Annotated in this window: 65 protein-coding genes; 22 read left to right on the top strand and 43 right to left on the bottom strand. The window is 70.6% G+C overall.

Features of this window, described 5'->3' with window-relative positions:
• Nucleotides 1-468: 468 nt before the first annotated feature.
• Complete coding sequence (locus ACFWN1_RS05570; protein ID WP_384358488.1) at nucleotides 469-1296, top strand: SAM-dependent methyltransferase; 828 nt, start codon at nucleotides 469-471, stop codon at nucleotides 1294-1296.
• Nucleotide 1297: 1 nt separating this feature from the next.
• On the opposite strand, the gene ACFWN1_RS05565 is transcribed toward ACFWN1_RS05570, so the two are convergent.
• Together ACFWN1_RS05565 and ACFWN1_RS05560 are read right to left on the bottom strand one after the other, a co-directional pair.
• Entirely contained in the window at nucleotides 1298-2194 is an 897-nt protein-coding gene (locus ACFWN1_RS05565) for a helix-turn-helix domain-containing protein (protein ID WP_384358486.1), read from the bottom strand.
• 185 nt (nucleotides 2195-2379) lie between these two features.
• Nucleotides 2380-2610, bottom strand: a complete 231-nt coding sequence (locus ACFWN1_RS05560) for a DUF397 domain-containing protein (RefSeq protein WP_384358484.1) — start codon at nucleotides 2608-2610, stop codon at nucleotides 2380-2382.
• A 586-nt stretch (nucleotides 2611-3196) separates the two neighbouring features.
• On the opposite strand from ACFWN1_RS05560, the gene ACFWN1_RS05555 reads away from it, so the two are divergent.
• Nucleotides 3197-4090: a DUF5655 domain-containing protein gene (locus tag ACFWN1_RS05555; RefSeq protein ID WP_384358482.1), complete on the top strand. Its 894-nt coding sequence runs from the start codon at nucleotides 3197-3199 to the stop codon at nucleotides 4088-4090.
• 177 nt (nucleotides 4091-4267) lie between these two features.
• On the opposite strand, the gene ACFWN1_RS05550 is transcribed toward ACFWN1_RS05555, so the two are convergent.
• The 18 genes from ACFWN1_RS05550 to ACFWN1_RS05465 all read right to left on the bottom strand — a co-directional run bounded on the left by ACFWN1_RS05550 (nucleotide 4268) and on the right by ACFWN1_RS05465 (nucleotide 19694).
• A complete protein-coding gene (locus ACFWN1_RS05550; protein WP_384358480.1) occupies nucleotides 4268-5632 on the bottom strand; it encodes a DUF317 domain-containing protein in 1365 nt (454 codons plus the stop codon).
• 65 nt (nucleotides 5633-5697) lie between these two features.
• A complete protein-coding gene (locus tag ACFWN1_RS05545; RefSeq protein ID WP_384358478.1) occupies nucleotides 5698-6816 on the bottom strand; it encodes a DnaB-like helicase N-terminal domain-containing protein in 1119 nt (372 codons plus the stop codon).
• Nucleotides 6816-8093 (bottom strand): DNA cytosine methyltransferase, encoded by a 1278-nt coding sequence (locus tag ACFWN1_RS05540; protein WP_384358500.1) that lies wholly within the window; start codon nucleotides 8091-8093, stop codon nucleotides 6816-6818. The genes ACFWN1_RS05545 and ACFWN1_RS05540 overlap by 1 nt, the downstream gene beginning before the upstream one ends.
• Nucleotides 8093-8965: a hypothetical protein gene (locus ACFWN1_RS05535; RefSeq protein ID WP_384358498.1), complete on the bottom strand. Its 873-nt coding sequence runs from the start codon at nucleotides 8963-8965 to the stop codon at nucleotides 8093-8095. Before ACFWN1_RS05535 ends, ACFWN1_RS05540 begins: the two co-directional genes overlap by 1 nt.
• A 387-nt stretch (nucleotides 8966-9352) precedes the next feature.
• The gene (locus ACFWN1_RS05530) at nucleotides 9353-9874 is read right to left on the bottom strand and encodes a hypothetical protein (RefSeq protein ID WP_384358476.1); all 522 of its coding nucleotides are present in this window, start codon (nucleotides 9872-9874) and stop codon (nucleotides 9353-9355) included.
• A 42-nt stretch (nucleotides 9875-9916) separates the two neighbouring features.
• Nucleotides 9917-10441, bottom strand: a complete 525-nt coding sequence (locus ACFWN1_RS05525; protein WP_384358474.1) for a hypothetical protein — start codon at nucleotides 10439-10441, stop codon at nucleotides 9917-9919.
• 16 nt (nucleotides 10442-10457) lie between these two features.
• Complete coding sequence (locus ACFWN1_RS05520) at nucleotides 10458-10685, bottom strand: hypothetical protein (RefSeq protein WP_384358472.1); 228 nt, start codon at nucleotides 10683-10685, stop codon at nucleotides 10458-10460.
• A gap of 179 nt (nucleotides 10686-10864) precedes the next feature.
• Nucleotides 10865-11683, bottom strand: coding sequence for a hypothetical protein (locus ACFWN1_RS05515; RefSeq protein WP_384358470.1), 819 nt, complete (start codon nucleotides 11681-11683; stop codon nucleotides 10865-10867).
• 232 nt (nucleotides 11684-11915) lie between these two features.
• Nucleotides 11916-12443: a hypothetical protein gene (locus ACFWN1_RS05510; RefSeq protein ID WP_384358468.1), complete on the bottom strand. Its 528-nt coding sequence runs from the start codon at nucleotides 12441-12443 to the stop codon at nucleotides 11916-11918.
• 8 nt (nucleotides 12444-12451) lie between these two features.
• A complete protein-coding gene (locus ACFWN1_RS05505; RefSeq protein ID WP_384358466.1) occupies nucleotides 12452-12967 on the bottom strand; it encodes an XF1762 family protein in 516 nt (171 codons plus the stop codon).
• Nucleotides 12964-14751: a type IV secretory system conjugative DNA transfer family protein gene (locus tag ACFWN1_RS05500; RefSeq protein WP_384358464.1), complete on the bottom strand. Its 1788-nt coding sequence runs from the start codon at nucleotides 14749-14751 to the stop codon at nucleotides 12964-12966. The genes ACFWN1_RS05505 and ACFWN1_RS05500 overlap by 4 nt, the downstream gene beginning before the upstream one ends.
• A gap of 30 nt (nucleotides 14752-14781) precedes the next feature.
• Nucleotides 14782-15567, bottom strand: a complete 786-nt coding sequence (locus ACFWN1_RS05495; RefSeq protein WP_384358462.1) for a DUF317 domain-containing protein — start codon at nucleotides 15565-15567, stop codon at nucleotides 14782-14784.
• 2 nt (nucleotides 15568-15569) lie between these two features.
• Entirely contained in the window at nucleotides 15570-16136 is a 567-nt protein-coding gene (locus ACFWN1_RS05490; RefSeq protein ID WP_384358460.1) for a hypothetical protein, read from the bottom strand.
• Between the two features lie 32 nt (nucleotides 16137-16168).
• Nucleotides 16169-16990: a DUF317 domain-containing protein gene (locus ACFWN1_RS05485; protein WP_384358458.1), complete on the bottom strand. Its 822-nt coding sequence runs from the start codon at nucleotides 16988-16990 to the stop codon at nucleotides 16169-16171.
• On the bottom strand, nucleotides 16981-17334 hold the full coding sequence (locus tag ACFWN1_RS05480; RefSeq protein WP_384358456.1) for a hypothetical protein: 354 nt from the start codon (nucleotides 17332-17334) through the stop codon (nucleotides 16981-16983). Before ACFWN1_RS05480 ends, ACFWN1_RS05485 begins: the two co-directional genes overlap by 10 nt.
• A 26-nt stretch (nucleotides 17335-17360) precedes the next feature.
• Nucleotides 17361-18164, bottom strand: coding sequence for a DUF317 domain-containing protein (locus ACFWN1_RS05475; protein ID WP_384358454.1), 804 nt, complete (start codon nucleotides 18162-18164; stop codon nucleotides 17361-17363).
• A complete protein-coding gene (locus tag ACFWN1_RS05470; protein WP_384358452.1) occupies nucleotides 18161-18544 on the bottom strand; it encodes a hypothetical protein in 384 nt (127 codons plus the stop codon). The genes ACFWN1_RS05475 and ACFWN1_RS05470 overlap by 4 nt, the downstream gene beginning before the upstream one ends.
• Before the next feature lie 394 nt (nucleotides 18545-18938).
• A complete protein-coding gene (locus ACFWN1_RS05465; protein WP_384358450.1) occupies nucleotides 18939-19694 on the bottom strand; it encodes a hypothetical protein in 756 nt (251 codons plus the stop codon).
• A gap of 163 nt (nucleotides 19695-19857) precedes the next feature.
• On the opposite strand from ACFWN1_RS05465, the gene ACFWN1_RS05460 reads away from it, so the two are divergent.
• Nucleotides 19858-20271 carry a hypothetical protein gene (locus ACFWN1_RS05460; RefSeq protein WP_384358449.1) on the top strand — a complete coding sequence of 138 codons (414 nt, stop codon included), beginning with the start codon at nucleotides 19858-19860 and terminating at the stop codon, nucleotides 20269-20271.
• Between the two features lie 148 nt (nucleotides 20272-20419).
• Here the strand turns inward: ACFWN1_RS05460 and ACFWN1_RS05455 are convergent, their stop codons facing one another.
• The 22 genes from ACFWN1_RS05455 to ACFWN1_RS05350 all read right to left on the bottom strand — a co-directional run bounded on the left by ACFWN1_RS05455 (nucleotide 20420) and on the right by ACFWN1_RS05350 (nucleotide 39730).
• The gene (locus tag ACFWN1_RS05455) at nucleotides 20420-21256 is read right to left on the bottom strand and encodes a relaxase/mobilization nuclease (protein WP_384358447.1); all 837 of its coding nucleotides are present in this window, start codon (nucleotides 21254-21256) and stop codon (nucleotides 20420-20422) included.
• Nucleotides 21253-21690, bottom strand: coding sequence for a hypothetical protein (locus tag ACFWN1_RS05450; protein ID WP_384358445.1), 438 nt, complete (start codon nucleotides 21688-21690; stop codon nucleotides 21253-21255). Before ACFWN1_RS05450 ends, ACFWN1_RS05455 begins: the two co-directional genes overlap by 4 nt.
• Before the next feature lie 96 nt (nucleotides 21691-21786).
• Entirely contained in the window at nucleotides 21787-22284 is a 498-nt protein-coding gene (locus ACFWN1_RS05445; protein WP_384358443.1) for a hypothetical protein, read from the bottom strand.
• Between the two features lie 32 nt (nucleotides 22285-22316).
• Nucleotides 22317-24110 carry a VWA domain-containing protein gene (locus ACFWN1_RS05440; protein WP_384358441.1) on the bottom strand — a complete coding sequence of 598 codons (1794 nt, stop codon included), beginning with the start codon at nucleotides 24108-24110 and terminating at the stop codon, nucleotides 22317-22319.
• Nucleotides 24107-25249: an AAA family ATPase gene (locus ACFWN1_RS05435; RefSeq protein ID WP_384358496.1), complete on the bottom strand. Its 1143-nt coding sequence runs from the start codon at nucleotides 25247-25249 to the stop codon at nucleotides 24107-24109. The genes ACFWN1_RS05440 and ACFWN1_RS05435 overlap by 4 nt, the downstream gene beginning before the upstream one ends.
• Before the next feature lie 193 nt (nucleotides 25250-25442).
• Complete coding sequence (locus ACFWN1_RS05430; protein ID WP_384358494.1) at nucleotides 25443-25664, bottom strand: hypothetical protein; 222 nt, start codon at nucleotides 25662-25664, stop codon at nucleotides 25443-25445.
• 228 nt (nucleotides 25665-25892) lie between these two features.
• Nucleotides 25893-27080, bottom strand: coding sequence for a hypothetical protein (locus tag ACFWN1_RS05425; protein WP_384358439.1), 1188 nt, complete (start codon nucleotides 27078-27080; stop codon nucleotides 25893-25895).
• Entirely contained in the window at nucleotides 27077-27535 is a 459-nt protein-coding gene (locus tag ACFWN1_RS05420; protein ID WP_384358437.1) for a hypothetical protein, read from the bottom strand. Before ACFWN1_RS05420 ends, ACFWN1_RS05425 begins: the two co-directional genes overlap by 4 nt.
• 37 nt (nucleotides 27536-27572) lie before the next feature.
• Complete coding sequence (locus tag ACFWN1_RS05415; RefSeq protein WP_384358435.1) at nucleotides 27573-28013, bottom strand: hypothetical protein; 441 nt, start codon at nucleotides 28011-28013, stop codon at nucleotides 27573-27575.
• A complete protein-coding gene (locus ACFWN1_RS05410; protein WP_384358492.1) occupies nucleotides 28006-28749 on the bottom strand; it encodes a glycosyltransferase family 2 protein in 744 nt (247 codons plus the stop codon). The genes ACFWN1_RS05415 and ACFWN1_RS05410 overlap by 8 nt, the downstream gene beginning before the upstream one ends.
• Before the next feature lie 43 nt (nucleotides 28750-28792).
• Nucleotides 28793-29227 (bottom strand): hypothetical protein, encoded by a 435-nt coding sequence (locus tag ACFWN1_RS05405; protein ID WP_384358433.1) that lies wholly within the window; start codon nucleotides 29225-29227, stop codon nucleotides 28793-28795.
• Between the two features lie 183 nt (nucleotides 29228-29410).
• Complete coding sequence (locus ACFWN1_RS05400) at nucleotides 29411-30325, bottom strand: hypothetical protein (RefSeq protein WP_384358431.1); 915 nt, start codon at nucleotides 30323-30325, stop codon at nucleotides 29411-29413.
• On the bottom strand, nucleotides 30315-30539 hold the full coding sequence (locus ACFWN1_RS05395) for a hypothetical protein (protein WP_384358429.1): 225 nt from the start codon (nucleotides 30537-30539) through the stop codon (nucleotides 30315-30317). The genes ACFWN1_RS05400 and ACFWN1_RS05395 overlap by 11 nt, the downstream gene beginning before the upstream one ends.
• A gap of 94 nt (nucleotides 30540-30633) precedes the next feature.
• A complete protein-coding gene (locus ACFWN1_RS05390) occupies nucleotides 30634-31215 on the bottom strand; it encodes a hypothetical protein (RefSeq protein ID WP_384358427.1) in 582 nt (193 codons plus the stop codon).
• Between the two features lie 63 nt (nucleotides 31216-31278).
• Nucleotides 31279-31704, bottom strand: coding sequence for a hypothetical protein (locus tag ACFWN1_RS05385; RefSeq protein ID WP_384358425.1), 426 nt, complete (start codon nucleotides 31702-31704; stop codon nucleotides 31279-31281).
• A 702-nt stretch (nucleotides 31705-32406) separates the two neighbouring features.
• Nucleotides 32407-33912 carry a VirB4 family type IV secretion system protein gene (locus ACFWN1_RS05380; RefSeq protein ID WP_384358423.1) on the bottom strand — a complete coding sequence of 502 codons (1506 nt, stop codon included), beginning with the start codon at nucleotides 33910-33912 and terminating at the stop codon, nucleotides 32407-32409.
• Nucleotides 33913-33940: 28 nt separating this feature from the next.
• The gene (locus ACFWN1_RS05375; protein ID WP_384358421.1) at nucleotides 33941-34402 is read right to left on the bottom strand and encodes a DUF6238 family protein; all 462 of its coding nucleotides are present in this window, start codon (nucleotides 34400-34402) and stop codon (nucleotides 33941-33943) included.
• A 106-nt stretch (nucleotides 34403-34508) separates the two neighbouring features.
• Nucleotides 34509-35981 (bottom strand): SCO6880 family protein, encoded by a 1473-nt coding sequence (locus ACFWN1_RS05370; RefSeq protein ID WP_384358419.1) that lies wholly within the window; start codon nucleotides 35979-35981, stop codon nucleotides 34509-34511.
• An 82-nt stretch (nucleotides 35982-36063) separates the two neighbouring features.
• On the bottom strand, nucleotides 36064-37440 hold the full coding sequence (locus ACFWN1_RS05365; protein WP_384358417.1) for an ATP-binding protein: 1377 nt from the start codon (nucleotides 37438-37440) through the stop codon (nucleotides 36064-36066).
• 38 nt (nucleotides 37441-37478) lie between these two features.
• Nucleotides 37479-38171 (bottom strand): hypothetical protein, encoded by a 693-nt coding sequence (locus tag ACFWN1_RS05360; RefSeq protein WP_384358415.1) that lies wholly within the window; start codon nucleotides 38169-38171, stop codon nucleotides 37479-37481.
• Nucleotides 38171-38485 (bottom strand): DUF6112 family protein, encoded by a 315-nt coding sequence (locus ACFWN1_RS05355; protein WP_384358413.1) that lies wholly within the window; start codon nucleotides 38483-38485, stop codon nucleotides 38171-38173. Before ACFWN1_RS05355 ends, ACFWN1_RS05360 begins: the two co-directional genes overlap by 1 nt.
• Before the next feature lie 120 nt (nucleotides 38486-38605).
• Entirely contained in the window at nucleotides 38606-39730 is a 1125-nt protein-coding gene (locus ACFWN1_RS05350; protein WP_384358411.1) for a C40 family peptidase, read from the bottom strand.
• Between the two features lie 472 nt (nucleotides 39731-40202).
• Here ACFWN1_RS05350 and ACFWN1_RS05345 point away from each other — a divergent pair, with 472 nt between their 5' ends.
• The 16 genes from ACFWN1_RS05345 (at nucleotide 40203) to ACFWN1_RS05270 (ending at nucleotide 51679) form a co-directional block, all read left to right on the top strand.
• On the top strand, nucleotides 40203-40958 hold the full coding sequence (locus tag ACFWN1_RS05345; RefSeq protein ID WP_359911870.1) for a site-specific DNA-methyltransferase: 756 nt from the start codon (nucleotides 40203-40205) through the stop codon (nucleotides 40956-40958).
• A gap of 245 nt (nucleotides 40959-41203) precedes the next feature.
• A complete protein-coding gene (locus tag ACFWN1_RS05340) occupies nucleotides 41204-41755 on the top strand; it encodes a DUF4913 domain-containing protein (RefSeq protein ID WP_384358490.1) in 552 nt (183 codons plus the stop codon).
• On the top strand, nucleotides 41752-42237 hold the full coding sequence (locus ACFWN1_RS05335; protein ID WP_384358409.1) for a hypothetical protein: 486 nt from the start codon (nucleotides 41752-41754) through the stop codon (nucleotides 42235-42237). The genes ACFWN1_RS05340 and ACFWN1_RS05335 overlap by 4 nt, the downstream gene beginning before the upstream one ends.
• 18 nt (nucleotides 42238-42255) lie before the next feature.
• A complete protein-coding gene (locus ACFWN1_RS05330) occupies nucleotides 42256-43002 on the top strand; it encodes a hypothetical protein (protein ID WP_384358407.1) in 747 nt (248 codons plus the stop codon).
• 149 nt (nucleotides 43003-43151) lie between these two features.
• Entirely contained in the window at nucleotides 43152-43505 is a 354-nt protein-coding gene (locus ACFWN1_RS05325) for an SH3 domain-containing protein (RefSeq protein ID WP_384358405.1), read from the top strand.
• Nucleotides 43506-43597: 92 nt separating this feature from the next.
• Nucleotides 43598-44080, top strand: coding sequence for a hypothetical protein (locus ACFWN1_RS05320; RefSeq protein WP_384358403.1), 483 nt, complete (start codon nucleotides 43598-43600; stop codon nucleotides 44078-44080).
• The gene (locus ACFWN1_RS05315) at nucleotides 44077-44532 is read left to right on the top strand and encodes a hypothetical protein (protein ID WP_384358401.1); all 456 of its coding nucleotides are present in this window, start codon (nucleotides 44077-44079) and stop codon (nucleotides 44530-44532) included. The genes ACFWN1_RS05320 and ACFWN1_RS05315 overlap by 4 nt, the downstream gene beginning before the upstream one ends.
• Nucleotides 44529-44942, top strand: a complete 414-nt coding sequence (locus ACFWN1_RS05310; protein WP_384358399.1) for a hypothetical protein — start codon at nucleotides 44529-44531, stop codon at nucleotides 44940-44942. The genes ACFWN1_RS05315 and ACFWN1_RS05310 overlap by 4 nt, the downstream gene beginning before the upstream one ends.
• Before the next feature lie 40 nt (nucleotides 44943-44982).
• On the top strand, nucleotides 44983-45828 hold the full coding sequence (locus tag ACFWN1_RS05305) for a winged helix-turn-helix transcriptional regulator (protein ID WP_384358397.1): 846 nt from the start codon (nucleotides 44983-44985) through the stop codon (nucleotides 45826-45828).
• Complete coding sequence (locus ACFWN1_RS05300) at nucleotides 45825-46343, top strand: regulator (protein ID WP_384358395.1); 519 nt, start codon at nucleotides 45825-45827, stop codon at nucleotides 46341-46343. The genes ACFWN1_RS05305 and ACFWN1_RS05300 overlap by 4 nt, the downstream gene beginning before the upstream one ends.
• Nucleotides 46340-47575, top strand: a complete 1236-nt coding sequence (locus ACFWN1_RS05295; RefSeq protein ID WP_384358393.1) for an MFS transporter — start codon at nucleotides 46340-46342, stop codon at nucleotides 47573-47575. The genes ACFWN1_RS05300 and ACFWN1_RS05295 overlap by 4 nt, the downstream gene beginning before the upstream one ends.
• 31 nt (nucleotides 47576-47606) lie before the next feature.
• Nucleotides 47607-47909: a hypothetical protein gene (locus tag ACFWN1_RS05290; protein ID WP_384358391.1), complete on the top strand. Its 303-nt coding sequence runs from the start codon at nucleotides 47607-47609 to the stop codon at nucleotides 47907-47909.
• Between the two features lie 46 nt (nucleotides 47910-47955).
• The gene (locus ACFWN1_RS05285) at nucleotides 47956-49179 is read left to right on the top strand and encodes an ATP-grasp domain-containing protein (protein WP_384358389.1); all 1224 of its coding nucleotides are present in this window, start codon (nucleotides 47956-47958) and stop codon (nucleotides 49177-49179) included.
• Nucleotides 49176-50048, top strand: a complete 873-nt coding sequence (locus tag ACFWN1_RS05280; protein WP_384358387.1) for a DUF317 domain-containing protein — start codon at nucleotides 49176-49178, stop codon at nucleotides 50046-50048. Before ACFWN1_RS05285 ends, ACFWN1_RS05280 begins: the two co-directional genes overlap by 4 nt.
• 26 nt (nucleotides 50049-50074) lie before the next feature.
• Nucleotides 50075-50563, top strand: a complete 489-nt coding sequence (locus tag ACFWN1_RS05275) for a hypothetical protein (protein ID WP_384358385.1) — start codon at nucleotides 50075-50077, stop codon at nucleotides 50561-50563.
• Nucleotides 50564-50638: 75 nt separating this feature from the next.
• Nucleotides 50639-51679 (top strand): SpaA isopeptide-forming pilin-related protein, encoded by a 1041-nt coding sequence (locus tag ACFWN1_RS05270; RefSeq protein ID WP_384358383.1) that lies wholly within the window; start codon nucleotides 50639-50641, stop codon nucleotides 51677-51679.
• A gap of 764 nt (nucleotides 51680-52443) precedes the next feature.
• Here ACFWN1_RS05270 and ACFWN1_RS05265 read toward each other — a convergent pair.
• Nucleotides 52444-53340, bottom strand: a complete 897-nt coding sequence (locus tag ACFWN1_RS05265; RefSeq protein ID WP_384358381.1) for a hypothetical protein — start codon at nucleotides 53338-53340, stop codon at nucleotides 52444-52446.
• Nucleotides 53341-53569: 229 nt separating this feature from the next.
• Here ACFWN1_RS05265 and ACFWN1_RS05260 point away from each other — a divergent pair, with 229 nt between their 5' ends.
• The 3 genes from ACFWN1_RS05260 (at nucleotide 53570) to ACFWN1_RS05250 (ending at nucleotide 55127) form a co-directional block, all read left to right on the top strand.
• Nucleotides 53570-53923 (top strand): DUF317 domain-containing protein, encoded by a 354-nt coding sequence (locus ACFWN1_RS05260; protein WP_384358379.1) that lies wholly within the window; start codon nucleotides 53570-53572, stop codon nucleotides 53921-53923.
• Nucleotides 53924-54029: 106 nt separating this feature from the next.
• Nucleotides 54030-54305: a hypothetical protein gene (locus tag ACFWN1_RS05255; RefSeq protein WP_384358377.1), complete on the top strand. Its 276-nt coding sequence runs from the start codon at nucleotides 54030-54032 to the stop codon at nucleotides 54303-54305.
• A gap of 15 nt (nucleotides 54306-54320) precedes the next feature.
• On the top strand, nucleotides 54321-55127 hold the full coding sequence (locus tag ACFWN1_RS05250; protein WP_384358375.1) for a DUF317 domain-containing protein: 807 nt from the start codon (nucleotides 54321-54323) through the stop codon (nucleotides 55125-55127).
• Nucleotides 55128-55234 lie beyond the last annotated feature (107 nt).

The following is a 55234-nucleotide window of genomic DNA, read 5'->3' as shown; positions in this document are numbered from 1 at the left end:
ACGGCTTTGCGTAGCGCCCGCCCCGCAGCCAGTGCCTGGGAACTCCTGCGCGGCGAGGCTGGTGTGAGGTCCGTCTGCAGCGAAGGGCACAGGTGGAGCGTCCACTGCCTCCTCCACGACGCCGAGGCAGACACCGTTCTACTACACCACCGGCTCGGACTGCCTGTCGCGCGGACCGCTGACCTCATGGGATTGGACGATTTCGCGGTGCGCGCCCTGCTGCGCCGGGCCGAGCGCGCCATCGAGCAACTTCCGCCCTGCGTCGTATCGCGCATCAGTGACGGGAGGAGCACGAGAGCGCACTAGATCCCGCTATGCGCGCCGGGGGGCAATTCAAACTCCACCGAATCGTTAACAGCGCCCCTTAAACCCTCATATAGGTGACTGGCCAGCCCGCAGTGCGGCTCCTACGATGGATCTCTCCAACCGAGCACATCACTCGGAACCGGGCTGCAGGGAGCTTTGCGCATGGTCTACGGGGAGAAACCCCAACCTCGCCCCATCGACACAACCACCCCCAGTGTCGCCCGCATGTACGCCTATCTTCTCGGAGGTAGCCAGCACTATGAGTCTGACCGGTTAGCTTGTGCCGAACTGCTGCGGATCGCGCCCAGCACGCAGCAACTGGCACGCTCCAACCGTGAGTTCCTGCGCAGAGTGGTTCGTGTCCTTGCCCGGGACAAGGGCATCAGGCAGTTCCTCGACCACGGGTCAGGGCTGCCCACTCTGGACAACGTTCACGAGGTCGCCCAGCGGGTCTCCGTGGACGCCAAGGTCGCCTACGTCGACACCGACCCGATGGTCCTCGCACACGCTCACACCCAGCTCCACGAGAACGCGAACGTCGTGGTCATCGACCAAGACATGCGCAACACCGAGCAGATCCGGGCCGTCACCAACGACTTCTTCGACTGGACTGAGCCGATCGCGGCCCTCTTCGTATCAGTGCTGCACTGTCTTCCGGACACCGACGACGAGCGGGATCCTGGCGCCCTGATACAGCGTGTGGCGGCCGAACTGCCCGAAGGCAGCTACATGGTCATCTGCCAGCTCGTCAGTGACGACGCAGTTGTCAGGAGCGACGTCACCCGCCTGATGGCCCAGGCGACCCACAACAACTGGGGACGGGTACGAGAGAGGCACGAAGTACGGCGTTACTTCGACGGCATGACAATCATCGAACCGCCCGGCCTCGTCGACGTCATCGACTGGCAGCCAGACAACCAGCCTCCGCCCGTCCACCTGCGGCCCACCGACTGGGTCGAATGGGGCGGCGTTGCCAGAGTCGGCACCTGATCTAGCTACCGCTCTCGGCCGGCGGCGAAGTGACGGCTCCCGGCCCGGCCGCGGAGCCGCTGTCACCGCTCTCCGCGTCAGCCAGCTTTGCCCAGTGCCGCACGGCCTTCTCTATGGCCTCGATGCTTTCGTCAAGCAGCATGGCGTGCTGGCGGGCTTCGGTCAACGCTTTGCGGTAGTTGTCCAGCGAACGCTGCTGCGTAGCATACGTCGCACCTTCGACGCTTTCCAGGTAGGCCATGTCCCCAAGAATGCGATTCGGAAACTCGAGGTAGGTGATGGCCATCGGCGGGGCCACCTCGTGCATCCCGATGATCCGTACGTTCACCTTCGGCTTCTTGGCCGCGGCGAGCAAGTGCTCCATCTGCTCACACATCACGGCCGCGGTGCCGCGCCTGCGATACAGGATGGTCTCGTCGAGAATGGCAGTAATCCGGGGCAGGTGCTGATCGAGAATCTGCTGCCGCGCGATCCGCAGCGCAACGGTCCGTGCTGCGTCTGAGTCCGAGAACGGCGTGGCCCGCACCAGGCTGATCAACGCCCTGGCGTACCCCTCGGTCTGCAACAGACCAGGCACTACCTGGTTCTCGAAGATCGTGATCTGCTCCGCGCGTCCTTCCGCGCTGATCAGGCGCCTGAGGAAGGAAGGAGTCACATCGGCGAACCGCTCGTACCACTCCGCGTTCGTCGCCTGCGCGAGAAACTGCTCCAGGAGGGCGAGTTCTTCGGCGGACGCCCCATAGAAGTGGGCGAGGTCGTACACGTCTCGCTGCTTAGCGGGACTCTCCCCACGTTCCAACCGGCTCATCTTGGACGTCGAGCCCCGGATGGCCCGCGCCGCCGCCGCAAGCGTCAGACCCCGGCTTTCCCTGATCCGCCGAAGCTCCTCCCCCAGCATTTGCCCAACAGCGGCGCCCCCTGCCGACGGTATGGGGACAACCGACGAATCAGAATCCGACTGCCAGTTCCGGGCGACGGACATGTGAACTCCGAACAATAACGGGGCGTAGGTCGGACCCCACAATGCCCTGGCACATGCCCGACGCACAATCTATGGCCAACGCACGACACTCCGCTTACGCGTCACGCGCCGAGATGATCAAACTCCTCACCCTTCGCGCCGTCGAGGAACGCCACCCACTCCGCCTTGCTGAAGACAAGGGCCGGGCCCGTGGGGAACCTGGAGTTCCGCATAGCCACACCCCCCTCCGCAAGGGGCGTAACCTCCACGCAGTTCCCGTTGCCCACGCTGGCCCGAGCCTTCTGCCAGGCGGCCCCGGAGATCTGGTCGGCCTTCACGCCATTCACGATCATGGTCACTCCCTACTGCTGCCGTCGTTTTCCCGTCGCGTCCAATGAGGTTCCCATATGGGAATACCCGAACCTTGCATGCAAAATGCTAGCCGCGACGCAGGGATATGGCATGCACCCGAAAGAGTGGAGCTTGCTTGATGACCGTGCAGTTTGCGGTCTTCAGAGCCACGGGGTCGGTGCGGGCCTGGGCTCTGCTCAGATCGGCGGTCACCGCACCGAGATGCGCGGGGTGGGTGCCGAGATGTACGTGGGGACTATCGGGTTGCTCGTGCGCCGCAGGCGGCGTGCGCGCCCCACGGCTTGCGGCAACCCAGACGCCCTGGCCCTGCACGAGAGTTGGCCACGCCGGTGTGCACGGCACTCGGCGCGCAGAAGGAACCTGGTCAGCAATGCGGCTTCCAGGCTCTGTCCCCCGGGTTGCGAGGGGCGCATGGGGAATCACGAATTCCCGGTGATCGGGGGACGCGAGCGCTCCCCTATCAGGCCATACGCAGGGTTTCACATGATCTTCACGCCTCCGACGCTTCTCCTGGAAACAATCCCGCACCTTCTCGGCGTTGGTGATTTCCTAGTCGAGGAGGGGGAGGTGTCGGATCTGAAGCTGTTTCGTACGGACGCGACGAACAGCGGCATGATTGAGCTCATGTCGCGTCTTGCTGAGGTTGAGGCCGACGTGCAGGGTCTCGTTGAGACGCACATGGAGACGCTGCTGGGCGTCCGGTTCTTGGCGAGCGAGTACCGCACCGGGTCGGTGCACGGGGGCCGGATCGACTCACTCGGGCTGGACGAGAACGGCTCTCCGGTCATCGTCGAGTACAAGCGCGGCACGGATGCCGGTGTGATCAATCAGGGCCTGTTCTACCTGGCCTGGCTGATGGACCACCGGGCCGAGTTCGAGCACCTGGTCCGCAACCGGCTCGGGGTGACGGCCGCGTCCCAGGTCCTGTGGAGCGGACCGCGCCTGATCTGCGTCGCCGGCGACTTCACCCGCTACGACGTGCACGCGGTGCGCGAGCACCGGCGCTCGATCGACCTGGTTCGCTACCGACTCTTCGGCAGCGACCTGCTCGGCCTTGAGACCGTGGCCTCCGTGAGCGGCGGCCCGCAGGCGTCTCGCCGGGCACGGCGCCAGTCCGTCGCCCAGGCGGCGGACATTCAGGGCGCGGCGATGGCGGAGCTGGCGGGCGCGGTCGACGAGGTTCTGCTCGGGCTCGGTGACGGCGTGAACCGCGTGGAGCGCAAGCAGTACCGGGCGTACCAGCGGCTGCGGAACTTCGCCTGCTTGTGCCCGCCGCAGCGGACCAAGCTGCTGGTGTACCTGAAGATCAACCCGAAGGATGTCGACGTCGTTCCGGGCTTCACCCGGGACGTGTCCGGCCTCGGTCATCACGGGACGGGCGACCTTGAGGTCCAGCTCCGTACGTCGAGGGACGTGGAGCGGGCGCGGGATCTGTTCCGGGCGAGCTACGCGGCGGCGTGACCGTCTGCCGGTGCACGGCATCTGGCGTGCCGTGCTGTGAGGCGTGTCTGCGGTCGTGGGCGGTTCCTTTCGACGTCCGGGCAGGGGGTGGCGGTGGACTCTCTATGGTCTGCGGGATCGCCGGTTTCGGTAACCGGCGATCCCGCGCTATCTTGCCCCGCTCGTAGGGGTCGACGATCAGCGTGAACGGTTGGCGGGACGGCCGGCGGGGACCGTAGGAGTGGCCGGCGCACTGGCCGTGAGTCGGGTCCCATGCTCGCGGCTCGGCTGGACTTGGCGTGTGCCGGTCTCCTGGGCGAGGGCTGCTGCGAGACCCGCCAGCAGCGAACTCGGGGTGTGCGGGGACGCGGTGAGGGTCCACTTGGGCCGGTCCGGATCGGTGCCGCCCCAGATGGTCCAGGTTGCCGGGTTCTGCGCGTGCTGCGGGGTCAGTGGGTGGAACTGCATGCCTGCTTTGCCGTCGGGAGACATCCACCGGATGCCGTGCCCGGTCCAGGCGTGCTTCCACCCGGCCTCCGTGAGCGGCTGAGTTGTTGCGGTGACCGTCTTCTCGTCCACCTGGGTACCGGTGGCCGTGTCCCAGCCATCGCCGTCGCTGAGGTGAATGAGGAGATTCTGCAGCACCGGGGCGGGGGTGTCGCTGGTCGCGGTGAGGTGCCACATGCGGTCGGAGACGGGCGTCTCGTAGGCAGCCACGGTCCAGGCGGTCTCGCGGGCCTGGGTTTCGTGGACACGTTCGATGCGCAGGGTCTGCGATTCGTGGATGGCATGGGTCGTGTCATCCGACCAGGTCCGCCACTTCTCGAATTCACCGTGCTCGTCGAGGAAGCTGTCGAGGAGCGCGTCGTGGTCGCCGGCATCGGCCAGGTAGATGGGGACGGGTTCCGGCTCGGATGCGGGAGTTCCGGACTTGGCCGTGGTGACGTCGAAGACGGAACGCGCTGCGATGGCGGCACGTTCGGCGGTTGTCAGGGGCGCCGGGCCGGGGCGCATCGCGGCTGCGTGGACACGCTGGAAGGCCGTCAGCGCCTCTGCGGGTGAGTTGAAAGTGTCGGAGATCTGTCGCAGGTGGTCCTGACCATGTAGGTGGACGGACTCACCGCCTGGGCTGAGGTAGGTGCCGACCGCGACGGTGGTGTGGCCGTCGTGTGCGTGAGCGTAGATGAGGAGTCGGCCGTGACGGATGTCGTCGTGGATCTTCTGCGCCTGGTTGGAGATCTCACGGATTTCGCTGCGAGTGCACCAACTCATCGGGTGGTTCGGCCAGGTCCATTCCTCGTCGATGGCCTCCTGGAGTTGAGGGGTGATCTCGACGGGGATGCCTTCGGCGGTCAGGTGCTTGGCCGCGTCGTTGGCCCAGTAGGGCTCCTCGTGATCGATGCGGGACAGGACCAGGACGTTGGTGGCGGCAACGGTCCAGCCGGCGGCCTCCAGAGCCAGGAGGGCGACGCGGGCCTGCGTGCCGGTCAGGACCGCCTGCACCGCGCTCGGGTGAGTGGGGTGGGTGTCGAGGCGGACATGGGCGTCAATGGGAGGAATCACGTGGGGGTCTCATCTGTCTCGCCGGTGGCCGGGCCTTCTGGTCCGGCCACCGGCGCACTCGGGGGCTAACGAATTGCTCGCGTGGGGCGGGCACTGTGCGCGGCCCTGGTGGTCGGCGGGCCTGCGCGGGTGGTGGGCGGGGGCTGCCGCCGCTGTGGCGGGGTGGCTCCGGTGGCGTGCTGCCAGCGGGTGCGGACGGCGGCGATGTCGGCGAGGGCGCGGCGGGCGCCGATGACGAGCTGGAAGGGGGTGTTCGCCGGGTCTTCGGCGTACGCCTCGATGCGTCGGGCGGTGTGCTCGGCCGTGGCCAGTAGTGAGCGCTTCAGTGCGCGCTCGCCCCAGTGCTCGACGGGGCTGGCGGGTTCGGCCAGCATCCGGAGGATCTCTCGCGGGTCACTTCCGTTGTCCAGCACGCCGCGCTGCTGTGCTTCCCATAGGACCGTGACGGGGTCGACGGGCTGGTTGCGGCGGGCCAAGGTCGTCAGGCACTGCCACAGGCCGCGGTGCAGGGGCTGTGTGAGATCGGTGGGAAGCAGCCACCGGACGGAGTCGATGTCGCGGGGGTAGGCGGTGGCGGTGGCGAGCAGTATCCGCTCCTCCTCGGCGGCCTCTGCCGGGTCGCGTGCGGGGGGCGGCGGTGGTGTCGTGGTGCGGGGCAGCACGCCGGCGCGTGGCGGGAAGCGGATGCCGATGTCATCTACGACCGCGGCGAGTGCGTCGGTCTCGGCGAACACCGTCTGGAGGGGATGGGGGAGGGAGGTGTCGTGGACGGTTTGAGCGAGGCGTTCAGCGGCGGTCAGCAGGCGGCGCCGGGCGTGTTCCGCCTCGATCATCCGGGCATAGGCGGGGGCGTGGCTGGGCCAGGGGCAGACCTGGACGAGAGTGTGCAGGTCTGATGCGGTCAGCCCGCGCGCCTGTCCCTGGGCCGTGGTGAGCACGCGGGCGAGCCACGTGGCGTTCTTCGCGTGCTCGGCGGGGTCGGGCCGTGGCAGGGTGGTGATCGCGGTGTACAGGGCGGCGTGCGCGGCGGTGGAGAACGACTTGGCGCCGATGCCGCTCACGTCGTCGACACGGTGCGGGTCGAGGAGGAGCGCTCCGAGGAGGGCCTGCTCGGCGTGGAACACCGGCTGGTGTGGAGCGGTGAAGTCGAGGTCGTCCTCGTCGGATTCAGGGGCGTGGGGCATCAGGCGGCGAGGGTGAAGTCGTCGGGGTCGAGGGTGACGCCGAGGTGTGGGGCGAGGAGGTGTCCGGCGAGCAGCGTGGGGACGGCGTTGCCGATCTGGGAGAACTGCTTCCCCTTGGTGCCGGCCCACGGGTAGTCGGCGGGAAAGGTCTGCAGGAGGCCCGCTTCGCGCGCGGTGATTTTGATCGGCTCCGGCGACGCCAGGATGTCCGAGGAGTCGTCCGCAGGCGGCGAGGCGGGTTCGGCGACCCAGGTGCACTCGTTGGCGCGGTGCCCGAAGAAGAGGGTGCCCGCTGGTTCCTCGATGGGCCGGACGGTGGCGTTGGCCTGGTTGTTGTTGCGCAGGGACCACCGCCACTGCCCGGCCTTACTTGTGAACGTGGGCGCCGGGGCACCCACAGGTGTGGCGTCTCGGTCGCCGTGACGGGCGATCCAGCCCGCTCCGCGCCCGTGGGGCTCCAGGACGACACGGTGTTCGGGATGCCGAAGCCAGGCGCCGCGGTCGCGGGCGGTAGCGAGGGTTTGGCGTGAACCGGAGGGGAAGGGCTCCGGTCCCCCTCCGGGGCCGCCGCCCGCACACACCGTCGGCACGGGCCGGTCGGTGGCGCCCCAGCCCAGGGCTTCGGCCATGGACACCCACTGCGCGCGGCCCGGCCCGAACAACGACTCCGGCTCGGCGACCTTGGCGTGGGTGGGCGGTGGCGGCTCGGCGGTGCGGGTGCGGGAGGCGAGCAGGATCGCCCGCCTTCTGGTCTGCGGCACCCCGTAATCAGCCGCGTTCAGGATGCCGGTCCAGACGGAGAAGCCCCAGCTGCGCAGGATCGCGGCGTACTGGCGCCACAGCGGCAGAACGTCGGGCACCTCTTCCATGGCGATCCACTCGGGCTGACCGTGCTGGTGGAGAGCATGGAGGTAGCGCATGGGTTCGGCGGCCAGCAGGGAGCGCTCGTCCTCGCAGGCGGCAAGGAGCTTCGCACGGGTGTCGCGGCCGGTGGCGAGGTCGGCTACGGCCTGGTGGACGGGGGGCTGGTCGAGGAGGCCGAGGCGTTTGCCGGCCATCGACCACGCCTGGCACGGAGGGCTGGCGATGAGACCGGTCGTTTTCCCGAGGAAGGGCCACACCGGATAGGCCGCGACATCGGTGCGGATGGTCAACTGGCCAGCGGCGGCACGGGTCTTGCACGCCCACTCGTCCCATTCCAGCCCGATGTCGCGTACGCCGAGCACGGTCAGTGCGTGGCTCCAGCCGCCGGGCCCGGCGAACAGGTCGAGCACGATCACGTGGCCAGTCCGAAGTCGTCGCGGGTCAGGGCGTCGGTGTCGCCGCGGCAGGCCCAGGGCGAGCATCCGTCGGTGACGCCTTCCTCCAGCACGGTGGCGTCTTCGTCGCTGCCCAGTTCGGGTTGCAGGGCAGCCCACTCGGCGGCGGTGACGTGGTCGATAGGAGCCTCGGCCAGGGGCACCCGGGAGCGGTGCAGGAAGGCTTGGCCGAGCAGGTGATTTCCGGATGCGTTGGCGCGGGCGTTGCCCTGGCGGATCGCGGCATCGAAGGCAACCACGTCCGCCCACTCCTCGGGTGAGGTGTCGCGGATCTGCCGCCACTGGGCGTTGCCGTGGAACGGGCAGCCCAGGCAGCTGCTTTTGGGGGTGTCGGCGAGGTTCAGTGACGACAGGTAGCGGACGCAGTCGGCTCGCAACCAGCCCAGGTCGATGAGCGGGTGCCGGTTGCGCATGTACTTCACGTCCGCGTCCTTGGCGCGGTGGAACTCGTCGGTCGAGATGCCGACCCACTGTTCGACGAACACCTCCCGTGGGATCCGGGCGGGGTAGGGGTAGCCGAGGAGGGCGCGGACCTGCTTCTTGATCGGTTTGATCTTGTATTCGCCGGTGCACTGCCGCCGGGTCATCCCGGCCTTGCCGTCCTGGTTGAGGATGTAGAGCGGCATGGAGGCGAAGCGGTGGTGCGGGTCGAGGGCGTCGTGGCGAATGTTGCCGGTGGACACGCGCAGGACGGGGATTCCTGCCGGGGCGGCTATCTCCCGCTCCAGACGGTCGAGATGGTCATAGACGGCACGCGGCTCCCACCCAGTGTCGGCGAAGATCGCGTAGTCGACCTTGGGAAGGATGCCTTCGGCGGAGAGGGCTAGCAGGGCGCTGGACTGGACTCCGGCGCCCAGGGACAGGGCGCGGAACTGGGGCTGGTCGGTGATGGTGGAATCCTGAAGATGGTGGGGAGCGGAGATCCGGCTCAGCGCGTCGGCGGCACGAGTGCAGGGGGTGGCCGAAGCTGGCCTTCGACACGGGGGTTGCACATGGCGACGAACTCGTCGAGCAGGTTGGTGACGTACGCGATGGGAGTGCCGGCAGGCTCGTTCTCGACGGCGCGGCCAGTGCTGCGGGTCAGTTCCGTGCTCGGGTCCTGGGCGGCCCAAACCAGACGTGCCAGGGGATCGAGAAGCAACAGGTGCACGGGCTAGGCGTTTGCCGGTCCCTGGACCGGACCGAGGAAGAGCCGGGGGGCGACCCTATGGGCCTGGTCAGCGGCGGCGACCGACCGGTGCGGCGACGGTCGGCGCCGTGCTGTGAGGGGTTGGCTGCGACGGCACGGCGGATGCGGGGGCATCGTGGGCGAAGGCGGAGCGGATCACATCGAGGCCGTCGGCGAGACTGCGCGTGTTGTCGGTGGCGTCGCGCAGCCATTCCCAGGTTGAGTGCGGGAGTTGACGCCGACGCGCGTGGTCACGCGCCCACTCGAGAATCTCGCCGGCATTGCGCATCTGCTCGGCGAGCTGCTGCAGGATCGCGATCTGCTGTTCGGGACTGCGGAGAGTGTGTGCGGCCTGCAGCAGCGCGTCCAGTGCGACGGGAACTGGGTCGTCGTCCGGGGGGAGGCCGTAGAGCTCGGCGTGGAGGGCTTGCGCATAGACCGTCACGGGGCCGCCGCGGGAGCGGTAGCCGTACTGGCCCGCGGCCTGACGCCGAACCTCGAAGTTGACGGTCACATCGCGGGGAGCGGCGCCGGGAATCTGGGCGGCGAGCGCGCGGGCAAAGTCGTGCACGGAAGGGGTGTCGGAAGACGTGGGAACTCCAGGGATGCGGCTTCAGCGCCCGGCTGGCCGGCGTGTCGGTTGAGGACCGGGCGGCGGGATGGCCGGCCTGCTCGCCGTGGGGTGTGAAGGGCGCTGAAGTGGTGGGGGCGGGTTGTCCGCGTGGTGACGGCGTACGGTGATCTCGCCGGAAGGCTCGGTGGAGACGATCAAATCGCCCGGCTGCAGCTGGTGGACCGCTACCGTCAGCAGCGACGCGGCGGTTGGGGGATCGTCGGGGGTCCAGCCCAATGAATGCAGGGCAGCTTCGAGGGTGAGTTCGTGGCCGTGCATCCGACTGCGGATAACGTTCTCGGGGATGCCGGCCAGGCGCCCCCACTCGGGCAGACTCATCCGCTTGCCCCACGCGCTGTAGGGCTGTCCGGTACCGAGGGTGGACCGGTACTCGGGTTCCTCGGTGATAGCGATCTGTGAATTCCAGCCCGCCTTGATCCGCCTCCGGATGGTGCTGGTAGAAGCGTTGGCCCGCGGGTCCACCCCCCACCGGTAGACGGGCATGGTCTCGCCGAAGGCGGTCACGGGCTGACGCAAGTGTTCACCGTCGGGCCCCTTGTCGGGCTTCTTCGAAGGACATGCCCTGGGTGCGGATGCGGCTGTAGAGGGTGTGGTACTTGATTCCCGACTGCTCTGCCCAGCCGCGTAGCGTCAGCGTCTTCTCGCCGAAGGTGAACTGGAGTGTGGGCAGTTCGCGCTTGGGCTGGGTGACGGCTTCTTCGGGCTCCCAGCCCAGGGCGAGCCGTGTCCGCAGTGCTTCCTTCTTCACCTGGCAGCGGGAGTCCTTGGCCCACGCGCCGAGTGACTTGGATTCGCCGAACGCTGTGATGGGCCCTCGGGCCCTTTCCCAGTCGTAGCGACTCAGCCGTGTATCTGGGGACCTTTGGCGAGCGCTGCTTGCTGCGGTCGGTGATCCGTCCGGGCGCTGGGTGGCCGTCGTCGGGCGGGTCATCGGCCGCGGGTCGGCGTCGGTGTGCCCGCCGGCTGGAGGGCCGTCGGGCGTGTGGCGGTCAGAGCGGCGGGGCGGGGGTTGGCGAACGAGGCAGAGAGGCCCCGGCGCCCGGCCGGGCTCAGGTGCACGCGTTCGTCCACGAGCCACAACTGGCATTCCGCGCGCGTGATCAGGCCGCGGTTCTCCAGCGCGCGGATGGTGCTGGCGCTGATACCGGCCTCCTCGCGGCGGTTGTACGGCCGCCCGTCGCTGACGGTCACGTCCCCGCGGGCGATGGCGCACAGTGTGCTGTTTTGGACGCGGGACAGCACAGGTGGCTGGTGCTCGGGCGTGCTGCCGTGGCGGCGGCGCTCCGCGCCGTACTGTTCGGCGGTTGCCACGGCGTCGGAGGCGCCCAGGGCGGTGAGTTCGGCGACAAGGGTGAAGCGCCGTCCGGTCTCCTGGCGGACGTCCTCCTCGCTCAGAACAGTCAGGAAGCCGTCGTCCAGCTCCACCGGCAGCCCTTCCTGGGTGTGGGTGACGATGTCCTCGGCGTCGATGAGGTGGCCCGCCGCGTCAGTGGCCAACTGGACGAGCTGGCGGATCCGGGCGTACACGGCACGGATAGCCGGGCTGTGGTACATCGACTCCGTGTTGAGCGTGGTGACGATGTCGAGTGCCGAGTTGGCCAGGTGCTGGGCGCTCGCAGCCTGGGTGTTCAGGACGGTGGCGGGACGCTTCCCGTTGACCGCATGACGTACTTGCGCGTCGTGGAAGCGGGTGAAGTCGGCAGCCAGGAGCAGGAGTTGCTCGATAGGCTCAAGGGAGAGGGGCATCTTCTCGGACAGGGGTGGCTCCGGGGGTGGGGATGGTCAGTGTCTGGGGCGGGTGAGCTGCCGAAGCTTGTCGACTGAGGATGCTCGCAGCCCTGCGAACGAGGACACAGCGCTCGAACCGCAGGCCGAACAGCACGTCGGCGTATGCCTGCCGATCACCGGCGGCCCCTCCGTACGGGCTCTGCCGCGGGTGGGACGGTCGCTGTGGCCCCCTCGGCCAGGCCCGGTGCTGTCAGTTTCGGCGCCGATCTGCGGGGGCCGGCGGCTTCGCGTTGCCCTGGGTGGAAGTGCGGTGCACGAACTCAGGGCGCGTCGTTGAGGAAGCGAGACGGCGGAACAACTGCTGTGCCACGGCGCGGTAAGTGGTGGCGGCGCGCTGCATCTCGTCCTCAGCGCGGCGGAGTTGCTCGGCGCTGGTTGCGGGGGTGGGGTCGGCGTCCTCGTAGAGGCAGATCTCGGTGCGGTGGTGGATGGCGAGGTTGCACAGGGTGGCGGCGAGCGAAATCTGTGCGCAGGCACCGGCAAGGTGGGCCAGGGATTCGGCGCCGCCCGCCGTCGTTGGATAGTGGCTGACTGACAGGTCGTGGACCTGCCGGGTGCACTGCGCGGCCAGCTCGTGCACCTGCAGACTGAGGGGCGCGATCTCGCGGACCGGCTTGGCGATCTCGCCCTTCCGGATGCGTGCGGCCTCGGTGGACAGTTCCCTCAGAGTGAGGTAAACCTGCCCGAGCAGACGGGTGTGTTCGGTCAAGTCGATCATGTGCGGTGCTACTCCGGTCCGGTCGGTTGCGCTGCAGGAACGCTGCTGGGGACGGTCGGCGTCGGGTCGGTGGCCTGCCAGAGGAAGCGGGCCACACGGTCGTTGCCGTTGCCGGTCCGGGGCCGGGAAGCGGTGTGCCATCCGGCTCGTGGGGGGAGGCGGGCGATCAGGTGCCAGCCTGCGCCGCGCAGGGAGGCTCCGCTCTCGCCTACCTGCGTGAATGTGATAAGTCGCCGGTACCCGAGGGCCTTCGCCGCGCGCCACGATGCCCCGTAGAGGAGTGAGTTGGCGTTGCGCGTGCCGTCGGTGGCCGTCCGGGTGACTTCGAGGGTGGCACCGTCGTCGAAGTGGCGGGCCACTGGCCGGCCGACGATCGCGACCGCGCGAAGGACGCCGGTTTCGTCGGCGGCGCCGACGGCGAAGATCTGCCCGGTGGGCGGCGGGTGGTGGCGGTGCCAGGTCCGTACGAACTCCTTCGCCTGGCGCGAACGGACCGGCACCAGGTGCAACGGCGTGGGGCTCACGCGACCGTCCCGAAATCGGACTGCGCGGGCGTGTGCTTCGCCACCGCTCGGGCGGTGATCGCCTGCGACGCGCGGTCGGATGCGGCGGACAGTTCCGTCGCCCCGGGCTCTCGGTACCACGGCCGTAGATCGAGCATGGCCGCGCGCATGCCGGTGGCGAAGCAGAGCGCGGTGCCCTTGGGCAGGGCGCGGATGGCGTCGGCGGGCAGGATCCGCTCGTGCCGCATCGACACTGATGTGCTCTTGCCGGATTCCGAGTGCGAGGTGGACGTGGTCTGCACGTCGTGGTCGCCGATCAGGCGGGACAGCTTGTCCGCGAAGTCTGGATCGTCGATGCCGGAGCCGATGACCTTGACGGTCGAGGCGGACCACATGGCGTCCATGCCTGCGTCCCCCCAGACCTTCTGGCCCTGGCGGTAGGACTGCAGGATCGTGATGGGGATGATCCCGCGGCTGCCGAGGTGGGAGTACAGGTCCGGCAGGTCGCTGATCTTGCACACGTTGGCGGCCTCGTCGAGGATCGCCAGCATGGGCGGATCGAGGCGTCCGCCGGCACGTTCGGCCTGCGCGGTCGCGGCCCGCATCACCGAGTCCGCGCACGCGGCGATCAGTGCCGAGGCTCCGCCGCCGCCATCCTTGCTGAGCAGGAACAGCGTGTCGGCGGAGGTGACGAACTGCTCCGGCCGGAACTCCGCCGCGTCCTTCTGCGGGGTCACCCAGGCGGCGATCTCCGCGTTCAGGAGGGCTGCGGCGTACTGGCGGGCGGTCTCGTAGATGCCGTCGCGAGTCTCCGGCGGGCCTTCCACGGTGCCCTTGAGCTGGGCGGCGACGGCGGCGAAGCCGTGGTCGCGCAAAATGTCCAGCGGGGTGCGGTCGGCGGGGAAGGCGAGCCACTGCATGATGTCGGTGATCGGGCGCTCGTCGAGCGCGGCGGCCAGCAGGAGCTGGGAGAGGATGTTGCTGCCGGCCTTGGACCAGAAGTCGCCCTGCTGGGAGGCATCCACCGAGGCGGCGAGGAAGTGTCCAGCGAGCCGGTTCGCCCCGTCCAGGGTCTTCGCGGAGGCCAGGGGGTTCCACCACATCTCGCGGGCGGCGTGAGCGATCTGCTGCGGGTCCATGGTCCACACCGCCCCCGCTCGGGCCCGGGCCTCGTGGGCGGTGGTGAAGGCGTCGCCGGCGGCCTTGTTGGAGGTCAGCAGGACCGGGCCGGGTGCGCCGAGCATGGAGGGGATGGCCAGCGAGGTCGTCTTGCCGGATCGAGGCGCCATGATCGCGACGGCGACGTCCTCGAACCCCATCCGCACCTCGTGCCGGGTCCCCTGCAGGTTGCCCAGGAGGATGCCGGTGTCCTTAGCGTCGATTCGCTTGGTGTTCTTCAGGCTCGGCCTCAGGGAACGAGCCTTGTCGGTGATTGCCTTTGCCATCAGGGGCTCGATGTCCCGGGCCTTGGCCATATCGGTGATCTTCTTCCGGCCCCCGCCCTGGCCCTTGTGCCGGGCCCACAGGAGGCCGGCCGCCGCGGTGAGGGCGACGAGCAGGACGACGGGCACGATGCGGGCGCCGACCAGCAGGGACGTTTCTCCCACGGTGGGCCAGACCTGCTCGGGGTGGAGCAGGGCTGCGGTGGGCTGGTAGGGCGCCCAGGCAGCTCCGGTGAGGCACGCGGCGGCGTTGCCGCCCAGCCAGGCAAGGTGGGCGAGGGGGACGGCGATGGCCGCCAGGCCGAGCAGGAGGCGCAGGGCGAGGTCGTACCCGTCGGTGTTGCTGTTCGAGGAGGGTGGCAAGGGTGAGGCGCTTCCGGGCGGGGACGGGGGTCAGCGGCTGTGGCCGGGCTGGGGAGACGGGGCCTGCCGTGAGGGGGGTGGGGCGGTCGGCGTGGCGTTGTGCCGGGCAGCGAGGGAGCGGACGCGTTCCTCCAGCGCGGCGGCGACATAGACGGCGGGGACGTCGACGTACCTGCGAGTGACGAGGTGGGGGTTCAGGGTCGGCAGACCGCGCGCGCCTGTGGTGCGGTACACGGGGTTCGGGTCGGCGAGCGCGGTGGTGAACGCGGCGACGAGGTGGGGCGGGGTGTGGGCGCCGAAGTGCGCCTGCCACACCGGTCGGTTTGGGCCGAGGGTAGCGGTGACGAACCAGGCCCCTGGTTCCTCCGCGCTGCCCAGTTGCTGGACGTAGGCGGTGTCGTCCGGCGAGACCAGGCCGTCGGCACCGACGGAGGGAGCGGACCAGGCGGTCTGCCGGAGCGGTTCGAACGGGTCGGCAGACTCACTTCCCGGCGAGGCTAGGGCGGTGAGGGTGTCAGTGACGGCGGCGATGAGTTCGACGGGGGTGTGGGCGCCGAAGCTGGCGTACCAGGCGGGCCGGCCGGGTTCGGCGGCGTGCCGGAGGGTCCACCACTGACCGTCGGGGTCAGGCTCCAGGCGCAGGAGGGCTTTCTGGTCGGGGCTGGAGAGCAGGACGCGCGGCATCAGTGGGTCGTTGCCGTGGCTCCAGCCGCTGGCGCGGTGGAGGGGGACGGTGATCCAGGCGGGGTCGCCGCCACCGGCGAGATGGCGCGGGGTGATGAAGTCGACCTCGACGGTCTCAGCGGTGGAGGGCACGCTCACCGCCGAGTTGCGCGGTAGCCGCCGTGCCGCGAGGTCAGGAGAGGTAGCCGGGGGCGCTTGGGCTGGGGGCCTGTGCGGCGGGTGGCGGCCTGGATGTCAAGGATGGCGCGGCCGTGGCAGGCCCAGTCATCCAGGTAGCTCCAACATTCGGCGTGGTGCTCGTCCAGTGCGTCGTCGTACGCCTCGGTGCCTGGTCCGGCGTGTTCCGGAAGTTGGTCGCGGGTCTGGCGCCACTGCGCGTCCAGGGAGTCCAGGTGGTGCAACGCCTCATCCAGAAGGGTCAGCTGTCCGGGCCAGTTCTGGCGGGTGAGGTGGGCGGGCAGGTGCTGGAGTTGGAGGCGGGCGGTGGCGAGGAGTTGGCGGGCTCCGGCGCGAGTGTCGGCGAATGCGGCAGCGGTGTCGCCGTCGCGGGCGGCGGCCCTGCGGCCGTAGGCGTCGGGATCGAAGGGCCAGCCGTCCAGGTCGGTGTGGAACTCGGTGTAGGCGTCCCAGGAGGCCAGGATCCGGTCGCTGGCGCGCAGGTAGCGGTTCAGGCGCCGCAGTGAGGTGCGGCGGTGGTTCACGGTGCGGGAGATGAGGGGGGAGTCCTTCCGGGTCAGCGGCGGGCGGCCGGCTGGGCGGCGGAGGCGGACGCCGGGCGGGTCGCGGGGGTGGTCTGCTGGCGACGTGCGGTGCGGACCTGTGCGTGAATTGTTTTCATTCGGGCGGTGTGGGCGTCGACGACCTGCTGCGGGCGCAGCGGACTCGGCTCCTTGACGGCGCTGTGGTGGGCGGTGCGGTCGAACATGCCGCGCTGCAGCGGGTTCGGGTCGGTCAGCCCCTGCAGGAAGGCGTAGGCGAGGTGATCGGGGACGTTCTCGTCGAGGTATGCGTGCCAGAGACGCGGGCCGGGGTACCGGGCGTCGCTGGCGTCGCGCATCTCGATATGCCAGGACGGTCGGTCGCGGAATTCGTTCAGCGGCCGTCGTTCGATGTGGCACATCGCGTCCGGCGAGTGGGCCGCCCAGGCTTCGTCGTGCCGCCAGCCCGCGCGGGTCACCGGCTCCCAGGGGTCCGGCTGCGGTGAGGCGGGTGCGATGAGGGCATCGGTGAATGTGGCGAGGACCTCGGCCGGGACGAGTTCACCGAACTCGGCGTACCAACCTCGTTCGTTGGCGCTGCCCCGGGCCCGCAGTCGCCACCTGGCGGAGGTGGTGGACTGCGGGTCGAACTCCATGCGGTTGCGGTGATCGGGGCTGCGCAGCACGACCTCGGCGTCGAGGGGGTCGGAGAGCGTGGTCCATCCGGCGGCGGCCAGGCCGTGGGTGACGTGGCGGGCGTCACCGGGGCCGGCGAGGTGGCGGGGGCCGGTGTCGAAGGGAATCTGCCCGGCGTGCTTGTCGGCGAAGGAGGCGAGCTGGCGTTCGCTCAACGGCACAGGCCGCACCCCGGCTCGTCCCCAAAGTCCTTGTGCAGCACGCGCAGTTCGTCCAGGACGTAGTGGAGGGTGTGCTGGTCGCTCTGTTCCCAGGCGGCGGTGCGCAGTTCGGCGACCAAGAGGCTGACCTGCACCGCGCCGACGCCGGTCTGGTGTTCCTGGACGGTGCGGGCGAGCGCGCGCAGGGTGTCGGCGAACTGGACGGGCAGGCCCGTGTACTCATCCAGGAGCGGCTCGATGAGGGCGAGGGCTTCGGCGGGCTCGGGGTTCTCGCGCAGGTACTCGGTGAGGTCCGCGAGGGTGTCGGTCAGGATGCTCAGGCGGGCTGGGGTGGGGGCGGGCATGGTGCTCCTTGGAGAGGGTGCGGAGGTCAGCGCCGGGTTCGGGCGCCGTCAGCGAAGGTGTGGGGACGGGCCTTGGCGCGCGGTCGGCTGCTCTGGACGCTGTTTCGGGCCCAAGTGGCGGCGCGGGCGGCGGTGATCCGGGCCTGCTGCCAGGCGCCGAGCTGGGAGGGGGTGACGGAGACTGACCAGGTGCGGATCTGTGCGCTGCTCGGGACGCGTCCGCGCGGGCGCATGACCGGCTCGGGATTGGCGAGTTCGGAGGCGAAGCCTTGCACCAGCTGCATCGGGGTGTTCGGCGTGAAGCTGGCCGACCAGCCGTTGTTTTGCATGTCGTGCGCTCCGGCCCACCACGCCGCTGACCCGTCGGGACCGTGCTGGTAGTGAAGGCTGGCGCTGCCGTCCGGGCTCGTCGCCACGTAGTGCTCGCCCTCGGCGCGGGTGTGCCAGTACGGCTCCTGCAGCGGCGCCCAGACGTTGGGCGCATGAGCGGAGCGGGGCCGGGTGAGGGCGTCGGTGATCCCTGCGACGATCTCCACCGGCGTCTGCTGGCCCAGGTGTGCCGACCACTCGCCGTTGAGCGCGTCGGCCCGACCGTGGATGGTCCATCCGCCGGAAATGACGTAGGGGTCGTAAGCGACGCGCAGCGCGCGGCTGGGGCTTTCCATGAGGAGCGGGCCGCCGGACTTTGACTTCTCCCGCCACCCGCACGCGCGCAGGAATTCCGAGACGTGCCGGACGTCGCCGCCGCCGGCCAGGGCGCGGGGCTGGACAAGGTAGTGCTGCTCGGCCGCTTCGCCCGGTCCCCAGCCCTGCCACTGCTTTTTATTCACCGGTGCCGCCGGGCGACGAGCAGTGCGGGCGCCGGAGGCTTGGCCACTGTGGTGGCCGGCCCGGTGCCCAGGTGCCGCAGGAGGTCCTGGTGCTCGTCCAAGTCCAGGCTGATGTCGTGCAGTTCGTTTGCCGCTCTACCGAGAGCGAGCCAGACCTCTGCGGGCAGGGCGCCTCGTTCGGCCTCGCCCTTGGCGAAGTGGCTGCCGGTGATGACGAGATGGGCGACACCGCCCAGGACCCCGTCATCCGGGTCAAGGATGCGGGCGATGACCTGTGCGGCCTGCGGCGCGGGGAGCTGGGAGAGGTGGTCGGAGAGCTGACCGAGCTGGCGGGTGATGTCGTCGGCGAGTCGCAGCGGGTGCGAGGTGGGGTGGGACATGCTCCTCCGGGTCGGGAGACGGTCAGTAGTGGCGGCGGTGGCCGATGCGCTGGGTCTCCGCGAGGGCGCTCTCGGGGCGGGCGCCGGCCAGCGGCGAGGGGCGATCGGGCCGGTCGGGAGGCAGGCGCGTAGGTAGTGGCGGAAGAGGGCTGTGGCCAGGCGCGGTTTGAGCTGCTTGCTGATGGGCGGGGGTGTGCGGGGCGTGACGCTCTCTCCGGGGATCAGGCGGGGAGCCTGGGCGGTGCGGCGCCGTAACCGGGACCACCCAGGCTCCTTACGGGGATGCCAGGGGCGAGGGGCTTCGGGAGAGGGAAGCCGGAACGTGGTGGCGCGACGGTGGCTGTCCGCTGCGCGGAGCATGCAACGCGCTTGCAGGCGTTGCGGGCGGTCTGTCCTACCGGGACCTCGTGGCCTGCGTGCGGCTGCCGGCCGGGACGGGCGGTGCGGAAGCTGGCGCGGCGGTGGGCGCGTTCCCGCCCGCCGGGTTCTGCAGGGCGGTGTCGATGCCGAGTGCGTCCATGCGCGGGCCGATCGCGCGCAGGGCGCTGGCCTGGGCCTGGGTGTCGTCACCACTGAGGCGGTAGAGGCCGCTGGGTGGGTCCTGCATGAAGCCGTGGGCGGTGAGGACGGCGCCGGCGCGGTCGTCGGCGGGCGCGGTGGCGATGCTGCCGTCCAGCTGCCAGGTCAGGACGAGCCGGTCCGGCTGGGAGAGGCGGATGCTGGCCAGCGCGTTGCGGCGCACCTGGGCGAGAGCGCGGTCGTAGCGGACGAGGAGGTCGCCTACGACCTGTTCGGCGCCGAGGAAGGGGTCGTCTCCCAGGGCGATGCCGTTGGGTTCGGGGACGGCACGATACGCCTCGTCGGGCAGGGCCGGTGGTGCGAGGGCGGCGAGGAGAAAGCTATCCCGGCTGTCGTGCCGGTTCAGGACGGCGAGCTGCGCGCCGTCCGCGCGGCTGAGGACGGCAGCCTCGGTCAGCGGATATTCGGCGAGATGGGCGGCGACCAAGTCCAGGTCCCAGATCCGCTCGGCGAGGTCGGTGAGGTCGTCCTTGGCATCAGCGGGGAGGAGCGAGCTGGCCCAGGTGTTGGGGAGTTCGCCGGCGAGGATGTCGGCGTAAGAGGCGAGGCGCTCGGAGGTGGGGTCGTGCATGGTGTCCTTGAGGGTGGGAGGTCAGCGGCGCATAGCGGCGGCCGGCGGGGGAGGTGGGGCCGGGAGCGGGCGGGGCGAATGCGGGCAGGCGCACATGGCGGGAGCGCTCCCGTCCGGCGGCCGGTACCTCACCGCTGCAGGCGCTACGGCCGGGGTTTGGGGCGTGCCGGTCGGCGAGCGCGTTGCGGGTGTGGGCGAGATCGGTGCCGACGAGGTGCAGGTATTCCTCGGCGAGGTAGCGCAGGTGCCGGGCGACTTAGGGGTCGGCCGGCTGGCCGAGGTGGTCGTGGAAGTCGGCGGCGGTCAGTACCTCCTGCAGGGCGGCGAGGATGCCGTCGCCGGGGGCGGTCAGTTCGGTCAGCGCAACGGCCGCCTCGTCGGTGGTGGTGGCCTCGCGGATGGGCTCGGCGAGGTGGGCGACGGAGGAGCCGAGCGTGGGGTGACTGGCGGGGCGGGCGTCGGTGTCGAGGTCCTTGACGCAGTGACGTGGTACCCGAGCGCCCAGAGGCGGGCAACGGCGCCGGTGGACAAGAGGGCCTCGTCGTCCCGGCTCAGGCCGGTGGGGGCGCGGTGGTAGGTCTCGTGGAGGCAGACGACGTCGATGAAGCCCGCGCGCTGCAGGAGGCTGCGAGCCTCGGGGTCGCCTCAGCGGGCGCGGAGTTCACCAGAGTGCGGGTCGCGCCGGATGTCCAGGAAGTGGTCGGTCGTCGGCAGAGGGGCTTCGCCTACAGCAATCGGTAGGTGGAGCGCCGGGCAGGCGGGGGAAGCGCGGCAGTGCGGGGCTGGACCAAGTGTGCTGCGGTGGAGTCCAGATCTTGCTGAATGGCGTGCAGGCGGCGAGCGATCAGCTCTAGGCCGTGTGCCGCTTCGGCACCAGCGGGACCCGGCTGGCGTTCGAGACGGTGGGCGGTGTGCTCGATCAGTCCGCGGACCGTGGCCAGAGGGCCGGCCTGTTCCTCGGCGAGATGGGCGAGGACGCGGGCGAGCTGGGCGGATGCCGTAGGCGCGGCCGGGATGGCGCTGCAGCCGGTGCGTACGGGGATCAGGTTCAGGTCCTGCTCGATGCGGCGGGCCTGGTCCGAGAGGCGGCGCAGGCTGTCGGCGGGTGGGGTGTGCCAGGCGCCGTCGAGGTGGATCAGATTGGCGATCAGGTCCAGACGACTGGGCTGCGCCTGAACGGCGATCCACCGGCAGCCGTGCTCCTTGCCGGGGATCTCGATACCGGCGGCCCGCGCGAGTCGATGAGCGACTTCTGCCCATTCCGGGCCGGTCAGGTCCCGGTCCTGCGGATGAAGGCGGATGTCCGCGTGGAGGATCGCCTGCCGGTTGTCAGCCGGGCTGGCGGCGAACGGGTGCTCCAGGTAGGGGCCTTCAAGGTGCTCGGCCCACTGGGTGGCCGTCCACGTCTTTTGTGCGTCGTCCAGGGTGAAGTGGTTCAGGCCGGGCCAGTGGGCGACGACCGTGTGGTCCGCCAAGCCCTCGTTGGGGGAGACCGGCCGGCCCAGCGCCTCTTCCAGGGGGCCGTGGGAGTGGTGCGTGCGCTCGTGCAGGCGGGGGATCATCGGCCGCCCCGCGCGTCGGCGAGGTGGACGAGCTGGCCCAGGGCGGTGGTTGTATACCAGCCGCAGTCGATCACTTCCTCGCGGTCGGCGAAGCGCGACAGGAAGGTGTCCTCCATAACCCGCAGATGGATCAGGCAGTCGGGGCAGCGGCGCGAGAGGTGCACGAGGTAGCGGGGGTGGGCGGTGGTATAGGTCTGAGCGCCGCCGGTCGGGTCGCGCAGCCGCCATCCGTCTTCGTCGGTGGGGGCGTGCCAGGACGGGGCGACGATACGCATCGCGTCTCCCCACAGCTCCCCGCCGGCTACCCCCTTGAGCACCACGACCGTCTCGCCGGCTTGGAAGTGGGCGTGGGTGATGTCTCGGGTGGGAGTAAGCGGGTCGGGCGTGGGGGCGAGGACCGGGGCGGGCTGCGGGGTCCAGGGCGGGGGAAGCAAGCGGAGTCCTTCCACGCAGGGAACGGCGGGAGGATCAATGGTCCGCAGGAACGCCGGTTTGGCTAACCGGCGTTGTCCGGCTATGTTGCCCCGGCCTCAGCGGAACGGGTTCTCCGTGCCGAGACCCTCCTCGCCGGCTGCTTCCAGAAGTTCGAGCAGGTCAGAGCCCTCGGCATCGCGCTGGTCGATCCACCAGCTGGCTAGGATCACGGCGCGGGCCTGCTCCTCCAGCTCCGCCCAGTCCGACTCATCCCAGGCCCCCTCCACGACCAGCGACGTGTGCGCGTCGGTCATCAGCTGGTGGCGGGAGCGCTCGCCCCAGTCCAGAGCCTTCTCAGGGCCCTCCAGCGGCGGCATGTCGAATCGCTTTGCCCACGCTCGTGCTGCCTCCTCCTCCGCGGCGCGCCTGGCCGCGAGCCACTCCTCCTTGGATTCGGTGTCGGCGTCGCGCGATGCCTTCCAGCAGCCGGTGCAGTCCTTCGTCGCGAGCCAGCGGGCGAATCCGGCGCGCCGATCGGCGGGGCGGTTGGACAGGTCATGCGTCACTTCGTGTCCACAGCTGTGGACGATCTTCCAGGTCGTACGGACTGCCACGTGGGTGTTCCTGCTTTCTGTCTTATGTGCTGTCAGCGTGTCCTGCGGATGGCGTCTGTGGCCGCCGTGGCGATGGCGGCGGGGGCGCTGGCGGGCTTGGGCAGGTGCAGCAAGGTGGTCCCCGGCAGGTGCTGGGACTCCGCGGTGAGGGTGAGCTGGAGTACGGCGCAGCCGGCGGTCGTGAGCTGTTTGACGCGGGTGACGGCCTGAGCGGTTTCGTCGCTGTCGTACCAGGCGTCGGTCACGATCACGAGAAGGCGGCCGGCGCCGGGGCGGCGGAGTTCGAGGCCGTGGTCGAGTGCGTCGATCGCGTCGCCGAGGTTGTGGCTGCCGCCGTTGGCATCGAACGTGATCACGCGCTCTGGTGCTCGGTGGGTGGGTCGGGTCAATGCGGTCAGGTGCCCCTCATAGGCGATGGTGGCGGTCAGGGAGTCGGGGTCGGTCAGGGCTGCTGCGCGTGCCACGATCCAGGCAGCGGACGCGACGGGCGCGCAGGCGGCACGCATGGAGCCGGAGACGTCGACGGCGATACCCACACGCAGCGGTGGGGTGGGGGAGTTCCGGCGGCGGGTGTGGGTGAAGGGTTCCGCGGTGGGGACCGACCCGGCCGCGCGCTGAGCGTCGCGGGCGAGTGCCGCGCGCATGTTGAGGCGGCCGGGCGGGGTGGGGCTGGTGGTCCGCTCCTCTGTCCGCTCGCGGTAGGCGGCGGCACGCAGGGCGCGGCTCAGGCGCGCGGCGGCGCGCTGCTCGGCGGCGGTGGGCCTGCGGGTGCCGGTGACCGGGTTGCTGGAGGGCGCCGGTGTTCCGTCGGGGGTGACGGTGCCGCAGGTGTTGAAGACGCTCTTGGCGGTGGCGGCGGCTTTACGTCGTCGGTCGGCCTGCTGGGCGCGGTCCTGAGCCTGCGTCTTGGACTGCGCGGCCATGGCGTTGTTCGCGGCGGCTTGTGCCGCGAGGTCGGCGGCGTCGGTGGCGGCCGCGCTGTCCATGACGATCCCTACAGCGCCGGACAGCAGATCGGTCAGGCCCTCCGGCACGGGCAGGTCGGGGGCAGCGGCGTCCAGGGCGTCGCACCATTCTTGGGCGTGCGCGAGCATGGTCGTGGCGTCGTGGTCGGCGCACTGGTGGGCTGCGGTCCAGATGCGGGTGAGGGTGGCCAGCAGGTCTGCGCCCAGCACCTTCTCGCACAGGTCAGCGACGGCGCGGGTCTCGCCGGCGTCCAGGATGCCGACGTCACGGCGGCCGAGGACCAGGGCCGCCACGGCGGCGGCGTGCTCAATGCCCTGGAAGGTGGGGTGGGCAATATCGGGCATGACCAGGGTCCGGGCACTGGTGCGCAGGTACGTGCGGTCCGTGGGTCGCATGATCAGGTGGGCGCCTTCGACACGGCTCTCCTCCAGCAGGAGCGCGGCCTCGACGACACGGGGGTCCGCTCCGGCAGGCGCCGTCCAGACGGAGTGGGCCGCGTGCGCGGCCTCGTGGACGAACACTCCCCAGGCGGCCGGATACCGCTCCTCGTCACCCACGATCCGCGGATGGATCTCGTGGGGCTTCAGCGGGGCGAACAGGCCGGCGTCGAACTCCACTTCGCCCAGCGTGGGGAAGAACGCGGCCGGTGCGCCGCTGCGCGTGCCGGGGCGGCAGGTGACGAGGAGGTCCTGGCGGCCGGAGAGGTCGACCAGCCGGTCTCCCAGTTCGGCTCCCACGCGAAGCCAGGCGGCCGGGGCGGAGCGGGGTTGCGGGGGCGGGGCGCCGTCGTCGTCCCAGCGCGCGAGGTCGTCGTCGTCCGGTGTGGTGGCGGGGGGCTGGACGTGGTGGTGGGCGCTCATCGCGAGCGGCCCCGGTGCGCGGAGACGGTGCCGCCCGCGGGCTGCCGGGCGGCTGAGGCGGGGAGCTGCTTGCCGAGGGTGAGGGGCGCGATTTGCTTGACGCCGACAGTTTTGATGACGGCGGCGGCGACGGCGTCGCGATCCTCCACAGGGGCGATGCCGACGAGGTTCGCGAGCGCGGCTTGGGTGCCGAGGACGGCCTGGGTCTTCTGGTAGCTGAGCAGCTCTCGCAGTTGGGGGGCCCAGCCCAGCTCGCCGAGGTCGACCTGGTGGGAGAGGTGTCGGGCGACCCGGACCACCCGGGCATCGATCTTCAGTGCCAGGGCGAGGTCATAGTCCGTGCCGATCTGGATCTGCACGCTGAACCGGGACGACAGCGCCTCCGTCAACACCGCCCCGTGAACGCCGGGATTGTGGCCAGCCACCACGTAGAAGCCCGGCTCGGCCTTGATCGTCTCGCCCTTGTGGGCCTTGACCTGGATCTGCCTGCGCCCGTCCATCGCGGGATATAGCGCCGCCAGGACCTTCGGGGAGATCAAGGTGGCATCGTCGATCAGCAGGGCGCGGCCCTCGGTCATCGCGGTGACCAGCGGACCGTACTGGAAGACGTAACCTCCGCCGTCGGCCTGCGTGTACTCGCCGATCAAGTCGCCGACCGTGGTGTCGCCGTCACCGGCGACGGTGAGCAGGTCCGGGAACGCCGCCTCGACCAGACTCGTCTTGCCGGTGCCCGGAGGGCCGTAGAGCAGCACCGGCACGTCGGCGTCGCGCAGGCGGTTCAGCGCCTCGACGTCGGGCAGATCGGCCAGCTCCCGGGGGTGGTAGAGCTGGCCCCCCGCGCGGCGGATCGGGCCGGTCTGCCTGGTCGTGGCCGCTGCGGGAATGGTCGTGTGGGCCGTGGCCGCCTGGGCCCGGGGAGCGTGGGTGCCCGGTGGGCTGATCACAGCGGTCTGCGCGGCTGCGGCGGTCTTCGCGTTCGCGCGGAATTCCGGCTGTCCGGTTCCGCTTTGGTCGGCCTCGCCGCGTCGCACCAGAGTGAGGGCGGCGTTGCGGACGGCGCCGTGGGAGTGGCCCAGCTGCCGGGCCATGTCCCCGATGGTGAGCGTGTCCGCCGGCCGGTCGGCCAGCAGTCGGGCCACCTTGGCCCGTAGTTCGCCGCCCTTGGTACGCGCTGCACTTGTAGGCGGTCCGGATGTGGTCACAACGAGACCCCTTCAACAGATCTGAGTGCGGGCGGGGTTGGCGATGCGCGGGAGAGGCTGGCCGCTCTCAGAGGGATCACGGACTGTGCCGACATCGGCGACCGGGACAACCGGTGCGTACCGTCGGCACTCACCGGCCGACCGAAGGCTCGGTCCCGGTGCACGGCATGGCCGGCGACGAGCAGCTCGCCGGCTGCCGAGCAGGCCAGTACGTCCGCTCCGCACCGGGTTCGGTCGCCCGGCAGGCGCAGCCTGGCGTCTCTTCGAACCCGTCCTGGAGCAGAATCCGCCGGGCGGCGAGGTTGTAGCTCGTGGTGGTGATCTCGCCGGTGATGGCGTGCCGGATCGTCATGAACAGCTCTGGTGCTTCGGGCAAGGCGGGCCTCCTATCGTGGGTAGCTGAAAGATGGTGATTCTGTCCATCGGCGTCGGCCAAGCGGCCGGCACCGCCTTGAGTCGCACACCTCGCCGAGCAGCCCCCTCCCCTGCATCGCGCTCCCCGCCGTCGGCGCACCGCGGCGTAGGTGGGGCGCGGTGCCGGGGCGGGGATGCGGTCGGGGACAACGAGGGCTCTCTCACTTCAGCGGTGGCGGACGCTCGTACTGGCGCGCGGTGGTGGCGTGGGCGGGGTCGTGTCTACGGCCGGGCGGGAGCGCACGCGCAGGACGGGGGTGCGGTGCGGGGGCAGGACGGCGACGGTCGCGCCCAGGTCCTCGGCCGCGTCTTCGATTTCGCCGGTGAGGAACTCGATCTGCCGGCCCAGCGCGGACAGGCGGGCGGCGATCTGGTGGCCCTTCACGGTCTCCAGCGCGCCGGCGAACTGGCCGCTGGTCTCCACCAGCTCTTGGAGGCGGATCATGGGACCGGCGTGGTAGCCGCGCTGGACGGCGCTCAGGAGCGCGTTTGAGGCGTCACCGGCACCGTGGGCTTCGACGACGTCGCGGAGGAGTTCCTGCAGGGACACCTCTGGGGCCGGCACCGGGCGATTGAACCGGGAGATGTCCGCGCGCAGTACTCCGGGCGGGACCGCGGGGAACAGGGCCTTGCCCGCCGCCAACTCGTGGGCGTAGTGCCCGATCACCTGCCAGCCCGGCGCGCCGGGGTCTCCGTGCAGTGCGACCACCGTCGAGTCGTCGTCCTCGACGAGGTGGGCCAGGGTGATGTGCTGGCCGTCGGCGGCGTACCAGGACTCGATCAGATCCAGCTCACCGCGCCGCTGCGCGGCCCTGGCCTTCTCGGTCCACGCCTGCTGTTCCTCCGGTGTCAGCGGGGCTTGGTGGTACTGGGCCCTGTGCTGGTCGGCGAGGTTGCTGGCGAGGGAGCCGTGATCGGCCCACGCGGTCAGGTGCGGCCATAGCGCCGCCCGCTGAGCGCGCTCGGCCGAGGGGCCTGCGGCCGGCCGCTCAAGGGCCCGGCGGATCTCGGCGGCGGAGGCGTCCAGGCCGTTCAGGACCGCCTGCCACCCGGCCAGGTGCTGGGCAGACGGCAGTTCATCCAGCGCGCGGCGGGACGCATCCATAAGTTCCTCGGCGTGCGGGGCGAGGTACTGGGTGTACGTCTCGACGGCCGCGGTGCCGCGACGGTCTCGCGCGGCGGTGGCTGCGTCGGCGTGGACGGTGCGGCCGTAGCGGTCGCGGGTCATGTCGAGCGCGACCTCGCACTCGTGGTCGATGACCGCCATCCGCAGGCGAAAGGTGCGGGCGCTCTCGATGATGTCCCTCGCCACCGGCGGGGGACCGTCCGGAGTCGGGTTGCTCGGCTGTGTCATCGGGAACGCGCCGTGCCTGTTGCGATGAGGTGGACGGTCGGTGCGTAGGTGGGCTTCGGCGGGATCGGCCGGGCTGAGGGCGGCGAGGTGGTGGGCGCGGTTGCGCGCTGGGTGATCCGGCCGGTGGCGGCCTGGGCAAGACGTGTGCGGCGCTCTTGGAGGCCGTTGGGTCGTACCGGGCGCGCAGCGGTGGCGGACTGCATGGGGTCTACGCGGATGTCGGCCTGCACGGTGTAGCCGTGGCTACGCAGGTCGTGGACGGCCTGACGGGTGCGGCGGGCTCCATCTCGCTCAGGCTGGCTGAGCCGGTAGAGCCCCGGCTCGTCGGGGACGGACTCGAACTGCTCGCGCTCAAGGAACCAGTGGGCGAGGTGTGCGGGCATCGAGGCGGTGGAGGAGGCGACGAAGTCGTGCTCGGGGTGGGTGCCGAAGGTGAAGTGCGTGCCGGGCTGCAAGGGGGCGTGCTCTCCTGACGTGGTCGGGGCGGGGTGGTCAGTGGCCGTGCTGGGCGGGGCGGGCCCTGGCGGTGAGGGGGCGGGCCGGGGCGGAGACGGGGAGCGCCGGGCGGCGGCGGGGCGCGCTAAAGCGGGCTTGGCGCAGGAAACGCTCGCCGTCGGTGAGCCAGGTCTGGATGACCGGCCACGCCCGGGCTGGGCGCCCCTGGGGGGCCACGGAACCTTGGATGACGCCCTCCAGGAGTGCCCTGGCCTCCAGGACGGCCTCCGTCAGGCGAGAGAGGGCCGTTGCGTCCTCGGGCCGCGGACGCCGGGCGAGGCGGCACCCCTTGAGCAGGGTGGTGGCATGGTCGAGGACCGGAGGGAACCGGCGCCAGGAATGGTCGAGGGACCTCGACCGCGGGGCCGAGGGCGGCGGTGTCCAGTGGGGTGGCGTCGCTGCCCGGCTGTGCGAGAGGATGATCTGCGCCTCAGCCATGGACGAAGTTCCCGCCGTCGCGCACCAGGGCACGCAGGCTGCGGCCGTAGGCCCACGCGTGCTCGCGGGCCGCCGCCTCCAGCTGGTCGTATCCGACCTGGGCGGTCATCTGCCCGCCCCACTTCCGGTACCGGTACACCGGCACCGGAAGCAGGATCCCGGGCGCCAGCGAGGTCACGCCGAGGGCCGCGCAGTAGTCCTCACCCTGGACGAGGCCGCCCATGGGGGCGGCGCGCACTAGGTCGGTGCGAGCGAGCATCGTGGTCGGCCCGATGGGGATGGTGTCTGCCGGCGACTTCCAGTACGTCCACACCTCCCCGGCCTGGTGCCGACCGGGCGGCGTGGGGCAGCGCCAGAGGGTGGTCGAGCCGTCGGGGTGCTGGTCCTGGCTCCACCCGGCGCACCAGCCGACGCCGGTCGACTCCAGGATGTCCTGCCGCACGGACATCCCGTCGTCCGTGAACTCGTCATCGTCATCCGCCCAGTTGACGTAGCGGGTACGGACGTGGGTGAGAGCGAGGTTGCGGGCGCAGGCGGCGCCGACCGGCCGGGGCAGGGCCAGCGTGCGGACCCGGGGATCCTGCGCGAGCGGGGCCGGCAGGCGGTCCGGGGAGGCGCCGTCCAGCGCAATCACGGCCTCCCACGGCACGGACTGCCGGGTGAGGCTGGCGTGCATGGCGGTCAGGTAGTCGAGGCGGTCGTCGCGCAGGCGGGTGGCGATGACGACGGTAATCAGGGGAGCGGACAGGGAGGTCTCCGGCAATGAGGGGAGGTGAGAGTCAGCGGCGGACAGCCGTATGGGGCCCGGTCGGCGCTGCCCGGGCAGTAGGCTGCGGCGGCGTGCCCGAGGTGGTGGGTGTCCGGCGGGTGGTGATGGCGGGCCAGTGGGCTGGGTGGTCGCTGAAGGGGGTGCGGGGGTCGGTGTCCCAGGCGACGAGCGGACCCGTGCCGGTGTGAGCCATGCTGATCACTTCGATGCCCTGCGGATGCAGGACGTAGCCCCACTGCACGTCCATGTCGTCGGCGGTGGCGTCGGTGACAGACATGCGCACCACAGGGGCGCCGTCCGGTGTGACCAGGTGGTCCAGGGTGCGGCTGGGCCACTGCTCGCCGCCGGTCAGCGCGTGCGCGAGTGCGGGCGGGGCGTCGTCGAGGAGGTCGGTGCCCAACTCGTTCCAGCCGACGGTGACGTCGTCGATGAGGTGGCGGGACATGGCCTCCAGGTCCCGGCCGAAGCGGTGCTGGTAGGCGGCCAGGAGGAGCGGGAGGTGGTGGCTGGGCAGCCCGTCGAATTGGAGGTGGATGCCGCTGTACCCGGCGCCGGTGGTGGGGCGGGCGATAAAGGAATGCGTGGACAGGGGTACTCCGGGGGACGTGCGGGACTGGAGGGAACGGGGTCAGCGAGTGCGGCGGATCGTGGGGGCTGCCGGGGGCGATGCCGGGGGAAGGGATGGTGCCCGAGCGGGGGCGGCCCGCGGTGGGGTCGGGAGCGGAGTGAGCGCCCGCATCCGATCCTCGGCCACGTGCAGGACCTCGCCGAGCTGGCGGATCTCGGCGGCGGCGTCGGCGAGGTCGTAGGACAGGTCGAAGCCGTCGTCCTCCTCGGCTTCCTTGGCCTTCTCGCCGGCTGCTTCGAAGAATTCGCCGAGCTGTGTCAGCAGACCGTTGGTGGGCTCCAGGATCTGGTGCAGTAGGGCAGCGGCATCCGCGTGCGACTCGGCTCCGTTGAGCCGGTCGGTCAGCTCGCGCATCGCGTCACCGTAGACGTAGGCAGCGCCACGCTCCGGTGTGCCGGGGGCGTCCTGGGCCGGGCGCGTCGGCCGGCCTGGAGTTGGGTGAGCGCTTGCGTGGGGCGTGGCGGTGGCCGGGAGGAGTCCGAGCTGGTCGAGACGGTGGTCGATCGCCGCAAGCAGGGGTTCGGCGTTGCCGCCGTGGCGGGCTTCGGGCCGCGGGCTGGCGCCGGGGTCGTCGCAGGGAACCGAGTCGTAGAGCACCTCGAACTGCGTCCCGATGTCGGGGTCCTCGCGGGTCACGATCCAGCCCTCGGGGTCTCCGGGACGGCGTTCGGAGGGGGGCTCCTGCGGCGGACTGATGGTCAGGTAGCTGTCGTCGGGGAGCGAGACGCGCACGATGTAGGAGCTACTGCCGAACTCGATGTCGCAGGGCAGTCCGCGGGCCCGTAGCGGTGTCGTGATGTGTGTGTGGCGACGCCACAGCTCCTGCCACCATCGTTCCTCTACGTTGCGGTGGTCGGGAAGCGGCGCGAGCTGGGTCGTGCGGGAGTCCGGGGGGTTCGGCTCGTCAGCGGCCACGGCTCCTCCTTAGCGACGTCGGCCGCTGTCGGGGAGCCGGCGGGGGGTTGAGGTCGTTCACCGGCTCCGGCACCGGACGGGAGCCGGGTGCGCAGTCGTCGCAGGCAGCGATCAGGTCGTGCTCCCTCTCGGCTTCGCGGTCGGCGAGCCGCACTATGAGGGCGTCGTGTTCGGCCTGGCGGCGTTGAGCATCGGCCCATTCCGTGGTGTTCACGTGCGGAGGATGGGTCAAGGGGGCTCCGGGTGAGGGCGGGCTCGGCAGCTCGCCCGGGATCGGGTTCTGGGGAGTGGCTGGCGGGCGCACGCCGTTACCGGCGGGGCACGGTGCCAGGGGAGGGGGGAGAGGGCGGTGGGCTCGCGACAGCGCCCCGCTGGGGGTCGGTCGGCGTTGTGGGGGCCGGGTCGTAGGTGGCACGGAGCCTGTTCAGGCTGGCTTCGTCGGCGAGGGCCGTGACCGACAGCGTCCGGCTGGCCGCGGTCATCAGCAGGTTCGAGGGCGAGCCCTTGGCCGCTCCGCGGTTCTCCTGCTTCCACCGGGCGGCGGCGACGAGGTAGTCGCTCAGGGCGCGAAGTGCGGGTTCGGCGGCGTCCAGGACGTGGTCGGTGACCGTGTCGATCTCCGTCGGGGTCTGGGCCGCCGGGAGGGCATCCAGGTACGGGGTGAGGTCGGGGGCCGGCCAGGGCTGGTCGGGCAGCGGGTGCGCGGCGAGGAAGGGCTCGGCGTCGCGGCGTGCCCACCGCTTCAGGTCGCGGTGGATGGCGAGGTTGTACCGGGCGGCGTGGATCTGGTCGGCGTCACGGCCGACGTTGTCGTACAGCTCGAAGTCTGGGTCACGTAGGGGGGTTCGGTAGTCATTTGTGTGGTGCGCTCGGCCACTGCGTGTAGGCAAATTCCGCCGGCGCGGTGACGGGCAGACGGCGCTCCTCGACGTGGCGGGACATGGGCATCGCAGTCATCGGCGGGTGCGGCTAGCAGCTGTGGACGGCGCGGGCGTGGCCTGCGGGCTGACAGGGGACGTGGGCTTGTCCGCCGTCACCTGGCGGTAGGCGGCGATGGCTTCCTTGAGGCGGTCGACTGCGTCAGCCCTACGTGCGGCGAGGATGTCGACCTGAATCGCGGAGTACTGCAGGACACCCCGGGAGTTGATCGACTTCGTGCCGGCTACAGCGCTCGTCAGCGCAATGGCCGCTTGCTGAGCGTGATCGGTGAATTGACGGAGCACGTCGTCCAGGTGACGCGCGGCTCTGCTCACGAGGACGGCCATCACCAACTCGGTGCCATCGTGGAGGAGCCTGAGTTCCGACGGCGTCTTACCGAGGGTCTGGTGCACCATCTGGGAACCAGGTGCGGCGTGGGGCTGGATGTTGGAGATATTCATCAGGGTTTCTGTGACAAGAGTTGAGGGTGTTGCTGCGGAGAGTCGCTTTCGGCGGCGGCGGCGGGGTGGTGCGGGCGCCGGGCGAAATCGGCGGTCAGTCGGAGGACGCCTCGGGAGAGGTCCCCTGCGGCGACGGCGTGCTGGAGCAGCGTGGTGTAACAGGGTGTGGCCGGTATGTGTCCATTCTCGTTAAGCAGCTCCCACTGCTGGGCGGCGTCGTGAAGTTGGTCCTTCAAGGCGTTCGGTGCACCGATCAGGTGGAGGGCGGCCTCGCGCGGTACCAGGTCGCATGGGAGACCGGGTGGCATGGACCTGTTGCTCCTGTCTCTACTCCCGCGGGTTCAATCCCCGCAGACACGTGGTGGTGACCTGCAGGTTCAGCGCAGCGGGGGCATACGACGGGATGGAGGAATCCGTGGTTCTGTCGGGAATCCTGAAGCCTCGGCTGGGTCCCTGATGCAAGTGCCGGTTCGGTGAACCGAACGGACGACGCCTCGGGCCATCGTCCGCCATCTGCCCTTGGCGAGGTCCGCACACGAGGCTCGTCCGCAGGACCGGATGCCACCGGCCGGGGCTGGGCTGGTGCTGGGCTGTAGCGCGGACCCGCCGGTCGTCGCGGTAAGCGGGTGTAATGCTGATCAGGGCAGCTCCGTTCAAAGGTCAGAGGGCGCTAGACGCCGGATCCGTGAACTCGCGGGAGATTCAATGCATACGGGCATCGGTGTCGAAGAGTGCCAATTCGTGGCCGTGCAGCAGGTGCTGCACGATGAAGCTCCGACCTGCAACTTTCCACAGACCGCGCCCCCGGTTGAGGTGGGCTATGGCGTCGATTTCGACGGAGGTCAGGCCGAGGAGGGTGGCGGCGGCGTTGAGTTGGTCGGTCTCCTGGCGGTAGATGATCCGGGTGGAGCAGTCGGCGAGGAGGCCCTCGGCCAGGGCGCGTCCCTGTGATCCGGCGTCCCCGGCGGTGAGCAGGTCGGACAGCCGGTGGATTACCATCAGGTTCGCGATGCCCAGGCCCCGGGAGAGCTTCCATTGGGCCTGCATACGCTGGAGCAGGCCGACGTGGCGCATCAGGCGCCAGGCTTCGTCGTAGACGATCCAGCGCCTGCCGCCGTCGGGGTCGGACAGGGCGGACTCCATCCAGGCGGAGGCGCAGGTCATCGCCAGGACCAGCGCGGTGTCGTCGCCGGAGCCGCCGAGGCGGGAGAGGTCGATGGAGAGCATCGGCGCGCTGGGGTCGAAGTCGACGGTGGAGGGCGCGTCGAACATGCCCGCCAGGTCGCCAAAGACGAGGCGGCGCATGGCGTGGGCGAGGTCGCGGGCGGCCTCGCCGAGCCGTCCCGACATCATCCCGGCGGCCTCGTCGAGGGCTGCGGGGTTGTTGAGGGTGGCGGCGATGTCGCCGAGGAGCGGGGTGCGGCCGCTGGCTTCGGCGTGGGTGACAACGGCGTCGAGGGCGACGTCGAGGGCGGTGTGTTCCATGGGCAGCAGGTCCCGGCCCAGGACGCTGCGGGCCAGGGAGCCGAGCAGGAGCAGGCGCCGCTTGCGGATCTCGCCGGCCCAGTCCGCTTCGGAGACGCTCGCCGGTCGGGGGGCTGCATCCAGCGGGTTCAGCCGTCCGGGCAGGCCCGGCCCGAGAGCGACGGACCGGCCGCCGAGGGCCTGGGCCACCGGCGTCCATTCTCCCTTGGGGTCGCAGGGGACGTAGACGCGATAGCCGAAGGCGATCGAGCGCAGCGCGAAGGACTTGGCGAGTGCGCTCTTGCCCTGGCCGATGACGCCGGCGAGCAGAAGGTTGGGGTTGGTGAAGCCCTCGACCTTGCCGTACAGGGCGAAGGGGTCGAAGACGAAGGATGCCTCGGCGTGGACGTCGCGTCCGATGTAGATACCCTCGGCGCCGAGGCCGCCTTCGGCGAGGAAGGGGTACGCGCCGGCGGCGACGGCGGTGGTCATGCGGTGAGCGGGGAGCTTGAGCCGGTTCCCGCGGGCGGAGGCAGGGCCGGGGCGTCCGCCGGCCGGGTGGAGCGCGGCGGGCATCTCGTGCTCGTCGCTCGTGACCGCGTCGGGGCGGGTGCCGGCTTCGGCGCGGGCCTTGGCGGCGGCTTCGGCGAGCTGGCGGCGGGCGGCCTTGCGGCTGGCACGGTCGACGCCGTGCGGGGTGAACAGCGGGGAGGCGGAGGCGCGGCGGGCGGGCCGGTGGCTCATCGAGGGCCCTCAATTCTGCGGGTGGTGCTCATCGCACGCAGGCGGTGGTGTGCGGGCGGAGGTCGCTGGGAGTGGTCTTGCGGCGCACGACGTGTCCGGCGGCCAGGTGGCGCTGGCAGATCGTCAGCACCGGCGGGCCTTCGGGCAGCCGGTCGGGGCGGCATGCGCTGGTCTCGGCGTCCGCCGCGGTGCCGGCAGGCAGCAGGTGGAAGGCATTGTGGACGTCGCTGGTGGCCTGCCAGAGGCGGGTGTGCGCGGTGGCCAGGAGTCTGCCGGCGGCCGGGTGGGGCGGTCGGGTGCCCTCGGCGAGACGGTCCAGAAGGTGGAGCAGGGCGGTGAGGTGGCCGTGAAGTACGTCCAGGTGCTGCCGATCGGCCGGCCGAGGCAGTAGGGCGTCCGGCGGGCGGAGGGCGCGGGTGTGGTGGCGGACTCCGGCGCTTGCGGCGCGCAGGTAGGGGTGCGCGTCCTCCGGGGGTGCGGGGGAGGTCAAAAGTGGTGGTCCTTCCTGTCGGGCGGCAGGGGCGGCGACGGGTGGTCGTATCGCGGATGAGCGAGGGCTGTGGGCCGGGGCGCCGGCCGGTGAACAGGAGGGGGGTTCACAGGGCGGTGCGGGCGAGGGGCAGGGCGCTGAGGGTGAAGGCTTCGGGTTGCTGGTAGTTGAGCCTGCGGAGGTCGACGCCGGAGGTGACGGCGTGGGTTTCGATCTGTGCGCAGGCGGCGTCCAGGAGGGCGTCGGAATCGGCGGTGACGGTGACCAGACCGGTCAGGGCCACGTCGGCGTGGCCGGCGATGAGCTGGCGCTCACGCTGTTTGACGTCGGCGTATTCGACGGAGTCTTCCTCGCTGTCGACCTGGCCGCGGCGGGAGCGTTCGTTGGCGTCGGCGATGATCGCGGCCTTCCGCCGCTGGACGTCGCGCAGCGCGGACTCCAGGGCCTGCGGCACGTAGATCAGGGAGAGGGTGCGGCGCACGCCGGCGGTGAACATGATGCCGTGCAGGAAGCCGGCGCCCATCTCGGTGCGGGGCCAGTTCTCCACCCAGTACGTCGCGTGCCGGGCGCTGTCGGTGGCCAGGCGGTCGTACTCCTCGACCTGGACGACGGGTCCGGCGGCTGCGGGGTCGGCCTCGGCGCGGCCGGTCTCGGACCACTGCTGGAGGGCTGCGAGCGCGTTCGGGTCGTAGGCGGTGCGGATGACGGCGGCGATCTCACGCGCGGTCAGCCAGCCGGTGACCTGGAGGCCGGCGTTGCGGGCGGCCTGGGCGATGGAGGCGGTGGTCTGCTCCATGACGGTGAACGCGCCGGGCAGCCCTCCGCCGGCCTGGCTGATTAGACGCCGGGCGGCCTTGAGGTCCAGGGAGATGGCGAGGTAGGTCTCGTGCGGGGCTGCGGCGGGACCGGCGGAGGCGACCAGTTCGGAGTAGATCTGTCCGGCGACGGGGGTCTGTGGCTGGCCGTGGTGGGTCCAGTGGCGGGTGAGGGTGTCGCCGCTGTCGGGGACGGTGCGTTCCAACACCTGCACGGTGGCGATGTGCCCGGTGCGGGTGATACCCGCCAGCGCGCGGCCCCAGCTTGCGACGTTGTGGTTCTGCGTGGCGGGGTCGAGGAGGGCGAAGGCGCGGGAGCTGACGTGGGCGATGGCGGTCAGGGTCTGCTGGTGCGGGTCGTGGACGGCCGCGGCCCGGTTGGAAGAGTCGCCGGGGGTGACCACCTTGAGGGAGGCGGTGGTGCCGGGCAGGTGCAGGATGCCGTCCTGCCGGGGCCGGGTGACGGGCCGGGCGAGCCAGAGCGTCTGGCCGGTTCGGCGGCGATGGGTGTAGCGGGTGACGATCGGTGCCCAGTCGATCAGGGAGCGGCCGTGCCGGCGGATCGCGACGAGCGCGCCGGTGGCGGCCCACAGCGGGGTGAGAGCGAGGGCGCCGAGCAGCCCGGTGGAGATGACGGTCAGCAGCAGCATTGCCAGCGTGGCCGAGACGAGCAGGAGTTGGGGCAGTGAAAGGCCGAGGAGGATGCCGCGGCGGGAGCGATGGGGGAACTTCACCGTGACCGGCGCGATGGACAGATCAGTCAAGGGGCGCGTCCTGGAGACTCGGGTGGAACCCGGGGGCGGGAAGCGCCAATGCGCGTCCCGCCCTCGGTGATCGGGCAGGGAATCAGGGGCCGGCCGGGGGCGGCGGCGGGCCGCTGGTCCTGCTGGTGGAGGCGTTGTGCGCGCCGGAGGGCGGCGCCGCGCCCTGCGGGGGCGGGGTGGTGGTCGGCGGAGCGGACTGCCACCCGCCGAGCTGTCCGGAGGCGGCGTTCGCCCCGGCTCCGCCGAGTCTCGGGCTGCCGCCCACTTGGCCGCTGGTGTCGTCGGACACGCTGGCCGGCGCGGGCTGGACGGCCTTCTCCAGACCGAACTTGATGCCGTCGCCGCCAGATGAGGAGCCTGTTCCGCCGCCCTGCGGTCCGTCCTTGACTGCTTCGCCACCCCCGCTGGTCGGGTTGGCGGCGACGTCGCCGGGGAAACCGCCGCCGGCGTCGGGACCCTGCGGGGCGGCGCCCGCTCCGGCTGCGGCGCCACCGGTTCCGGCGGTGGCCGCAGCTGCGGCGGCCTTGCGGGCGGCCTTCTCGGCGTGCGCCTTCGCGATCTGTGCTCCGGCGCCTCCGGCCCGGTGGATGGACTCCCCGTCTGTGCCGTCCGCCGCCCAGTGCACGAACTTGAACACCGCGTACGGGCACAGCAGCACGAGCACCATGATCACGATGCCGGATGTGACGTCGGCGAGGGCGGCGATGCCGTCCTTGGCCTCGGTCTTGCCCATGGCGGCGATGCCGAGGACGAAGATCACGGTCATCAGGAGCTTGGAGACCACGAGGGTAGCGGTGGCTTCAATCCAGCCCTTGCGCCAGCGCCGGGCGACTTCCCAGCCGCCGCCGGCGGACGCCAAGACGGCAAGGGTGACCATGACGAGGATGCCGACCTTGCGGACCATCATCACGCACCAGTACAGGAAGGCGCCGATGGCGGCGCCCAGGCCGGCGACGACGGGCACGAGCCAGCCCAGACCGGAGAGCACTGCGATCTGGTTGACCTTGACGATGCGGCGCACAGCGGACTCGATGTCCAGGTGGGCGGCCTTGAACAGTCCGTCGCTGATGGCGTCGACGACTTCGATGGCGACCGTGGTCAGGGAGATGGCACAGAAGGCGAACAGGACGCCCGACATGGTGCCGGTGAAGGCTTGGGTGAGGGCCTGTCCGTCGCGCCGGACGGCGGCGCGGACCAGCTGTGCGGAGAAGGTCGCGACCAGAAGGACCAGGCCCAGGGGCAGCAGCAACTCATAGTTTTCGACGAACCAAGAGGCGTTCAGGTCGACCTTAGCGGTGGTGTTGACCGCCTCGGTGGCGAGATCGGCCGCGGCGGCGGCCAGTTCGCCAGCGGACTTCGCCATCCAGTCGCCGATGGCCTTGCCGGGATCGGTGGCGAAGTCCACCGCGTCGCCGACAGCGCACAGCTTGTCGGCCAGGGGGAAGTCACAGAAACCCATGGGGCGCTGCTCCTCCTTTCGTGTCGGTCAGGTGCGGGTCACTGCGTGACGTTCGGTGCGATGGCGGCCAGGCTGCAGTCCTGGTTAGGGCGGCACTGCACCGCGAGGGTCACGGCCCGCTCCTCGGCTCCGCCGCCGCCCTTCTTCCAGGCGATCTGCTGCTTGCCGTTGACGGTGACGACGTAGATGTACGCCTCGGTAATCGCGGACGGATCGTCAGCCAGGGCCTGTTTGAAGGCGGAGGGGTAGTGGCCCTCGGTCACGCTGGCGGTGGCGTGCTGGTCCTGGTCGGCCATCCGCGACCACAGCACCGGATCGGGGACCTGCCCGGAGACCGAAGCCCAATCGGCGTACGTGGACTCGGCGGTTATCCAGGCGCGCATGCCGGCGAGCTGCTGGTCGCGGCTGGTGTCGCGGGTGTCGTAGGACCACAGCATCTGGGCAGCCGCTCGGGCATAGGCCACCGGCTCGGCGATCTGCGGCGGCTTAGGCACCGACCCGGATCCTGTGGAGGGCTCGGGCGCGGTCTCGCTCGCGGACGGGCTGCTGGCCGGGGCGGGCGCGGCGGTTTGCGGAGCCCGGTGGTCGTCCCCCTTGCCGCTCACGACGGCGACGACGCCGGCGAGGAGCAGCAGCGCGACGACGGCCGCGGCGAGGACCGCGACGCGTCCCTTGGCGGACCAGCTGGTGCCGAAGGAGGAGAGGGAGGGGAGTCGGAGTCGGTTCTTCATCAGTGGATCTGCGATCCGAGGTTGGAGAAGAAGGCGACCAAGCCGTTGGCGGCCCCCAGACCGAGGGCGGCGCCGGCGGAAACCATGGCGCCCTTCTTGCCGTTGGCCTCGGCCTGGTGGCCGCCGGTGTGGTGGCCCCAGGCCCACACACCGAGGGAGACGGCGAGGGCACCGACGACGGCCACGATGCCGAAGAGGTTGATCGAGCTGACGACGGTCTTCAGCACGCTCAGGCCGGGAAGGCCGCCGCCCTTAGGCGTGATACCGGGGTCGTAGGCGAGCTGTATGGCGCGGTCGGCGAGGGGGACATGCATAGGGGTGAGGAGGCTCCTTGCGTACGCGGGCCGGGCGAGGGCCGGTGAATGGGGAAGCGGAGGGACGCGGAACGGGGCCGCGAGGTGGCCTCGCCAGATCGCAGCGGGCGGGCGGCGGCGTCAGAGGACGCGGCGGACGGCGAGGATCGTCCAGTCCTTGATCGGCGTGATTCGGACCGGCTTGGTGGTGTGGGGCGCCTCGATGACCAGACCCTCGCCCATGTACATGCCGACGTGCTCGGGTCGCGCGGCATTGCCGCGGCTGAAGATCAGGTCACCGGGCTGCAGCTTCGACGGCGAGACCGCCTTGCCCTCGCCGACCTGCGTGTACGTGGTGCGGGTGAGCTGGATGCCGGCGTGGGCGTATGCCTGCTGCATCAGGGAGCTGCAGTCGCACCGGGCCATGGGGTCGGGGCCGTGGGCGTTCGTGCAGGAGCCGCCCCACTGGTAGAGCGTTCCGAGCTGCTGCATCGCCCAGGCGATGGCCTTGCGGGCCTTCGGGTCGGCGTCCTTGGGGATGGTGTAGCCCTTCGGGACGCTGCCCTCGGGGATGCGGCCGAACCCGGAACCGTCCTGGCCCGGCGTGCAGCCGGTCGAGGTCGAGGGCTCCTTGTCCTCGTCGGTGTCCGCGCCCTCCGCGTCACCGCCCGGGAAGGGTTTGACGATGGCGGACTGCAGTGCGGTAGCCAGGTCCTCCCACTGCGCGTATGCGTCCGGCAGGCCGGATCGCTGGACGGCTTGGGCGGCCTGGGTGACGGTCATCTGCTGCCATCCGTTCACCTTGAGCAGGTGCATGTAGAACTGCTCGGAGGCGTAGGTGGGGTCGCGGATCTGCTCGGCGCTGCCCCAGCCCTGGGAGGGGCGCTGCTGGAAGAGGCCGAGGGAGTCGCGGTCGCCGTAGTTCAGGTTGCGCAGCCGGCTCTCCTGCATCGCCGTGGCGAGCGCGATGATCTGCCCCTTCCTCGGGACGTCGAGGGAGAGGCCGGCGGCGACGATGGTCTGGGCGTTGGGGACCTGTTCAGAGGGCAGGTCCAGGCCCTCGATGTGCACGTCCTCACCGGAGGCGCCATCCAGGAGCTTGGAGACCTGGTCGGCGATCTCGCTGGAATCCAGGTCCGTCAGGCAGTTGCTGAGGGTGCCGTTGCTTTGCACAGCGTTGGCGGAGGAGGCCAGCATCATGCCGGTGCCGGCCAGGAGGATCGGGGAGAGGAAGACGACGCCGATGCCGGCGGCGAGGGCCTTCAACCCGAGCGGACCGCTCGCCGGTCAGCGATGTTGGGCAGGGGCGGGTAACGAGAAGTCATGCAGGTCCTTCGGTGGTGTCCGGCACGTCGCGTACGCAGGGCGTGGTGGAAGGGCGCGGCGGGCCGGGGCGATCGGAGGCAGGGCCGGCGGGGTGAGCTGCCGCTCGCTCCGCGTGGCCCGGATGGTGAGCTGGGTGGGGCGGGAGTAGCCAACGGCGGTGTGCGCCGGGCGGTTCAAAAACAGTAGGTGCGGATCGGCGGTTAACCAAAAAGTCAGCGCGGGGGGCCGGAATCCGACCCCTCGACGGGCACTTCTTGGTCGTCGGCAAATTCGGCCCTACAGTTTTTGGACTCCCCTCGCCCTCCTCGGTCCGCGGCCCTGGGCTTCTGCATGCCCGAACTCGGCCCGCAAGGAATCTTGTGCGAGGCGGCAGTCTCTTTCCGTGACTCCGCACCCGAATTGGGGTTCCTCTTTGCCTTTTTCCCTCCACCAGGGCGACGCTCTGGCTGTCCTCGCCGGCATGCCGGACGGATGCGTCGACTCCGTCATCACCGACCCGCCGTACAACTCTGGCGGGCGCACCGCGAAGGAACGCACGACCCGCTCCGCCAAGCAGAAGTACACCTCCGCCGACGCGAAGAACGAACTTCCCGATTTCACCGGCGAGAACATGGACCAGCGCAGCTACGGCTTCTGGCTGACGCAGATCATGACCGAAGCCCACCGCCTGACCAAGACCGGCGGGACGGGTCTGCTGTTCACCGACTGGCGTCAGCTGCCGACCACGACGGACGCGATCCAGGCGGCCGGATGGCTGTGGCGCGGGGTGCTGGCCTGGCACAAGCCCGCCGCACGGCCGCAGAAGGGCCGCTTCACGCAGAACTGCGAGTTCATCGTCTGGGCCTCCAAGGGGCCGATCGACGGCTCACGCAACCCGGTCTACCTACCGGGCCTGTATTCGGCGTCGCAGCCCTCGGGTGCGAAGCGGCAGCACATCACGCAGAAGCCGGTGGAGGTGATGCGTGAGCTGGTCAAGATCAGCCCTGAGGGAGGCACCGTCCTTGACTTCTGTGCCGGCTCCGGATCCACCGGCGTGGCCGCCCTGCTGGAGGGCCGCGACTTCATCGGCGTGGAGAAGACCGAGCACTATGCGTCGATCGCGGCCGACCGGCTCACCGAGACGATCCGCGCCACCCTGACCCAAGACGACATGGTGCTCACCGTATAGGCGGCTACGGCGTACCCGACTCCGTATACGGCACACTCCGTCGAATTCCGAACGGCCGTTGATGTGAGCGGCACTTCGCCATTCCCGTGTACGCCGCTGCTTTCGCCCACCAATACTTCGCGTCTCGTAGGAGGCCGTACTCTTTCATGCCCGAATCCGTAGAGTCCGCAGCAGGCGGGCAATTGGAGCCGATCCGCGTCCCGGACCCTCAGCTGGAGGGAATCGAGGCGAGCGTGCGGCGGCTCATGGAGCAGTCGGCACAACAGGCCCAGCAGCTGGATCATCTCGCCTCCGCTCCACCGCCGAGTGAATCCCCGTTCGCGGCGTTCGGCATGCCGGGCTTCGGTGGGCCGGCTCCCGACGCTCCGCCGGAGCCCCGGCCGATCCTGGAGCTGGACGGGGAGGAACGCGAGGACGAACTCGATGCCCTCAGCGACTGGGTGGACGACTTCTTCCTTCCGGTCTACGGGGCGGAGGTCACCACCGCGGCGCCCTGGTGCCTGCAGTGGCAGGCGCACGACGACGTCGTGGCCTGGCTCCACGCCCTCTGGCTCGCCTACCAGCAGCACAAGGACCCCGAATCGGGGCTGAGCGGCCTGTTCGTGTGGCACCGGGACTTCCTCACCCACGCGGTCGCTGCCATCCGCGCGCCGGGTGGCCCGCTGTCGGCGTGCATGACCTCTCCCGAGCGGCCTGCGCACCGCCTGCTGCCCGGCCCGCCGCCGTCCATCCGCACGGAGGCGGCGTCCGCCGCCGAAGCCGTCGGCACCACCGAGCCGGACGAGCCGACGTCATGAGCGGGGGAGCAGGAGAGCCTGCCTTCGGTCTGAGCTTCGACCCTCGCGCGTTGACCGACCTCCTCCAGGCCCCCAGCCACATCCGCGACATCACCCTCGTCTACCTCCAGGAGGTCGTGAACGCGCAACGCTTCGGGCTGCGCCTGGACGGTGACCTGGAGGGGTACCGGAAGCTGTTCGTCGACGCGCGTAAGGACTGGCGCGTCGTCTACGGCGTCCGCCAGGCGCCTGCGGACTCCGTGCACCACAAGGAGATCTACGTGGTGGCCCTCCGGCCGCGGGCCGGCAACGACGTCTACGACGAGGTCGGCCGCCGGCTGGGGATGACCCGCCGGCCGGTAAGCGCCCGTACTCACGCGGCACGCTCCCGCTCCCCCCAGCTGACCACCCGCGGGCCCGTACCCCGGCCCGGCCCGGCACCCGGCCCGCTACCGGGTCTGCCCCGGCCTGCCCACGCGTCCGCCTCCCGGCACACCCGCTGACCCCCGCGAAAGGCCCTCTTGTCGTCCAGCGAACCGGTGCCCGACCGAGCGTCCAACCCCGAATCTGTCGCCTTCGAGGTGGATCACCTCGACGCCGATGAGGACGTCCTCCTCGACTTCTACCAGCAGGTCGGCGACGCCGACATGCTGGTGCCGCTCGCCGAACACCACACGGCGAACGGCGTGCACAGCTACTTCGTCCTCTTCGACCGAACCGCTACCTTCGACCATCCCGGCACCGCGGCCTACCGTGCCGTGCACCTTCGACGGGACCTGGAGCAGCGCACGTTCGCCTTCGAGCACGCTGTCCTGCCGCTGCCGGCCCTGGCGCAGTCCTGGCTCATCCACTGCGAATGCCGCCCCGATGCCATCACCCTCAACCCCGACCTCGGCCCACCTGCGGCCGACGAGACGACCCGGTCGCTGGAGCGGCGCCTGGCTGGCGACGGCGACCACTACGCGATGGGCTACTCGTACACCTGCGACGATCCCGAGGACATGGTCACCATCGTCGTGCTGCAGGCCATGGACGAGCACGCGCCCAGCCCTTTTCGCGTGGTGGTCGAAGAGGTCGACAGCAGCGCGTGGACCTACACGCTGCGCGAGGGCGGATTCTCCTCTGTCGGTGAAGCCCTGCAATGGGGCGAAGACCGCCTCGCTGGAAATGCCGGTCCGCTGCCGCCCGTCCGCCGGTCAACGACGCCCGCGCGTCCGTCTGCTGTGCCTAAGGCTCCGCCTGTGCGCGCACCCGGGCGTCTCTTCTGACGCCGGCAACTGGCAACGGCGGGCGCAACATAGCCGACGATCGCCGGTTAGCCAAACCGGCGATTCTCCGGATTCTTGATGCAGCCGCCGGGACAACCGGCAGCGCCCTTTCAGACAACCCCCTTTTGCCTCATGGAGGTTCCTCCCGCATGCGCTCCACCCGAATCGCTGTGTCGGCCGCTCTGCTCGGCACGCTGGCCCTGCCGGCGCTTTCCGCCACCAGCGCGAGTGCGGCGGCCGTACCCACGGCGGCGACCGCCGCCCCCGCGGTCAGCTGTCAGTACCTGCCGCCGCTGCCGTACGAGGTGCGCACCAGCGCTGTGACCATTCGGTCCAAGGCCAGCTCCTCGTCCACCGCCCAGGGCGTGCTCTACAAGAGCCACAGGTTCAGCGTTGCCAAGAAGAGCGGCAACTGGCTCTACATCACTGACAAGACCACTGGCGTCAAGGGCTGGGTCTCCGGCACGTACGTCTACCGCGACGTCCGAATGTGCCTCGACTGACAGGCTCATCGGTTCCCGAACGCCCAAGTCTCCGGGACCCGCCATTTCCTCGCCCGGTCCTACGCCCGCCTCTCCAGAATTGGAGCTTCCCTTTGCCCGAGCGCATATCCGATGGCGCTGAAGATGTCGTGGGCATGCTCACTGAACGGATCGAAGCGCGTTTCGGTATGGACCTGGACCAGCTGAAGGCCGCAGTAGCCGCCACGCCGACGGCCAATCCGGATGCCACCGATGTCGTCAAGTGGCATGGTCTTCTCGTCGAAGCCCAGTCGGTGCTCGACCGAACGGAGGACGACCTCCTTGCCGCGCTCCAGACCCAGCCCAGCGAGGTCGACGACCCGACGATGGACCTTGCCCATCGGGTGAACGCTGCCGTCACGACTCGCGACGGCCGGGCCCTGGTCGTGAAGTGGTTCCTCGATCCCGATGCACCCGGGAAGAAGGACCTGGCCGCCGAACGGCTGGCCCGCCTACGCCCCCGAACCGGGCCGGCGGTGCAGATCAGCGCTCCCCACCAACCCAGCGGGGCGCCCGCTCCCGCCTCGGCGGTGCGAGCGGGAAGGCCGGGCCGATGAGCCCGGCCGAGGCCAGCACCATGGACATCGACCTGCAGCAGGTCTTCGGGAGCCCGGTCCCCGAACTCCACGAGGCCGCTGTCGCGCGCGACGCCTCTCCCGCCCTCACCCGCGCCCTGGAACTGCGCTCCTTCCTCGCGCTGACCGAGGAACAGGTCGCCCGGGTCCGTGACCGCGTGCACGCGGACATGAACCCCGACCGCGATATGGGCGAGTTGTCGGCGTACAAGCTCCGCTTCGACGCCCAGTGGCTGGAGGCGGCGCTGGACGCCCGCGACGGCTACCGCGCCGCCCTCGGCGAACTGCTGCGCACCATGCCCCCGTGCCGCGAGCAGGCCCGCCCTGTGCGTACGACACAGCCCCGGGCCTCCGTCACCCTGCCCACCTCGGCCGCCCCCGCACCGCCGCGTGCCGGGGCGGCCTGGGGGCCCCGACCCGGAAAGCCTGCTTGACCCACCTCACGTCCACCGAGATCGCCGGACGGATCGAGGACCTGTACGGCGCCCCGCTCGCCGACCTCCGCGCCCACGCCCAGGACCAGCCGCCCGGCATGCTCTGCGCCCTCCTCGGCATGCACGAGCACCTCGTCGGCGCCGAACGCAGCATCGCCTTCTACCGCGAGCACCTCACCCGGCTGCTCCATCCCGAGCGGCCAATCGGCCGACACGAGGTCTCCCACCTCCTGGACGGTGCGCGCCGGCTCGCCGAAGCCGTTGCCGTCCGCGACGTCCAGGCCACGTCGGTGACGGCCGTCCTGCGCAGCCTCGCCCCCATCCCGGCCCCGGCGCCGCCTCCGCCGCCTGCTGCGGCCCCTGCAGCTGCTCTGCCCTGTGCGACGCCGAGCGCGGCAACCAGCCGCTGACCCGGCGGCGCATTCCCTTACTGACCCAGGAGTTCTTGTCTTGGCCATCACCGCCCTGCCCCCTGACACCGCGACCGACATCGCCCGGGTCACCGAAGCCCTCGGCATGATCACCCCGCGGTGGAACGTGCGGATCCTGCTGGCACTCTCCGCTCGTCCCATGAGGTACAGCGATCTGGCCGCCAAGGTGTCCTGGCTCCACGACGGGCAGCTCCACCCCAAGGTGAAGGCGCTGTGCGACGCCGGCTTGGTGGAGCGCACCGAGCACAGTGCGCGACACGTGACCTACGGGAACACCGAGCGCGGCACCGCCCTGCTGCCGGTCCTGCCGGTGATCGTCACCTGGGCTGAGGAGCACCTGGAGAAGGCGGATCACTCGCTGATGGCGATCGAACACATCGAGGACAGCCTCACACTCCTCACCCGACGCCACGCCGCCGCAATCCTGTGGGTGCTCAAGACCCACCAGGAGGTCAGCGGGCGCACCCTGGCCCGGCTCGTGATGCCCAACAGCGACTGGACCAACATCTACCCGCCGCTGCGCCAGCTCGTTGACGACGCCTTGGTCAACACCGAGGGCAAGGGCCGGCCCTACCGGTTGTCCGCGTCCGGCGACGGGCTGGGCCCCGTCTTCAGCGCCTTGTCCGCGTGGGCCGCCGGACAGCCCCTCCACGAGGCGGCGTCCCACCCGGTCTGGGGTTCCCCGAACGCCGGACCGGCGCCCAAGCCATGGGTCAGCAGCCTGTCCCGGACGGCCCCCGGGACGCCCCTCCCGACGCGGGCACCGGAGGTGGCTCCGGCCACCTGGCAGAGCCGTGAACTCTTCTCCCACGCCACGACCACCGGCCCGAAGGCGGCCCTCCCGGCAGGGGGGCCGCGCCGATGACCGCCTCCTTCACCACAGCCGAGATACGCGCCGCGGTCGAGGTACTGGCATCGCGCCCCTTGATCCGCCTGATCACCGAGATCGACGACAACGGAGCGATACCGCCCAGGCGGCTGGCCGCCACCCTCCCCGACCTCTCCACCCATCAACTGCGGATCGCAACCGAGACGGCCCGCAGCTACGGTCTCGTCCGCACCGCGCCAGGCGCCGGCCTCGAACTAACCCACCGCGGCCAGGAGCTGGCCGACGTCTACGATGCAGCAGCGCGCTGGTCCCGCCGCCACACCCCACCGGCGGAGGTCTGCGAGTTCACCCACCGCGTCCGTCACGTCCTGGGACTGCTGGCACTCCAGATCTCCAGCGAGAGCGCACAGGATCCGGCACGCCCCTCCGCCGCGAGCTGGGCCGGCACCGAGCCCGAGACCGACCCGGCCCACGTTCGGGTTCTCCTGCTCCAGTGGCTGGCCGAAAACCCGCAGCTCACCTGCTTGTCAACGTACGAGGCGGTCGCGTGAGCCACGTCGCAGATACTCGGGACCTGCGCCCCGCCGATTCGCTGCTGCGCACCATCTACCTGCCGCGCACGGCCGACGCCCTCGCTTTCGCGATGTGCACCTACGGCATCCCGCTGCTGGTTCTGGCCACCACGAACTCCGCCGCGCTGACGGGGGCCGCGTTCGCCCTGGAGTGGATGCCGCGGCTGGCGGCCTTCGGATGGGCAGGATCGATCGTCGACAGGCGCGGGGCGGCCATCGTGTTCCACCTCGCCTCCCTGGGGCGCGCGGTGGCCCTCGCCGCCGGCGCGACCCTGCTGTGGCTGCACCCCTCGGGGCCCGTGGCGTGCGTCACCGTGATGGCGCTGGCGGTGACAACCGGCGTGCTCACCGAGTTCAGTTACATCGCGGCCGAGACCGCCGGCGCTGCCGCGGGCCGCCGGGCGGGCTCTCGAGCCCACCGGGTCCAAGCGGTACTGATCGGCATCGACCAGACAGCCACCCTGGCCGGCCCGGCCCTCGCCGGGGTGCTCCTGCTGGCCGGACCGCCCCCCATGCTCGCGGTGATCACCGCGCTCTCGCTGATGGCCGCGCTGCTTGCCCTGTGCACCCCACCCTCGCCCACGGCCTCGGAGCACCGCCACAAGGGGCGTCCGGGCGCCGGGCTCCTCACAGGGTGGCGCACGATCCGCTCGCTGCCGGCGCTCGGCTGGTTGGTCACCGGTCTGACCGTGTCCAACCTGGCCATCGGCATTCTGCAGGCAGCCGGTCCGGTGATCGTCGTCAAGCATTTCGGTCAGTCCACCACTGCCGTCGGCCTGGTGTGGTCCGCCGCAGCAGCAGCCACGCTCCTGGCCGTCACCATCTGCCGGTTCGCACTGGACCGCCTGGGCCTGTGGCCTGTCGGCGCCGTCTGCGCCGTCCTCGCCTCGTTGGCCTGTCTCGCCGCCGCCCAGGCCCCCGACTACCTGTCCTACCTGGTGCTGGTCGCGATCCTCATGGCCGCCGACGGCGGTCTGGCGGTCGTCCTGCGCACCCTGCGGTCCCACCTCATCCCCCCGGGGAAGTTCGGCAGCACGCTGTCCGCAACCATCCTCATCCTGCTGCTGCCCTTCCCCGTCGCCGGCCTGCTCACCGCCCTCACGCCCCCCGACGCTCTGGGCCACGTCATCACCGTCTGCGCCGTCCTGCAGGCCCTCGGCCTGCTCTGCGCCTTCGCCCGCCTGCGCCGCGACCCCGCCCTGCGCCCCTGACCCTGCTGCGCCCCAGTCTGTGGAGAACGCCATGCCTATCGCCGTCCGCGGGTCGCACCGCACGACCGGGCACACCATCACCGACCAGTTCCGCGCCTTCGATGCTCACAACCCGCACGTCTACTACGCGCTCGAACGCATGGCCGCTCTCCGTCTGGCGGCCGGTGCCACCCGCATCGGCATGAAAGACCTCTTCGAGGACCTCCGCCGCGAACTCCCCCACGGCGTTGCCGGACTGAACAACAACTTCACCGCGCTGTACGCCCGGAAGTTGATCGACGGCCATCCCCGTTGGGCCGGTGCGTTCGAGCTGCGTCGCCGCCGCGCGGCCTGAGAGCCCTCCTCCTGATCCTGCCCTCACCGATACGGAGACCACCTTCTTGTCTGACCGCCCCGTCGTACTCGTCGTCGCTCCCGGAGACGCGAATTACCGCGGCTACTGTCTTGAGCAAGTCGCTGACGCCTACGACATCGTGCTGCTCACCGCCGCCGAACCCTCCTGGGAGGAGGCGCACATCATCGACCACGTCGTCGCGGACCTCGACGATCCTGCCGCCCTGCTGGCAGGGGGCCGGGCTCTGGCCGCGCGCCACGACCTGGCCGGAGTCATGACCTGGGACGAGTGGTGCCTCGTCCCGACCGCCCGTCTCGCCCGCGCCCTCGAACTGCCCGCCAACTCCGTCGAGGTGACACGTGCGTGCCGCAACAAGGCAACCGCACGCTCCCTGTTCGCCCGTCACGGTGTACCTTCCGCCGTTTCGTTGAGCGTGCGCAGCCTGCCAGAAGCCCAGGCCGCCGCCGCCCAGATCGGCTACCCGGTCGTCATCAAGCCCGCTGCCCACGCCGGCGCCATGGGCGTACAGCGCGTGGACACCCCGGAGCAGCTCGCCGCCGCACATCATGTCGCGCAGCTGACGGCCGAGCCGGCAGCAGAGAACAACCAGGTGCTCGTGGAGGAGTTCCTCGACGGTTTCGAGATCAGCGTCGAGTGCGTCACCTACCGCGGAACGACCACGGTGGTCGCGGTCAACCGCAAGACCATCAGCCCGCCACCCCACTTCGAACAGCTCGCGCACCGTGTCGACGCTGCCGATCCACTCCTCGGCATCGTCACTCCCGCCGCGCGGGCCGCGATCCGAGCACTGGGGATGACCAACGGCGTCAGCCACATCGAGATGCGTCTCGTCGACGGACGACCGCGTCTGATCGAGGTCAACGGCCGACTCGCCGGCGACATGATCGGCCACCTCGTCCGCCTCACCACAGGAATCGACCTTCCGCGCGCTGCCGCCGACTTGGCCTGCGGTCAAGCCCCCGACCTCACGGCCAGCCGCGTAGGCGCCGCTGCCATCGGGATGATCTACCCCCATACTTCCGGCACCCTCACCCACCTCGGCTACGTAGGCACTCGCCCGCCGTGGCTGGACCGGCTGTGCTTCCAGCGCCGTCCCGGAGACCGCCTCCTGCTCCCGCAGGACGGCGGCACCCTGTTCACCGCCCGCGCCGGGTTCTACATCGTGACCGGCAGCACCCCCGCCCAGGTCAACGAACGCCTCAGCGCCGTCGCAGATGAGATCACCGTCGCCGTGAAGGCGGACCGATGAGCCCGCAGCCCGCCACGCAGCACGACCTCGATGGCGACGTCTACGTCTTCCCCCGCCACCTGGCCCGCTCGACCACGGTCGGCGACCCGGCCCTCGACCCGCTGCGCGACCTCGGGTGGGACCTGCATCACGACGACCTCGGCAACGCCTACCTCACGGCCCCCGACGGCCGGGTGCGCCTGGGTTACCTCCCCGAGGGCGAGGACGACGGCCTGTGGCGCATCAACGCCTACCGCGACGCCTTCGGCCCGCCGGTCTGGGGCGTCTGCTTCAACGCCGACGCACCGACGGAGTTCGTCACCGCCTTCACCACCGCCCTCGCCACCGCGTACCGCGATGGCCCGGACCGCTACCTCGCCCGCCCGGCCGTCGACAGCCCGGAGCGCGACCCGTTCCTCGCCGTCGACCCGCTCATCGCCCACGGCTGGCAGTTCGACCGACCCAGCCCGGACACCTTCGCCATCACCTCACCCGACGGCCTCGCCACCCTGGAGTACGCCGTTGGCCCCCTCGACGCGAAGAGCGAGCTGGACTCACGCAGCGCCCGCTGGCACCTGTGGTCCGGCACCAACGTCGACCGGCCCTTCTGGTACGCGACCGCCAGCACCGACACCCCGGCCGCCCTCCTGCGCGCCGTCACCGAGTCCGTAGCCGACCCCGCGCCGCTGCTGCGGTGGCGGCAGGCGACCCACAGCTACGTCAAGAGCCGCGCCCAGCTCACCCCCGTCCTCCCGCCCTCCCTGCCGAGCCCGACTCCGCTCGACGTCCAGCGGGCCCTCGCCGCTCGCCGTCCGACCGCGGTGCCGGCGGCCAGCGTCCCGCGCTGGAGCACCACCAGCCGACCCGCCCTGCCCGGCCCCCGCCGCTGACACGGCCCCACCCGGCGGAGTCCACCATGTCCCTCCAGGCTCCCGAGTTCTTCGCCGAGCTCTGCCTCCCCTTCGCCGACCACGCCGTTGTCGGCAACACCTACTGCGGCGCCCCGACCCCGGGGAGCCCCCTGCGGCTGCGCATCGACTTCAAGGGCGCCCTCTACGCCGGCACCTACGGCGGCCTGCGCCTGGCGGTCCTCCACCCCGATGGCAGCGAGATCGACGCCGTCGCCCTCAGCTTCCGCGACCACGGCACCTTCCACCGCCGCGACGAAGCCCACGGCACCCGGCCAGGCGACTCTCGGTACGCCACCTTCGAGGGGCACCACCAACCCGGACGTCCTCCCTGGGACGGCGCCGTCACCACCGGGCTGCGCGACGCCATCGAGCAGTACACCGCCTTCTGGTTCCCCAGCTCCCGCCCCGCGAACAAGCCCCGCCGAACTACGGGCCGCACCGCGCAGCCCGCTCCGGCCGAGCCGGTTGCCCGAAACGGCTCGCGCAACCGCTGAGCTCTGCTCCTGTCCGCCTCGATGCCCTGGCACATCCGACGACCGCCCTCATTCCCCCCTAGGAGCCTCTTCCTCGTGCACGCACGCCTCATCCGATCCGCTGCTGCTGTCGCCGTCGCGGCGGCCGGCACCCTGACCTGGGCACCGGCCGCCAGCGCCGAGCCCGCCGAACCGACCCCCGCGGCCTCTGCCACTCCCACCGAGACCTCGGCTCCGGACGCAGGCAGCGTCGAGATCATCGCGAAGGACGCAGCCGGAGATGTCCTGCCCGCCGCCACGTTCCTGCTGCTCGACTCCGCCGGCCAGGAAGCCGGACGCGGACAGACTGACGCTCAGGGGAAGGCGACCTTCTCCGACCTCGCACCGGGGGTCTACCGGCTCAAGCAGACGACGACCGGCAGCCCGCTCCACGAGGTCGTCGCCGACCAGGACGTCATCGTCACCCCGGGCGCGACCACGCGGCTGACGATCACCGACCCGTTCAAGGCCGCCAAGGTCCTCCTGCAGGCCAAGGACGACAAGACCGGCAAGCTCCTGCCCGGCGCGACTGTGAACATCGGCACCGGCACCTCCCCGCTGCTCACCCTGACCACGGGCGCCAAGGGCACTGCCTCCGGTGAGCTGCCCGTGTCCAGCCGCAGCACGAAGTTCTGGGTCAAGGAGATCAAGGCGCCCGCCGGTTACGACCTCCACAAGCTGACGAAGACGTTCACCGCGGGCCCCGGCGCCCCGGTCACCGTGACCGTCACCAACACCAAAACCCACACCGACCCGACGCCCGACCCCTCAGACAAGCCGACGCACAAGCCCACCCCTTCCCCGTCCAGCCCCGGCAAGCCGAGCAGTGGCAACGGCGGGACGGCGCCCTCGGCCGCAGACAAGCCCACGCCGGAAGCCGACTCTTCGCCGGAATCCGACTCTTCGTCCGTCGCCGCGGCCCCGGTGACAGACTCCACGCCGAAGGCGCCTACGGGCTCCCTCGCCCACACAGGAGCTGACGCCACTCCACGGCTGATCGGCGGCGCGACCGCGCTGATCGCAGCCGGTGGAGGCACCCTCCTCCTGGCACGCCGCAGCCGCACCGATAGCCACACCGACGACTCCACCGAGAGCTGATCCTCTCCCAACTCCACGACTTCGAGCCCCCGGACCCCACTGATTGGAGTCCGGGGGCTTCGTCGTTCGCTGTGGCACTTCCGCCCCATTCTTCAGCTGGCTACCGATGAGGTGGCGCGGTTGTTTCGAGACGCGGCTAGGCGCGCGCTGCGGGTAGGTCGTATCGGCTGACAGCGACGTAGGTTTCTGGCGTCGCCGCTTCAAGGAGGCTCTCGTCTCCTCGCAGGTCAATCCTCGGCTCCTGGGGGCGCCGGAGGAGATCACTCCAGGTGCTTGTCGTGCCGCGCTCGTAGGCGTCTCGAAGCAGGGGACGCAGCCGTGGGCGGGCTTCCTCCTGCTGTTCGCGGAAGATGCGCCGCTGGGTGAGGCGCTGCACTTCCTGGGCCGCGTCGCTGAGCTCCAGGTCGACGGGGGGGGCTGGTCCTCGGCTCGCAGTCCCGGGGTGCGCCGGGCGATGGCGAGATCTTCCTCATGGAGGCGCTCGCAGGCGGCGAACAGCCTTCGGGACATGCCAAGGTGGACCTCCGTGCCGGGGATGCGGCAGCTGAGGAAGTCGTCGAGTCCTCTGGAGTGGAGTCCGGCGCGAAGGATGTGCTGTTCGGTGTCGGCCGCCTCTCCGCGTGCCTCGTCGCGCATGGCGAGAGTGAACGGGTCGTCTTCCAGGGAGGTAGTCAGCCCGGAGCGCCGGCGGCGGGAGGAGCGATCGGCGGCCACGGGTACGGCGCGCAGCTGTGTGGCGGGGACGGAGCGCAGTGTGAGGTAGGTCAGCATCTGGGCGCGTGCGGCCCCGATGAGGCGTCGTCGCTGTCCCCGAGACGGTCTTCCAAGTTGGCCGGGCCCACTGCCTCGTCGCCGGTACTTGATTCGGCAGGGGCAAGCGGCGGCAGGCCGGGGTGGAGTTCGTGGTCGATCGTGAGGAATAGGTCGTCTTCGAACCTCACGGATGCTCCGACCAGCACGGTGCGGTGTGCATATGCGCCGAGCACCTGGCTACCGGCCGCGAGCTGCTCCCACCCTTCTCGGAGCTTCTTGAGCCCCACGTCGCCGCCCTTGGCCTCGATGAGCCAGTACAGCTTCTCCGTCTCGTGGCGTCCCCACAGATCGGGCAGCTTCTTCTTAGGGTCCTTGAACGTCTTGAGCAGGGCGGGGACGGGGCCGCCGAGTTCGAGGTGCTCGGTCTGGCCGAGTCCCAGCAGGGAGCGGCAGGCCCACTCGGTCATCGTCATGCCCAGCCGGTAGCCGGCGGCGACCTTGGCGCTGCGCTCGGTGCCGTGCGCGTACACCGGGTTCCAGGTCAGGCGCCGCCCTTTCGCGCCGTTCACGGGGTGCCGGGGCGTCACGGGGTGCGCGCCGAGGTAGGCGTACAAGGGGGAGACTCGGGCGACGAGTTCCCCGTGGGCATAGCGCGGCTGGTTCTGCAGGTGCGGGGTGACGTCGCGGCCGACTTCAGTGGCTGCCTTGATGATTTCCCGCCAAGTGGTGGTCGGCGCGTACCAGCCGTCGGCGGCAGGGAACCCGTCCGATCCGGTCCACGCCGTGTGCTTGGCCGTCCGCCACTGCCGCCGGGGCTTCCTCGCAGGTCCACTGCGGAACAGGACCGGTACGTCGAAGCTGTCGGCGTACGTCAGCGGAGGCGCGTCGGGGACTTCTGCAGGGATCATGCGGCTCACTCTGGCACGGCCTCTGGCCGCCACCGGAGCTGGGTACCTAGCCGAGGCGAGGGTCCGGCGGGGCCGACCGGCCATGAACCCGTCTCCGGGCCCGAGGGGGAGGATGGGCAGTTCGCCGGGGGCAGACAGGAAAGATCGCGGAAGGACTGGCCAACGTGCGCGAGAGCATGTCAACGTAGACGACCTCGCAGGAAACCCCAGGTCAGAGAGGTGATAGCCCGTGACCGTAGCCCCTGTGGGCCCCGGTTTCTCCACCACCGTCGAAACGCTCCGACTACGGCAGTGGCAGCTCGGTCCCGGCCAGCCGACCCTGGTCATGGACCAGTTCTCCGCCGAGGACTTCCACCTGGTCGTCAATGACCGCGCGGACGTACACGTCAGCAGCAAGGACGGCCGCTTCTACCTCGGCTGGTTCCCGCTCGGCCGTCCCGGCACGGACCGCGAAGGATGGAAGATCGCGGTCACCGGCACCGCCAGAACGCCCGGTTATCAGGTCTCCTTCGACGTCGAGACGCCGGCCGACATCGTTGCCGCAGCAGTAGCCCGTGTACTGGAGACCTCTCGCCTCCTCTGACCTGCGGGGGCTGCCCGCGCGCATGCCGCTGGCCGAACAGAGTGCCGTCCGCTGTCCCTTCCCTCGTTCTCTCGCCCCAAGGAGGATGCTCGTAACGTCTTCGGAAATGACCGTCGCCGACCTCATCGACCTGCTCGCAGCCTGCGACCCAAGTGCTCCGGTGCGCCAGGCCATGAACCCCTTCTTTCCTATGGCCCATCGCGTGGCGCAGGTCCTGCAATCGGTCGACGAGACCGGCCGGACCGTCGTCTACCTCGCCGAAGGACGCGAGGAGGACGCACAGCTCGGCCACCTGCCGCCCGAAGTCGCCATCGAGCTGACGTGGCAGGGCCCCGTCCAGGCGCCCCCGCGCCGTCCCCGCCGCCGCGCCGGCGGCAACTAGAAACGCACCAAGCCTTTGGAGGCGCCCCTGTACTCCCACCTTCAGCCCGACCCGTCGACCCCACCCGCGTGCTGGGTCGGCCCCCGCCACCTGGCCGGTGACGACGGGCGCCCGTACGACGCCGTCGTCGACGCTCTCGCGGGCCTGGGCTGGACGAGCCTGACGATCGTCCGCGGACGGCACGAGCCGGACGAGGCAGAGAAGGACCGTCAGGTCCTGCGCAGCACCGTCCTGCACATCAGCCCCGACGACCTGCGCTGGGCCCAGTGGTGCCTGGCCGACGAGCCGTTCCACCTGGGTGAACTGCCGATCGCCTGGCAGATCTCCGCCCGTGACCAGGCGAACAGCCACGCCTGCTGGTCGGCCTACTTCACCCGCGACGTCCCCGGCGAGGCCGTTGCCGACTTCCTCCTCGCCCTCGACGCCCACGACCAGCCCACCGTGCCGCTGGCCGGAGCCGAGGACGTTCTGGACGCCGTCGCCGCCCAGGGCTGGCTCCGCGACATCGACCAGCTCCGGGCCGCGGCGATGGATCCGACGGGCGCCTCACACATCAGCCTCGGCGAAGTGCCGCCCCTCATCCAGGACGGCGACCCGCGCGTCCTGGTCACTGAAGCTGACGAGGTGGGCCCGGCCGGATGGCAGGCATGGTCCGAGCCCGTGCTCGGCGGGCCCTACCTGTGGGTGGCCTCTTTCGCCGCCGGCGTGCCGCACGATCTCGTCGCCGCCTTCGCCGCGTCCCTCAGCTCGACCGCACCGGTCCTACGCCGGGTGCTGCCCGAGGCCACCCAGGAGCGTCTTCTGCGCGCGCCGGCCACCTGACCGTCTAGCCGTTCCGGGATGAACGAAGCCCGGCGCCCTCCCCGGTGGAGGGCGTCGGGCCTTCTTGCTTCCCGGATACCGTCGCCCCATCTCGGCCGTAAACGCAC

Source organism: Streptomyces sp. NPDC058459, assembly GCF_042721685.1.
In the GTDB taxonomy this organism is placed as follows: Bacteria; Actinomycetota; Actinomycetes; order Streptomycetales; family Streptomycetaceae; genus Streptomyces.
The sequence above is the reverse complement of the archived record's forward strand: the minus strand, read 5'-3'. Positions and strand labels throughout refer to the sequence as shown.

Bases quoted from the DNA above. Each gene is read 5' to 3' on its own strand.
- ACFWN1_RS05570 (WP_384358488.1), top strand. From the start codon at position 469: ATGGTCTACGGGGAGAAACCCCAACCTCGCCCCATCGACACAACCACC.
- ACFWN1_RS05565 (WP_384358486.1), bottom strand. From the start codon at position 2,194: ATGCTGGGGGAGGAGCTTCGGCGGATCAGGGAAAGCCGGGGTCTGACG.
- ACFWN1_RS05560 (WP_384358484.1), bottom strand. From the start codon at position 2,610: ATGATCGTGAATGGCGTGAAGGCCGACCAGATCTCCGGGGCCGCCTGG.
- ACFWN1_RS05545 (WP_384358478.1), bottom strand. From the start codon at position 6,816: ATGCCCCACGCCCCTGAATCCGACGAGGACGACCTCGACTTCACCGCT.
- ACFWN1_RS05515 (WP_384358470.1), bottom strand. From the start codon at position 11,683: ATGCCCCTCTCCCTTGAGCCTATCGAGCAACTCCTGCTCCTGGCTGCC.
- ACFWN1_RS05510 (WP_384358468.1), bottom strand. From the start codon at position 12,443: ATGATCGACTTGACCGAACACACCCGTCTGCTCGGGCAGGTTTACCTC.
- ACFWN1_RS05480 (WP_384358456.1), bottom strand. From the start codon at position 17,334: ATGCCCGCCCCCACCCCAGCCCGCCTGAGCATCCTGACCGACACCCTC.
- ACFWN1_RS05470 (WP_384358452.1), bottom strand. From the start codon at position 18,544: ATGTCCCACCCCACCTCGCACCCGCTGCGACTCGCCGACGACATCACC.
- ACFWN1_RS05465 (WP_384358450.1), bottom strand. From the start codon at position 19,694: ATGCACGACCCCACCTCCGAGCGCCTCGCCTCTTACGCCGACATCCTC.
- ACFWN1_RS05455 (WP_384358447.1), bottom strand. From the start codon at position 21,256: ATGATCCCCCGCCTGCACGAGCGCACGCACCACTCCCACGGCCCCCTG.
- ACFWN1_RS05440 (WP_384358441.1), bottom strand. From the start codon at position 24,110: ATGAGCGCCCACCACCACGTCCAGCCCCCCGCCACCACACCGGACGAC.
- ACFWN1_RS05430 (WP_384358494.1), bottom strand. From the start codon at position 25,664: ATGACGATCCGGCACGCCATCACCGGCGAGATCACCACCACGAGCTAC.
- ACFWN1_RS05425 (WP_384358439.1), bottom strand. From the start codon at position 27,080: ATGACACAGCCGAGCAACCCGACTCCGGACGGTCCCCCGCCGGTGGCG.
- ACFWN1_RS05415 (WP_384358435.1), bottom strand. From the start codon at position 28,013: ATGGCTGAGGCGCAGATCATCCTCTCGCACAGCCGGGCAGCGACGCCA.
- ACFWN1_RS05405 (WP_384358433.1), bottom strand. From the start codon at position 29,227: ATGTCCCGCCACCTCATCGACGACGTCACCGTCGGCTGGAACGAGTTG.
- ACFWN1_RS05385 (WP_384358425.1), bottom strand. From the start codon at position 31,704: ATGAATATCTCCAACATCCAGCCCCACGCCGCACCTGGTTCCCAGATG.
- ACFWN1_RS05380 (WP_384358423.1), bottom strand. From the start codon at position 33,912: ATGAGCCACCGGCCCGCCCGCCGCGCCTCCGCCTCCCCGCTGTTCACC.
- ACFWN1_RS05365 (WP_384358417.1), bottom strand. From the start codon at position 37,440: ATGGGTTTCTGTGACTTCCCCCTGGCCGACAAGCTGTGCGCTGTCGGC.
- ACFWN1_RS05360 (WP_384358415.1), bottom strand. From the start codon at position 38,171: ATGAAGAACCGACTCCGACTCCCCTCCCTCTCCTCCTTCGGCACCAGC.
- ACFWN1_RS05355 (WP_384358413.1), bottom strand. From the start codon at position 38,485: ATGCATGTCCCCCTCGCCGACCGCGCCATACAGCTCGCCTACGACCCC.
- ACFWN1_RS05340 (WP_384358490.1), top strand. From the start codon at position 41,204: ATGGAGCAGTCGGCACAACAGGCCCAGCAGCTGGATCATCTCGCCTCC.
- ACFWN1_RS05335 (WP_384358409.1), top strand. From the start codon at position 41,752: ATGAGCGGGGGAGCAGGAGAGCCTGCCTTCGGTCTGAGCTTCGACCCT.
- ACFWN1_RS05325 (WP_384358405.1), top strand. From the start codon at position 43,152: ATGCGCTCCACCCGAATCGCTGTGTCGGCCGCTCTGCTCGGCACGCTG.
- ACFWN1_RS05315 (WP_384358401.1), top strand. From the start codon at position 44,077: ATGAGCCCGGCCGAGGCCAGCACCATGGACATCGACCTGCAGCAGGTC.
- ACFWN1_RS05300 (WP_384358395.1), top strand. From the start codon at position 45,825: ATGACCGCCTCCTTCACCACAGCCGAGATACGCGCCGCGGTCGAGGTA.
- ACFWN1_RS05290 (WP_384358391.1), top strand. From the start codon at position 47,607: ATGCCTATCGCCGTCCGCGGGTCGCACCGCACGACCGGGCACACCATC.
- ACFWN1_RS05280 (WP_384358387.1), top strand. From the start codon at position 49,176: ATGAGCCCGCAGCCCGCCACGCAGCACGACCTCGATGGCGACGTCTAC.
- ACFWN1_RS05275 (WP_384358385.1), top strand. From the start codon at position 50,075: ATGTCCCTCCAGGCTCCCGAGTTCTTCGCCGAGCTCTGCCTCCCCTTC.
- ACFWN1_RS05265 (WP_384358381.1), bottom strand. From the start codon at position 53,340: ATGATCCCTGCAGAAGTCCCCGACGCGCCTCCGCTGACGTACGCCGAC.
- ACFWN1_RS05255 (WP_384358377.1), top strand. From the start codon at position 54,030: ATGACCGTCGCCGACCTCATCGACCTGCTCGCAGCCTGCGACCCAAGT.